Source organism: Vibrio marinisediminis, assembly GCF_014050145.1.
Lineage (GTDB): Bacteria > Pseudomonadota > Gammaproteobacteria > Enterobacterales > Vibrionaceae > Vibrio > Vibrio marinisediminis.
Map to the genome: position 1 here is coordinate 865,071 of NZ_JACFYF010000001.1, position 57,415 is coordinate 922,485.

A 57,415-nucleotide genomic window follows, 5' to 3' on the forward strand; every position below is an offset into this window, starting at 1 on the left:
GATATTAGCTCGGTGCACATGAATGGTTTTGTGGCTAATCGAAAGGTGGTTGCCAATCTCTTTAACATCTTGCCCTTGGATTAGGTGATCAAACACTTCGCGCTCGCGTTTTGTTAGCTCGTCAAGTACTGAAGGCGCAGATGAGGCATTGCTTAAATTGACTAAAGCGTCGGTACAAAGGTAGCGATCGCCAGCGGCTACTTTGCGGATCGCGGTGACTAATTCACCGGGACCACAGCGTTTAGATAAGTAGCCGTATGCGCCAACGTCAATGGCTTTGCTGACGAAAGAAGCCGAATCATAAATGCTGAGCATGATGGCTTTTAAATTAGGCTGCTTTTTGCGAAGTTTTTCTAACAGTACCAAACCGCTTTCATCAGGCATTGAGATATCAATTACCGCGACGTCGATATTTGATACCGATAAGACTCGGTAGGCTTCGCGTGCATTATCAAATTCACTATGAATCTGGATGTCAGGCTCACAAGATAATAATTGTGCAAAACCTGAACGAACCATGATGTGGTCATCAATAAGAGAAACAGAAATCATAATGCTATCCTTGAATTAACAAGTGATGATTGCAAATCCCGCGATACGTTTCAAAATCAGAGCATAACTCTGTGATTACGGTCTCTTATTAGTGGGTATAATTAACTGACTGATTTTTAGGGAAAAGCTACCAACTCACCAAGGTGTTGGTTTAATGACCAAGTCTGCTAGTCACGTGATTCCATTCTGGTTTTCACAAAATAGTGTTGGCTTGGGGCAAATGTTCTATCTATGGTTTTTTCGCTTCGACTCCAGTTGAGGAGCGCGTTAATGGATCACTCATCATCTAACTGCTACGTAATGGCAAACATGAGCAGCTCGATGATGATGAGGTTGAAAGGTAAGTGAAGACTTACGCTTGCTGCGGTTCAGGGCAGTTGAAACCGCGTAAAATGTTGGAGTAGGTGATCGCTGCAAATAAAAGAATCACCAAAGAGAGATGCCAAGCTTGGCTTAACCCCAGTTGCACCAAAAGCATACTTACGATTGATGAGACAACCATTTGTCCACCGCCTGACATGGCGGCAGCGGCTCCGGCATGTTTACGATACGGTTGCATCACCATCGCCTGCGCAGTCGGTATGGCAATGCCGTTGCCAAAAATCATCAGCAGTTGACCAAGCATTAAAAACAGAGGCTCAACGGGACAGAAAAATAGCCAAACAGCGGCGCTTATATGCAGAACGGGTGTCCACAATAGCATCTTCTTTGTGCCAATAATTGGGCGAATTCGATTACACAGGCTGGTACCACCGAGCATCCCCAAAGCTGGAATAACCGCCCACATAGCATATTCGTCGGACGTCATGCCTATCTGGTTTTGCATGATAAACGGCATCACTGACACGGTGGTGATCATCAAACTAAAATTTAGCCAGCCGATACTGGCAAAACTCATAAAATAACGTGAAGTGACAAGATCACGGTATTGTAGCAACATCTTGGTTGGTGAGGGTACTGGTGAGCGCTGTGCAAGCGTTTCTTTGAACCTGAGGGCGATCACTATCCAAGCTAAAGAGACGTAACCAAGTAGAGAGATAAAAACCATTCCCCAGCCAAAGTGGAAATTGATAAAACCACCAATAACAGGGGCGACTAATGGGGTAAAAGAGGCTGCCATCGCAATGTAAGACATTGCAGTAGGGAGATCAGGACCATTGAAGCGATCTCGGGTTGATGCGCGAGCGAGGACAGCGCAGCAGCCAGTACCTAGACCTTGCAAAAATCGTCCAGCCACCATACCAGTGAATGAGTCGCTCATAAAAATGATCAACATAAGCCCAAGCATGGCAATAAATAGACCTATCAGTAAGACAACTTTACGCCCAAGCGCATCTGAAATTGGACCGTATAGAAACTGTGACGGTCCAAAACCGAGTAAGTAAATACTGACCAGTAGTTGAGCTTGGTCGAGAGAGATAGTGAAGTCTTTCGCTATCCATGGTAGCGAGGGAAAAACCAACCCCATACTGAGTTGCCCGACACTAATGATCAGGCAAGCCAGTAAAATAGTTTTAAACTCGAATGGCTTACTCACGACTCGTCACCGCCTCGCTGATGCATGTGACCTCTACGACGCAAACCGCCTTCGTCGTCTAGGTTAGTGAGTTTGGCTTTGATGCGTTTAACGGTGGAGAGACTCACATCGCATTGCTCGGCGACACTTTGTAAGGTATTGCCTTCAAGTAATAGTGTCGCGATCTGCTGATGTTTTGCTTGATTTGCAGGGCGACCTCTGAACTTTTGTTGCCATAGTGATGGGTCACCTTTCATTGCTTGGCGACCTTGCTCTGCGGCAAAGAGACGGTGCATAGTTTGCACTTTTTCATAGCCAGTCAGTAAGTTAAGCAGTGTTTGGCTTTGTTCTGAATGCGGAGTGAAGCATAGCGGCTCACACATTAATTGCAGTGTGACGCCTTTATCAAGTAGCTGATTTACCGTGCTGTTTACTTGGCTAAAATCTTTGCCAAATGCGGTTAACCACCAAACAATAACCGTATCACCGGCCTGTAGCGTTTGATACATCTGGTAAAATTCAGCCCGCTCCATCGGTGGGATAAAGCCCCGAACTCTATCTTCAACATGTTTGGCATCTGGCACTTGGGCAAGCATAGAATCGACGTGCTCTTGATAGGCTCGGTTCCTAGGTGAAAACCGCGTGTAGAGATAGTGTGTCATCGGTATACCTCAATAATTAAGTGGGTCATATGATGTTATGGCTCATTAATATAGTAAGGTTCATTAATAAATTCAACACCAAATGAGCCAATTGGGCGGTTATTGATTAATAGGTGTTTTATCAGTGCGGCTCTAAAAGTCTGGTTTTACTAATGATTCAGATTGCTAGGTAGGAAATTTCTGACGCGTTAACCGCGAGTTAGTTGTTAACTAAAAATGTGATCACCAATACAATACGCCGGTTCCTATATTGGTTTGATTATATGAAGAAAATTTACTTGTTTCCTTTGCTAGCATTCTCTCTGCCAGCGCTTTCATCGCCATATCTTGGTTTAGAAATGGGGCAAACGACGCCTCACCACAATATAAAAGTGTTTGATACGGCAGATAAGTTGACCGTGAGCCCGAATTCGGATGATATCTTTCTCGGGTTATACGCGGGCTATGTGTTGAATAAAACCTGGGCGCTGGAAAGCGGATATCAGCAAAATCAATTTACGGGTTCTATACGTAGAGCGCACCAAGTTGAGACAACGCTTGAGAGTAAGCAATTTTATCTTGCACCTGTTTATTCTCTTTCTTTAACTAATGATCGGAATTGGTCACTAAAGTTTAAAGCGGGTGCAACGTACACTCAGTATCGATTTGAAGGAAAGAAGTCAGAGGTATTTAGTGGTTCTAAAACCAGCAGTGATTTAGGTTTGATGGGCAGTGCAGGTATTGAATATCAGCTTACCGAGAAGCTAGGATTTGGTCTTAATTATAAATACCAGTCAGATAGCTATTCGAGTGCTAGTTCACTCGCGTTGTCTGCCAACTACTATTTCTAACTGTCTACTTACGGTAAAAGGGTCGATTTATTCGACCCTTTTTTTGTTTCTTGCTCTAAGGTATGTCTTAGCTCCTGCATAATTAGCTGATGTTAATGTCTCGCGACTGTGGTGCGTCAGGTTCTACTTTTGGTACCACAACAACCAAGACACCATCGACAAACTCGGCGTAGATGTCATTCGCGTTGACATTATTGTTGAGCGTGAAACTTCGTACCATTTTTCCTTCGTAGCGTTCTTTATGAATGTACTTACCTTCGATTGCGTGTTCATCACGTTGAATGGTCGAAGCCGAAATAGTGAGCACGTTGCGGTCATAGCTGAGAGAAATGTCTTTTTTTTCGACGCCAGGTAAATCGGCGATCAATTCAAAAGCGGTCTCTTTTTCAATTACATCAACGTTGGGTGAAAATTGACCATGACTCCATCGGGAATGGGTGTTAGGAAGGGTAGCATCCAATAAGCGACTGAAGTCTGACCAAGAGTCTCTAGGTAATAAACTCATCATCATCTCCTTGCATCTGTTGCATGTCACCTAAAGCGTAGGTCGATATCGCGTCATTTCAAGCCTTAATTTCATTACAGATAGTAAGGTTATTTTTACACCAGTGTTTGTAGAATGATTTTTGGAAAAAAAAGCCCGCGAATTAAGCGGGCTCTATTTCTGGTATTAGGGTTAGCGTCGCAGTTTAAACTCTTGCAACATGTGACTTTGCGTTTCAGCTAACTCAGAGAGGAAGTTAGAAGCTTGGCTTGATTGCTCAATGCCAGTGACGTTTTGCTCAATCACCTGTTTGATATTATTGAGAGAGGAGCTGATCTCTTCCGCCGCTTGCGCTTGTTGCTCTGCTGCTACCGACATTTCACTGGCGCTGTTATTGATGTCAGAGACTGAACCGCTAATCATGGTGAGTTTGTTTACCGCATGTTGGGAGGAATCATGAACGGTGCCCACTCTTTGCAAACAGGCCTCCACTCGTTCCTGCGCGAGGTCAGAATTGCTTTGCAGCTCGGTAATGATGGTTTGAATGTGTCCGGTTGATTGTTGCGTTTTTGCCGCTAGTGCGCGAACTTCGTCTGCGACAACAGCAAAACCACGACCATATTCCCCCGCGCGAGCCGCTTCAATTGCAGCATTTAGTGCCAGCAGGTTTGTTTGCTCTGAGATGCTGTTAATCACACTCGCCACTTCACCAATGCTATGACAACGCTGCTTTAGCTCTTCTACGACATTCGCAGTTTCATTTAGCTCTGTGGTAAGCATTTCGGCATTTTGCTTATTCTGCTCGACAATTTCTTGACCGTCGTAGCATGCTTCCAGAGCCGATGAAGCGTTAGATTCCGCCTGTTTTGCCGTTTTGGCGACCATCTCCGAAGAGCTCGACATTTGCGTCACGGCGGTAGCAATTAATTCAACTTGGCAGTTTTGCTCTTCCGCGTTCGCAGACGCTTCAGTCATCACAGTGGCGAGCTGGGTAGAAGAAGAGGAGACTTCTGTACTTTGGTCGCGGACATCAAAAATGACTCTAGAGATGGTTTGAATTGAGTTTTCCATATCTTGAGCCAGCTTAGCTAATTCATTTCGTCCTTTGATCTCGTTTTCTATGGTCAAATCTTTGTTTGACATTGCACTGAGCGACGCTGACAAAATCTTGAACATATTAAGAATATGACTTGCTAAATAAAGCGTGAGTATTGCCGCAAGGATGGCGGCAATAAACCACGCCGCAATTTGAATCGTACGCAGTTGGTCGATGGCGTCATTGCTTGTCTGGGTTGCAATTTCTCGCTGGTTTAAGCTGTTCTGAAGTATTGTGTTGATTTGTTCGTTTATGGCAGTTGAGTACTGGGCGCGCTGTTGCTTAATGGCAGCATCCTTCTCAAGCAACGCAACAGAAATCTTCAACGTTTCACTAAATGGGTCAAAGGTGAATGCTTTAAACTCATCAACCGCGGGAACGTAGCTGTATTGCTCTAGTGTTCGCTGGGCATTTTGGTGAAACATATTCGTTAGGTCGACTTCAATTAGCTGACGCATAGAAGCAATTTGCGATAGACGTGAATAGAAATAATCAAGGTTGTTGACCAGTTTCTGCCCTTCGACCGTCCAAGTATAGGTATCTAAGTCATCGTGGTTTGTTGCGTATTCATTAACTTTGTTGACCATGTAGAAAAGTGATTTCCACATCTGAGGAGTCTCGAGCCACCAACGCTCATAAAGCTGCTGATAAATGGTTGATGATTCATTTAGCAAGTTATAGTAAGACGCCATTGACTCCATCATCTGTTCCATTGCTTGGCGTTCTTGCTTGGTGGTGGCGTCATTTTGCAGAAAAGACTGCTCAATCATTACGTTTATTGATTGAATCTCTTTGTCGATGTCTTTCATGGTGCTGGACATATTATTGACATCGCCTTTTAACATATCACGGCTAAGAATTCGTACCTTATTCCAACTATGGTCAAGCTTTGAGGCGGTTTCAGAACGTTCCACCTGTTGAGTAACATCATTGGACTGGTTTTGCAGATGGTCGAGGTTGTAGTACATCAGCACTAGTACGCCGGCAAAAAGGGCAAGCGTGATGGTTAAGGGAAGTAGCAACAGGGATTTAAGCGAAAGTGTAGTGACCCATTTGGGTATAGTTGTTGTCATTTTTTTACTCACGTCGATAGTTCATATTGGCTAAGTTTTCTACTGGTCACCGCAATAATGGTCTTTTTTTCGCCATTTTAATGTTGTCAGCACACTTTTGTAGAATATTCAGCGTCAGAAAATACTGAGTTGCTAAAGCAGCGACAAGCAATAAAAATTGCTCCTAACCATAAAGTTTCAATTAATTGAAATATTTAAGAAATCTAACAAAATTAAAACTATGACTGATGTCAAAAATATTAATAGTTTTGATATGCAACTTGGTTTGCATTTGCTTTTTATTTGAGCAGTGTGTTACGTGCTTTAGTGGAGGCTAATCATCTCATCATGAGCTTGGGCGGTGCGCTTTCAGTAAAATGGGCGAGAGGTAAATCCTTTCTTCTTATCTCGTTGATTTTACTATCTAATCATCCTGAAGTTCATGAGGTGGATTGTGTTTCTATTTACTATGTATAGCGAAATGGATAATCAGTCTATTCGCTATATTTACAACAGGAATATACGATTAATTAATAAGACTCTTTAATTATATAAAACAAGCTAAATTAAATAGAGAGTGTTGTGCCATTTATAATGTATTCAATATAAATACTATAATTAATAGTGCCTTATGGGCGATATATTTATATGAGACTGGTGGTTGCTTACTAGTTTACTATTACACTAATGAATGATGGTGCGCAATATCACTAAAATAGGGTTAACTGTGATACTTACGACATCTTTAATTCATCTTTGGAATTAAGTTTTATACAGATCACATTTGCAGTTTATTTGGCTATATTAATTATATAGCTTGTATAATACTGAATCCATCGAATCACCAATTGCTTTATGAAGAAGGAACATCAAATGACAATGTACCTCAAAATGCAATCTAACATATGGCTATCATCAATAGCCTGGTACACACGCGACCATACGCTATCTACACTACCTTCTTCAGATATCATCTAAGGCAGCCCCTGCCTCGTTGAGCTGTAGTTGGCTCAATGCAAACATCTAATTCGAAATCTAATTATTAGCTAAATACAATTTACTCCAATTGATTGTATATACACTACTATTATCTTTTTGTTTTATTTGTTGATAAATAAATTCTATCTATTTAAAAACCAAATTCTATTTATTTTATTTGGTCATAATCTTTACGTCTTAAATATATTTAAGGCGAGAAATAACGACATTCAAAATTTTAAGTGCAAACGCACTATAGACATATAAAGGTATTATCATGGAAAACTTCAAACACCTACCAGAACCATTCCGTATTCGCGTTGTTGAGCCAGTAAAACGTACTACTCGTGAGTACCGTGAAGAAGCAATTCTAAAAGCAGGTATGAACCCATTCCTACTAGACAGTGAAGATGTATTCATTGATCTACTAACGGACAGTGGTACAGGTTCTATCACTCAACAAATGCAAGCAGCAATGCTTCTTGGTGATGAAGCATACAGTGGCAGCCGTAGTTACTACGCTCTAGCTGATGCGGTTAAAGAAATCTTTGGTTATGAGCTGACTATCCCAACTCACCAAGGTCGTGGCGCAGAGCAAATCTACATTCCTGTACTGATTAAAAAGGCAGAGAAAGAGCGTGGTCTAGACCGTACTAAGATGGTTGCACTATCTAACTACTTCTTCGATACCACTCAAGGTCACACACAAGTAAACTGCTGTGTTGCGAAAAACGTTTACACAGATGAAGCATTTGATACTGCAGTAAACGCAGACTTTAAAGGTAACTTTGACCTAGTGAAACTAGAAGAAGCTATCCTAGAAGCGGGTCCTAACAACGTACCTTACATTGTTAGTACTATTACTTGTAACTCTGCTGGTGGTCAGCCTGTTTCTATCGCCAACTTGAAAGCGGTTTACGAACTTGCACAAAAACACGGCATTCCAGTCATCATGGACTCTGCTCGTTTTGCTGAGAACGCATACTTCATTCAACAACGTGAAGAAGGCTTCAAAGACTGGACGATTGAAGAAATCACATACGAAACATACAAGTATGCTGATGGTCTAGCAATGTCTGCTAAGAAAGACGCAATGGTACAAATGGGTGGTCTACTTTGTTTCAAAGATGAGTCATTCATGGATGTGTACACTGAGTGTCGTACTCTTTGTGTGGTTCAAGAAGGTTTCCCAACATACGGTGGTCTTGAAGGCGGCGCAATGGAGCGTTTGGCTGTAGGTCTACGCGACGGTATGCGTCAAGAGTGGCTTGCTTACCGTATCAACCAGATCGAATACTTAGTAAACGGTTTGGAAGAGATGGGTGTTGTATGTCAGCAAGCGGGTGGTCACGCGGCATTCGTTGATGCAGGTAAACTACTTCCTCATATCCCAGCAGGTCAATTCCCTGCACACGCATTGGCTTGTGAACTGTACAAAGTTGCTGGTATTCGTGCGGTTGAGATTGGTTCAATGCTACTAGGTCGCGATCCTGCGACTGGTAAGCAACATAAGTGTCCTGCGGAACTGCTACGTCTAACTATTCCTCGTGCTACTTACACTCAAACACACATGGATTACGTTATTGAAGCATTCCAAAAAGTGAAAGAGAACGCGAAGAACGTGAAAGGCTTAGACTTCACTTATGAGCCAGCGGTACTACGTCACTTTACAGCTCGTCTAAAAGAAGTTGAACCAGCAACAGCTACTCAAAAAGAAGCAGTAGCAGAAGCATAATGTAATAAGCGTGCCCTTCCGGGCACGCTTTTCCTTAAGCACTCAAAATAACAAAATCTTTCGCTTAAGAGACAGCCTTATCCAATAACGTGAACATAACAAAGAGATTATCTATGAAAGCTTCCCCTTCATTATTAGGTGGCTCCTGTATTATAGCCAGTGTGTGTGTAGGCGCAGGGATGTTAGGGTTACCTAGCGCAGGTGCAGGTGCATGGACTACATGGTCGATAATTGCGATTACTCTTACCATGGTTGTCATGACCGTTTCAGGCTGGATGCTTCTTGAAGCATTTAAGCATTATGATCTTAGAGTTTCGTTTAACACCGTAACTAAAGATATGCTTGGTTCAAAGATCAACAACATTAACAATTTAGCGGTATATTTTGTTGGTGGTATTTTGCTCTACGCATACATTACTTCATCAGGTCTAGTTTTAGAGGGTATGCTAGGAATTAGCAGCAAAATTACCTCTATTCTCTTCGTTCTTGTTTTTTCTACTTTTGTTTGGCACTCCACGCGCGCGGTTGACCGCATCTCAGTTGTTTTAATCGCCTTTATGGTTTTAACCTTTGTGTTTGGTGTTTCTGGATTAGCAGTCAATATTGACGCTTCAGTATTGTTTGACACCATTGCAAAAGAAAATAGTTATGCACCTTATGCAATGGCAATGCTGCCAGTGGCTTTGACCTCATTTGGTTACCACCACTCTGTATCGTCAATGCGTGCTTATTACGGTGAAGAGAACCGCGCTAAGCAAGCGATTCTCGGTGGTACAGTGATTGCACTGGTCCTATACCTACTATGGCTACTATCTATCTACGGTAACTTACCTCGTAACCAATTTGGTCCTGTTATTGAGCAAGGTGGTAACGTTGATGTATTGCTTTCAGCTCTAGGTTCTGTGGTTGCCTCAGATAAAGTGACTAATGCGATCAACAGCTTCTCCATGGCCGCACTACTGTCTTCATTCATCGGTGTTGGTTTGGGTGTATTCGACTTCATAGCTGACTTGTTCAAGTTTGAAGATACCAAACAAGGTCGTACTAAGTCTTGGGCGGTAACCTTCTTACCACCTCTGATCATGTCTTTGCTATTCCCATTCGGCTTTGTTATTGCGATTGGTTATGCAGGTGCGGCAGCAACAGTTTGGGCTTGTATCATTCCAGCAATGCTGGCGTACAAATCTCGCACACGTGAAGGTGGTGAAGAAGGCTTTAAAGCGCCAGGTGGTAATGCCATGATCGGCTTAGTCATTGCCTTTGGTGTGTTCACTGCTATCTTCCACATCATGGCTATGATGGGTATGTTACCAGCGTTCTTAGGCTAGTTACTTAAAGTAAATAATTACAATTAAAAAGGGCACTTACTGACTTACCAGTAAGTGCCCGTTTCTTTTTCATTAATGCTCAATTGAGATTAAAGCGCCTCTGCGACATCGCCTTTCACTTGAAGCTTATTGCGGTTATCACGGCTGCTTAAGATCAATTCATCACCATGTACAATGTTCTCTGATTTCGCTAGACGGTCGTAAAGTAATACATTGACGGAAGCCGCTAGGTTCATGCAGCCGATAGTGGGTACATACACGACATGGTCAGCTCTATCCGCAATCTCTTGTGGAATAGTGCCATCTTCAGGACCAAAGATATAAATCGCTTTGTCAGGGTGCTGGAAATAAGGCAGAGGAGTGGCACCTAGTGCGAGTTCAACACAGACAACTTTGATATCAGCGGGAATCTCGCTAAGAATATCTTCTACGCCACGAAGTGGTGTATTTTGACGAACGCTTTTGGTATCTGTGCAGAATTTTGCCGCACGATCATAGCGATGACCCGTGTATAAAACTTCGTTCGCTTGATAGCAGCCGACAGCTCTCATTACCGCGCCCACATTTTCAGGGTTTTTAGGGTTGATTAATCCGATTATTGCGAGCGTCTCTTTCATTTTGTGTCTCTGAACTGGCATAGCAAGCGGGCTGCGTGCGAAAGGGCGGCATTCTAGCAAAGGGTGGGCTGATGCAAAAGAAATATGCGACGATAGAATAACGGCGCTAATGATATAGCGCCGTTTGAATTCGGATGAAATGTCGTTGCTTGACCTTAGCGACGTTCGCGCTTGACCATTTCAAACTCAAATTCTTCAGGTTCTAGCACTAAACCTTCGCCCGATTCGTCAGGGAAAACCACAATCAATAGGTCGTCTTGTTGAAGACCCATTGTCCAACGACTTTTCCATTTTGCAAGAGAGATAGGCTCGGCGGTAAAGCCTTCCCATTCTTCAGTTGCCCATTGAAGTGCGTGTTCTTCACTTGGCCAAACAGGCACACACTCTTCATCGTCGGTATTCAGTAGAACACTGCCGTGCTCATCAATAAGTAGCCAGATTTTTTTGCTTTCAGTAGTCGCTTTAAAAAAAGCATCAAAGCGTGCCATTGGGTCACGTGGAACTGTTACAGCAGATGAATCGCTCATAAATAGCCTATTAGTCAGAGTTACATGCAGAGTATACCTTGCTTTTGAGTAGAGGGGCACTGCGAGTATGTGTTGAAGAGGGGGAAATAGGCTTTTTCAAAAAGTTGCGCTTTGTGGATAACAAATAACATCAATCGATACGATTAGTTTGTTGACGAGATAAAAGTAATTGACCCTGTATCGTAACCATAGATGTTTAGAAAAATAAGCCGATTTCACCCTAAACCCCATTGTAATGCATCGTTTTTGTTGTTTCTTTGTAATTGAATCGTGTGCTTGGTTGATTTTTTTTGGGTGGCATTCGTTAAATGTCGCGATGTTGCGTGTTTGCATTTCGGTGTTTTGCCACGGTGAAGGTGTAGGATAATTCCTGCATTGAGCGTGTTTTTTGTTTAACAGGGTAGTTTGTTTTTTGTACGGATACTGCGAATTAACACATCGTCAGTGAAGAGTTTACAGTGTCAGTGCAAGCTCGTGTTCCATTGTGACGATGATATCAAGGTCGTATGAACGTGAACTTAAAAACTATTTTAGTTTCAGTGATATTGGTACTTTTGGCGCCGTTATCTACTATTTATCTTGTGTCCATTTTGGATATGCATTCGGTTAAGCAGCTAACCGTGATGTTTGCTTTTTTAATTGGTATTTTGTGTGCTCTGTTGATTAAGTCAAAGCTGAAGCAAAAGGAAGTAAACACCGATATTTCCAATTTCTTAAATGAACTGCATGCTTCTTATCTTCTTTCATATGAAGGTTTGAATAAGAACCTAAAGCAAGTTGAAGAGTGTTTCCTCGACTTGGAACAGATCTCTGCGTCAACAGTGGAGCTTTCGTCAACGTCACAAAGTGTGAGTCAAGAAGCGGCGATTGCCAATGAAGCAACAGCGGCTGTCTTAAAGAACCTAAGAAGTGGTCGTAGGTTAATGGAATACGATGCTCAAATTGCATTGCAAGTATTCAACTCTATTTCTGGGTCAGCCCCAATATTTAATAAGCTGTTTGAATATTCGAACAATATTAACGTTGTAGTCGAGACCATTAATCAAATCTCTCATCAGACGTCATTATTAGCTCTCAATGCTTCTATTGAGGCTGCGCGCGCGGGTGAACATGGTAAAGGCTTTTCAGTTGTCGCGAGTGAAGTCCGTAAGCTGTCCATGAAAACACAGCAAAGTACATTGGTGATCAAAGAGGCAGTTGAAAAGCTCAATGAGTTTAGTGGCAAGGCTCAAGACCACATTAGTCAGAACCAAGCGGTAATCAAAAAATCATTTACCCTTTCAAAACAACTTACTGAGGCTTTTGAAGCGATAAATTCCAGTACTGATAAATTGGCGTCAATTAATGCGATAGTGCATGAGACCTCGACCAATCAGACTGTTGTGGCACTTGATTTGTCTCATAGAATTGAAGATTTGCACAATAAGCTCAATAGTAATTTAGCCAGTGCGAAACAGATACAAGACAAAAATGAATACATAAAAGCACTTGTTAAACAGATGAAGCAGTTTGTCACAGAGAATCAAGAAAATGTCTAGCAGCACAACCGTAATTCTTGGTGTTCCACTATATGCAAAGTGGCTGTTAGGTATCAACAGATGAAAAAGCTATTATGGCTGTGTTTATTGTCTCAACCTGTGCTGGCAGACAATACTTGTGAAAACTTTACCGCTTTGTTTGAGCAGCGAGATTTTCCAAAGATCGAAAGCATGTTTAAACGAGCAGCTCAAGAGTTAGGCTATCCGCACTCCTCGGTTTATTTGAACGAATATTATGCGAAACCAGCGAGTGAGCAAGTGCTTGAGCTAAGGCGAGTTTACCGTGGTTGCTACTCATTAAAAAGAAAAGGCGAGCGCTTAGTGAATTTGCTTAGGTAGCCACTTAGGCAAGGTTTATCCTTGCCTAATATCGTTAGATCTAAACGGATTATGGTTAGTTGCGATGAAAAAACGCATCATGTTTAATTAGATTTTGTGTAACGAAAGGGACTCACTTTCTGATCGTGTGTATTAGTAAAGAGGATCTCTATATCATCAGTTTGCCATTTGCCATTTGCCATTTGCCATTTGCTACTTGAGGCTAGTTGTCTCTATTTGGGATAGGGCATATGACTTACCCCTAAAGTAATGACTTAGCTATTTATTGTGGTGGTCGCATGTTACTCAGTTCTGCTACGAGAAAATCTAACCAGGCTCTAATATGGGGCTTTGGATATTCCATTCCCTTATAGATGGCAAATATTTCACCGCTGCCATGTTCTGAAGAGCTAGTCACCCAATCAGGCAGAATCTCGATGAGTTGCTGTGATTGCAAATAGGGCTGAACCATCCACGTTGATAGTAATAATACGCCTGAGTTGCTGAGTGCCGCACTAAGTAGTGGTGAGCCGCCTTTAGAGACTAAGTTACCACTGACAGGTACACGCCGCGTTTCTTCACCATTAGAGCAGTAGAAGTAGTGACGCTTGCGCCCATGACTTATTAGCAAGCAATTATGGCTTTGAATATCCTCTGGTTGCTCGATTGCTGTATGAGAAGCTAGGTATTCGGGCGTTGCCACTAAAGAGGTGAGGTTCGGCATTAATCGACGAGCTTTTAAGTTACTGTCTTGTGGGGTGCCAATGCGAATGGCGACATCGATATTCTCACTGTGTAAATCGACTAAGTTGTTGTCGAGGTCAATCTCAACTGTGACTTTCGGATACTGCGCCAAAAAGCGGGGTAGGATCGGGGCTAAAACGAGATTACCAAAGCTCTCAAAGACAGAAATACGCAGCACCCCTTGCGGTTCGGCGCGGTCGCCTTTCATTTCTGCAATGAGCTTATTTGCATCAGAGAGTATTTTTGTCGATTGCTGATAAAAGTATTCACCTTCTTCCGTCAAAGAGACACTGCGAGTGCTTCGTCTAAACAAAGTTGATTGCAGTGTATGCTCCAGATTATCTATGGATCTAGATACTGAAGAGGGTGCCATGTTAAGCACCTGTCCAGCTTTTGAAAAACTACCAGACTCGACAACTTGTACTAAGATTTTGATCTGATTTAACATTACTCACCTTTGCAATTTATGCAAAACTCATTTCGTTTTAAGAGGCATTCTTGCTTTGCTTATTCTAACGCATAATTTGCCTTGTCGATAAGACGTATTAACTACAAAGGGCAACATTATGAATAACCGTATTGATATCGCAAAAATCCAACCTAAAGCACTTAACGCTATGCTAGGTATAGAAAACTACCTTTCTACTACGGATTTGTCAGCGCAACAAAAGGAGTTGATTAAGCTTCGAGCGTCAATGATCAATCAATGCGCATATTGTATCGAAATGCACAGTAAGGAAGCACTGAAGATCGGTATTGAGCAACAAAAGATTTTTGCGCTATCTGCATGGAAAGAGTCCCCACGTTTTGATCAACAAGAACAAGCTTTGTTGCAGTTAGTGGATGAAATGACATTGATTCATCAAGCCGGTGTCTCGGAGCCGACTTACCATGCATGTATCGAACAATTTGGCGAGCAGCAAACAGCAGAAGTAATGATGCAAATCATCATGATCAACGCGTGGAATCGTTTTGCTCTTGCTACAAAAATGCACCGCTGATTTGAGTTCAAAGGCACTGCTTTATAATGGAAGTATCACTCTTAAGTTCATAATGGAAGTAAGAGAGATACTTCCAGAGGCGTCATATCTTTTACTATTGTGCATGTTGCCGTGATGCGTGCTTTGTGTGTGACCTAGTCATTGGTTTTTAGTGGTATTTCTCACGGTTACTGACTAGTGCTTGGTGTTCCGCAAGACTGACGCACTATCAGTTTAGGCGGGAAGACTAAGTTTTTAGTCCCATCACTATTGCCTGCCATTTTCGATAGTAGTAATTCACCTGCAGCCAAACCAATTTGCTGCGCGGAAACCGAGACTGTTGTTAAACTTGGGGATGTGTCAGCGGCATCCGGCACATCATCAAAGCCTACGACGGCAATATTTTTACCGACGACAAGCCCCATGTCTTTTGCGGCACGCATAACACCAAATGCAACGATATCTTGATAAGCAATTACGGCGGTAATGTCAGGGTGTTGTTGCAACAATTTATGAGCGGCAGCAGCCCCTTCAGCGCGGCTTGCACCACAACTGACGATGTAATTTTCCCTAGGATAAATGCCATACTCAAGTAGCTTTGACATATACCCACCTAAACGATGAGAGCGAGTTTGCGAGTTCACTGCGCCACCGATAAATGCAATATGGCGATGTCCAAGCTTAATTAGATGCTCCGTTGCCATTTGAACCCCCATGAAACTGTTGGTCCCAACATAATCAAAAGATGCATCGACCATAGGTCTGACGGCTAAGACAATCGGAATACCTCTCTTTTTAACGGTTTCCAGAAAACTGATATCCGTCTCTTTTGATGGGCAGAGTACTAAGCCTCCGGCATTTTGACCGATTAATGATTCAATTAATTTATTTTGCTTGGCAACGTTGTCTTCGGTATTCGCCAAAAATAGCAGCGAGTCATGCGCTTCGAGGTAGTGGCTAAGACCCGCAATCAGTTCTGCATAGAATGGGTTAGTAATATCGGGGATCAGTAAGCCAACCAAGTTGCTGCGTTTGTGTCGTAAATTGGCAGCGGACTGATTGTATATGTAGCCCAACTCATCGATAGCCGCTAATACTCTTTCACGTGTTTTTGCGGAGATTCGACCTTTATTGGTCAATACCATGGATACCGTCGCAGTCGAGACTTGGCAGTATTTAGCAACATCTGAAATGGTGGCTTTAGACATAGTAAAATCACAGGTTAAACGTTTAACCTATTTTTACCTTATTTTTCCGCTTTTGTGCTGTGACCATAGTAACAAATACTATGTTACTAGAGGCGAATAGCCACTATTTGACAGGTTAACCACGTTAACCAGTTTGTTGTCATTTACCAACCTTGCTTATTATCAGGACAGAAACAATAACTGGATGATTTTAGATGTATCTACCGCACAGACCAAACTACAACAAGTTTCCACATGTCGAGGTTTCGGGATTCGATGATCAAGCATGGCAAGGCTGGTCAAACGTGATTGAGCAGATTCAATCTCGTGTTAAAACCGAACGACATGTCCTCGTTATTGATACTTATCATGGTGTAGATCACCAAGAGTTATTGGACCAACTCATTTCAAAGCTAGGCTCAGAACAGGTCTTTTTTACTGATGAAGCTAAGCTTAGCGAAGAAGAAATATTCAATAAGCTAGAGCGCCATATCACAGATGACCGGGTGTTTGGTGTAATCGCCCCGCATAAGCTTAATGAGTTTTTTCATCCGCAAAAACGCGCACAATTACAAGAGAAAATTGCCAAGGTAAAAACAGGATTGGTGATTGTGTATGGCCATGGCGCGTCGCTCTTTGCCAAGGCTGATACCCACGTTTATGCGGATTTGGCTCGCTGGGAAATCCAACAGCGTTTTCGCCATGGAAAACTGGGCAACTGGGGGGTGAATAATCAATCAGAAGATATTCTACGCCGCTATAAACGAGCTTTCTTTATTGAGTGGCGTGTTTTTGATCGACATAAAGCGCAAGTCTTACGTCATGTCGATTTCTTACTTGATACCAATACTCAAGAGAGTATCAAGCTGATTACCGGCCAGGCTCTTATGGCTGGGCTGAAACAAACTTCTCAACAACCATTCCGAGTTGTTCCTTTCTTTGACCCTGGAGTTTGGGGCGGGCAGTGGATGAAGGAGGTGTGTGAACTTGATGAAGACAAGCCAAACTACGCTTGGTGTTTTGATTGTGTACCAGAAGAAAATAGCTTGGTATTAAAATACGCCGACACCTTAATTGAGATCCCTTCACAAAACTTAGTTCTGCTTGAGCCACAAGCGTTGCTCGGTGAAGAAGTGCATGCTCGATTTGGCGCTGAGTTCCCAATTCGTTTTGACTTCCTTGATACCATGCAAGGACAAAACCTTAGCCTGCAAGTGCACCCATTAACGGAATATATTCAGCAAGAATTTGGTATGCACTACACCCAAGATGAAAGCTATTACATGCTGGATGCAGGGGAGAACTCGACGGTTTATCTAGGTACCAAAACCGGAATCGATCCCGATGAAATGATGGCTGATCTGTACGCGGCGCAACGTGGTGAAAAAGCATTTGATGATCAAAAGTTTATTAACCAATACCCAGCCAAAAAACACGATCACTTTTTGATCCCTGCCGGCACGATTCACTGCTCTGGCGTTAATACTATGGTGCTTGAAATCAGCGCGACTCCTTACATATTTACGTTCAAATTGTGGGATTGGGGTCGCCTTGGTCTAGATGGGTTACCAAGACCGGTGCACTTAGACCATGGCAAAGAAGTGATTCAGTGGGATCGAGACACTCAGTGGGTAGAAGAAAACCTCATTAATGCTATTGCACCGATTGCTGAGGGGGATGGCTGGAAAGAGGAACGTACCGGGTTGCATCAGCGTGAATTTATTGAAACCCGTCGTCACTGGTTTAGTAAACCAGTCTCCCATCATACTGATGGCAAAGTTAACGTATTGAACCTAATTGAAGGACGTGAGGCGATTGTCACAAGTCCGACTGATAAATTCCAACCTTTCGTTGTGCATTATGCTGAAACCTTTATTGTGCCAGCCAGTGTCGGTGAATACCGCATTGAGCCATATGGTCAAAGCGAAGGTCAAGAGATTGCAACAATAAAAGCGTTTGTTAGAAGCTAATTTTGATAATTTAGAAAGAACAAGGAACCAGTATATGAATCATTCAATATGGGGATTCTTTCAATCCCTCGGTAAAACGTTCATGCTCCCAATCGCTTTGCTGGCATTTTCAGGTATTTTGCTTGGTGTTGGCGCAGGATTCGGAGGCTCTGCTGTTCAAGAAGCATTACCTTTCTTAAGTGCTCCATGGTTACAAGCCATCTTTACCTTTATGGTAAAAATAGGCTTGGCGACGTTTATCTTTCTACCTATTTTGTTCGCCATGGCGATACCGATTGGTCTCGTTAAGGAAGACAAAGGTGTTGCTGCAATGTCGGGCTTTGTCGGCTACGCGGTTATGAACCTTGCGGTGAATACTTACTTAACTGTTTCAGGTGGTATTGAAGGCGCGACGGTTAGAAATATACTGGGTATCGAGACGATTGATACCGGTGTGTTGGGTGGCGTAATTACCGGTATTATTGTCTACAAGTTGCACGAAAGGTTCCGTGAAGTTCAATTCCATGATGCATTTGCATTCTGGAGTGGTGCACGCTTTGTTCCGATTATTACTACCATCGTTATGGCACTAGTCGGCTTGATGGTTCCGTTTATTTGGCCACCAGTGCAGGCAGGTATTAACTCTATCGGTCAATTGATTGCCGTTGCTGGTCCATTTGGTCCGTTCCTTTACGGCATGAGCGAAATGCTATTACTGCCATTTGGTCTTCATCATATTGTTTCTTCGATGGTCCGCTTTACTGAAATTGGCGGGACACAGGTCATTAATGGTGAAAGTGTCAACGGTGCGCTGAATATCTTTTACGCTCAGCTAGGGGCTAATTTACCTATTTCCTCTTCAGCTACCGCGTTCCTATCGGGCGGAAAAATGCCCGCGATGCTCTTTGGCTTACCTGGCGCGGCTTGTGCTATTTATACGGCGGCAAAGCTGAAAAACAGACCTGCAATTAAAGGCTTAGTTATTTCCGGCATTATCGCTTGTGCGGTTGGTGGCATTACAGAACCAATCCTATTCATGTTCCTTTTCATCGCACCTGCGCTATACGTTGCTCACGCGTGTTTCTATGGCTTAGGCTTTTTAGTGATGAATCTACTTAACCATACTATTGGTAACACTGACGGTAACGTTATTGACCTATTTACCTTTGGTATATTGCAGGGAACGCATACAGGTTGGCTAAATCTATTTTGGGTTGGTCCGCTATTCTTCTCACTCTACTTCTTTACATTTAAATGGGCGATAGAGAAGTGGGACATCATGACCCCAGGACGTGCTGAAGATGAAGATTGTAGCCAAATGGAAACGGTCTCAACAACCAAGGCAGCGGGCGAATTAAAAGCGACTCAATTTATTACCGCGCTGGGTGGCAAAGAGAACATTGCTTCTTTAGACAACTGCATTACTCGATTACGTATGACAGTCAATGATATGAGTAAAGTGTCTGATAGTGAATTGAAAAAGCTCGGAGCGCTTGGTGTGATTAAGCTCGACAGTCAAGCGATTCAAGTGGTGATTGGTCCTCAAGTTCACATGCTTAAGAATGCGATGAATAAACTGATTGTATAAACACAACCGCAAGAGCCATAGAAATATGGCTCTTTTGCTAGGAAATTGGCATGTTTGATAAAGAAATTGATCGACGTGGTACATATTGTACGCAATGGGATTACGTGCAAGACCGATTTGGTGAAGCCGATTTGCTGCCATTTACCATTTCCGATATGGATTTTGCCGCGCCTGACTGTGTACTTTCTGCGATAGAGCAACGAACAACGCACCCAGTTTGGGGTTATAGCCGTTGGAACCATTGTGATTTTAAAAATGCAGTTACTCATTGGTTCTCTACACGTTTTAACGCGAACTTCTCCAGTGAAACTCTGGTTTATGGTCCGTCAGTTATCTACATCGTATCGCAGTTGATCCGGCAGTGGAGTCGTGAGGAGCAAGGCGTGATTATTCATACGCCAGCTTATGACGCATTTGATTGCATGATCACAGGTTTAAAGAGGCAAGTAGTCACTTGTGAACTGCATAAATCAGGTAAAGATTACAATTTTGACTGGGTTAGTTTTGAGCAACAATTAGCCGATGAAAACAACACGGTGTTGCTGCTTTGTAGCCCACATAACCCAACTGGGAAAATATGGAGCCTTGAGGAGTTACAACGCATCGCTTTACTCTGCGAGAAGTACCAAGTTGCCGTGATCAGCGATGAGATCCACATGGATATCTGTTTTGAGCCACATACACCATGGCAAGGCTTCACTGGCAGTGACAGATGGGCGTTGGTTAGCTCAGCATCAAAGTCATTTAATATCCCAGCGCTTGGCGGTGCTTACGCATTTATTGCCAACCAACAAGCAAGAGAGCGCTATTTGGTTAACCTTAAACAAGTAGATGGGCTTTCTTCTCCACCGGTTCTCGGAATCATCGGGCTAATGGTTGCCTACCAAGAAGGCGCGGGTTGGTTAGATGAATTAAAAGTTTATCTTCTCGATAACCACCGATACGTTCAGCAAACTTTGCAAGATAGATTTCCTGAAATTCACTACGATATTCCAGATTCAACCTATCTTGCATGGATTGATCTAGCGCCATTACAACTTGATATGGATGCACTTAATCAGCGGTTAGTGACGCATTATAAAGTAGCGATCATGCAGGGTAAAAACTATGGCGAGTTAGGGAAATACCATATTCGTCTTAATTTAGGCTGTAGCCGTAATAAAGTCGAACGCGGTCTTGATGCGTTGCTCAATGCGATCGAAGACTTGACGCAGTGAACTGTACTTCATTGCTCGTGACTTAGGCAGTGTACGGTTAATATACCGCTCTGCGCAAAATACAGATAAAAAATCGGTCTACTTCCATTGGCAACAATGGAAGTAGACCGATTTTTTTATCAAAGGAGGTTTGTTTCTTAACAGTCCAAGTAACGTTCTCTCCAGCTTTGATTGGTACGACAATGTCAGCACCAAATGGCATGCTTGCTGGTACTGCCCACTCTTCTTTCGTCAGTGTTACGGTATCAGCATTACGCGGAACACAGTAGAAATTAGGACTGTTGTAAATGCCTCTAGATTCTCCAAGTCCCTTTCCGTTTAATTCATAAGTATAAAGCTCTATATTTTTAGTGATAACCTAGAATAATATTTCGTTACAATTAGATTGGATATATAAATGAAAAGCTAGCGTTATATTCGAGTTTATTGGTAAAATCAATCATTCTCACAAATGAGACATTGACTCTATTGATATATATGTAGTTAATTTGGGGTTTGATTTTTTATTTTATGGTGTACAGTACTGATATTAAAATAGATAATTGAGATTTCATGGTTTTATATCGCATTAACAAGTAGATAGCGCTGTGTATGAACCTCTCTTTATTCCGAGTGGACACATAAATTATAATTACAAAGGTGTGATAATATGTCGAATCGAATCGTATGTAACTCTTTGATCGTTACAGGGACTCGACCTGAGATAATAAAGATGGTACCAGTATATTTTGCGTTAAAAAAAACAGGTAACCATGTTTTTTGGTGTCATACAGGGCAGCATGATTCTCTAGCAGATCAAACATTTGAAGCTTTTGGTGTGATTCCTGATTATGTTTTTCAACGCCCACAAGGTGAGGGGATTAGTCCTTTAGTTTCCGGCTTGTTGACAAATATTGACTCACTACTAAAAACACATCTATTTCAATGTGTACTAGTTCATGGTGATACATCATCGACTTTGTCAGCAGCATTGGCCGCCTTTTATAATAAAGTTCCTGTTATTGCTCATGTCGAAGCTGGTTTACGCAGTGGAAGTTTGTCTCATCCTTTTCCTGAGGAATCTAACCGACTATTAGTTGCTCAAATCGCAGACGTTCATTTTGCTCCAACGCAAGGGGCGTGTGACGCTCTATTGAAAGAGAACATTTCGAAAGACAAAATTCATGTTACTGGCAATACTGCAATAGACGCGCAGCATTTGTTAGTTTCGAGCGGAAAGATCGTAAAACGAGATTCAACAAAAGTGTTGGTTACAGCACATCGACGCGAGAACTGGCAAAATATTTCGATAATCAGTGACGCTATCAAGAAACTATCGGCATTAAGACCTGAACTCGAGTTTGTTTTTGTCGTTCACCCAAACCCAGATGTGCGAGCAAAAGTAGAAGCGTGCCTTGCCAATACAGCGAAAGTGACGATTAGTGAACCACTAGATTATCTGGCATTACAACAGTGTTTGGCAGAATCCATTTTGGTCTTGACAGATTCGGGTGGCATTCAAGAAGAAGCTCCCTCATACGGTAAACGTGTGGTTGTGTTACGTGAAACAACAGAACGTCCAGAAGCGGTGGCTCAAGGCTATTCAGTATTGGCAGGAGCGTCGGATGTAGACCGTATTGTCGAGAGTGCTCTTACTATGTTAAACGCAGAGGCGTTTTCAGGGAGTAATAATCCGTTTGGTGATGGCTTAGCATCAGAGCACATAGCGGCAAGAATCAACGCGTTATGTGGTCCTACAGATGTTTGATTTATTTATTTGGTATTTGCTTGCGCTTAAATATGTTCTAGTTGTACTGATGGTCGTGATGGCTTTTTGTGGTCTAGATGACTTAATCATTGATGTCTATTATTGGGTACGTCGAGCATGGCGCGCTAACACAACGTACAAAAAGCACTCTCGCAAAGCGGCTAAAGAGCTCTATATCAAAGAAGAGCAACCACTTGCCATCATGGTACCAGCGTGGCAAGAACACGGCGTGATCGATAAAATGGCTGAGTTAGCTGCGAGCCAGTTAGATTATGAAAATTACCAAATTTTTGTTGGTACTTATCCTAACGATCCTGAAACACAAAGTGATGTTGATAAAGTTTGTGCTCGTTACCCGAACATACACAAAGTGGTTTGTGCTCGACCGGGACCAACCAGTAAAGCGGACTGCTTGAATAATGTCATCGCATCAATTCTTGAATTTGAAAAGAAAGCTAAGTTAGAGTTTGCTGGGTTTATTTTGCATGACTCAGAAGATGTAATTTCTTCGATGGAATTGCGTTTGTTCAATCACCTCCTTCCCGCGAAAGATCTCATCCAGCTACCCGTGTATCCATACACTAGAAAGTGGTATCAAATGACACCTGGGCATTATGCTGACGAGTTTGCTGAGTTGCATGGCAAGGATGTTGTCGTGCGTGAAGCGATTGCAGGGCAAGTTCCAAGTGCGGGAGTTGGTACTTGTTTTAGTCGTCGGGCAATTTTGCGCCTTACTGTAGAAGGTGACGGTCTGCCATTTGATGTTCAATCACTGACTGAAGATTACGATATTGGATTCAGATTAAAGCAATGGGGAATGAATGAAATTTTTGTCCGCTTCCCCGTGGTTGACAAGAATCAAACAACTCTTAGAGAAGTTGCTGTCGGCGTTTCTGATCGTGAAGGCTCTGTCGTATGTGTACGGGAGTTCTTTCCGACAACTTATACAACCGCTGTTCGTCAAAAAAGTCGCTGGATTATTGGTATTGTTTTTCAAGGTTTTAAAAACCACAAATGGACTAATGATTGGCGAGTCAATTACTTCTTGTGGCGTGATCGCCGTGGCTTAATTAATAATACAGCTGGCTTTATCGCCATGCTTATTTTTATCCAACTAGTCGCTCTCAGCATATATGGTTATTTGGTTGAAGATAATTATAACTTTTTGTCTTTGACTGGGGACACTCCGTTTACCCAGAATATCCTTGCGCTCAATGTTTTGTTACTCGCAAATCGAATGTTTCAGCGTTTCTACTTTGTCAGTAGGTACTACGGATATGCGGAAGGGTTGCTATCTTTGGCCCGCATCGTATGGGGTAATGTGATCAATTTCTCCGCTAATATCCGAGCTATTCGTCAGGTCATTGAGCAGGGCGATCCACGACGAGTGGCATGGGATAAAACCACTCATGATTTTCCAACTGTGTCTGCTGAAGTTCGTAAGAAACCAATCGGACAAATATTGGTGGAAAGTGGTCATTTAGATAGACAACAACTTGAAGACTTCATACTGGAAAAACCAAGCAATATTTTGTTGGGCATGTATTTGGTGGAGCAAGGAGCAGTATCTAACGATCAATTGAGTGAGGCAATGGCGATTCAGTGTGGTGCTGAATACATGAAGATAGATCCATTTACCTTATCATCTAGTTTAATTGATGAGCTACCAAAAATACTCGCTCTTAAATACTCAATTTTACCTATAGCAAGTCACGAAGGAGTGCTGATCTTAGGGAAAGAGTCGGCATTGAGCCCAGTGGCGTTGGCCGCAATTAAACGTCGGATAGGCAAGCCAGTCCGCTGGGTCATTACAACCAATGGGGCTGTGACATTAGGTTTAAGGTATTGGTACTTAGGGGATTCATCGGTCAACCCTTATCCTGAACTGGATAGCCTAACCGAGAGATATGTTCTCAATGCAACACAGCTTACAAAAGTTATGAGTACTTATTTTGCTAGCCATTGTCAAATTGGCACTTGGCTTGTGTCCGCTCGCTTAATTGAACCCGCAGTATTAAACCAAGCGGTGCTCGCATTTGAGAAAATGGACGGCATTAGCTTCGGTGAGTTTTTGGTAAGTCGTGGATATATTGAGCGTGATGCTATTGAAAAAGCGCTAGCGTTACAAAAACAGCATCAGCACGGTATTAAAGATCTCATTCTTCGTTATTCAAATAATTTAGAGACTCAACATGAAGTTGCCACAGTTTAAGGGACTTTTTTACGGCATGGCGATCATGCTTAGTTTACCAGTGCTCGCGTCTGATAACTCAGAGACCGTTTCTGTTTACCAAGGTTTGTCTGACTCACAATATTTTCGTAGTTATCCATACGTTGATAAAGCATTTCGTCTAGAGGAAAAAGGAGACTACCGCTTAGCACTGAACGAACTTAAAAATGCATTAAATGTCGTACCCAAACATGCACCATTTATACGGTATGAACTCCAATTAGGGCTGAAAGCAGGGTTATCTGTTCAAGAACTAGAGGCGACTATTGGTGATCTTCCAGAGGAAGAACAGCAAGCTGAGTTGTATCAGTTGCGGTTTGACTTGGTACAAGAAGGAAAAAGACTCTCTAGCTATGAATTTAATCAATTAGCCAAAGGGTTAACTCAGCAGCAAAGCCAACAGCTTTATCTAAACCTTTTATATGCCATTGAGAAGATGCATGGGCAAGAGGAAGCATTAGAATGGAGTGCCAACCAGCCTGAGCATTATAAGAGTGCACCAGTCGAACGCTTTGAAGCCTATCAATTGTTTTCACAAAAGCAATATCAACAAGTAGTGCCACTTATTGAAAATTTGTCACGCTCGAATCAAAGCAATAATAAAGATATGCATTACTTGATGCTATCACTGTTGTATTTGGGGCGCGATGATGATGCCAAGAGCGTCGTTGAACAACAAAACTCGACTGAATTAGAGGTGCTATATTTGCGTAACCGAGCAGAACGGTTACTCAATATACGACATTATGCTGAAGCTCGGTCAGATCTGTTACAGCTTCAGGGTCTCACTTCTCTAAGTCCACAAGAACAACAGCAATTAGCCTACATTCGTTCACTTGATGATTTAGAGATGCAGAATGCCAAACAGAACATTCGAGCATTTCCAGAGTGTCTGCAATCAGTCGTAAATACGCTGCCTCAAAAAGGTATCGAAGCGGCGCAGCAGCAATTGCGAAAGTGCGATCCCAATGATAGTTCTAATAATTGGATGAATACTGCAGCTAAGGTAAAAGCGTACAGTTTGCTTGAGCAACAAAAGTTCACAAGCTCACGCCTTGAGGCTAAACGAAAGCGCATTCTTACAGATTTTTATGCCAGTCGGAAGAATTGGCAAGCAGTGGTTGAGCTTCTTCAAAACCCTACCGACAAGCGAGAAGTGAAAAATTTAGCCATTGCCTATGGAAATCTCAATCAATCTCTTGATGCAGCCAAAGCTTGGCTTGATTTGTATAAGTTAGATAACGATCTGAGCTATATCGATCTCGCCGCTTATAACGCATCTTTAGCTCAACAACCAGAGCTGGAAAGTGAAATATATCGACAAGCGATGCTTTCACAGCCGGAAGAATTCGCAGTTAATCAGCCACTAATGAAGCGTGCGGCATCACTTGCTTATAAAGATGTGTCTTTGTTTAAAGTGAGTGATGTGGCATTTCTGGCTGGCATTAACGGGTTAGTTGATCCTGCGATTTGGGTTAAACAACAACAATGTTTGGGTCTTGCAGGTAGTGTAGTCCACACATCTTCTTTTTTACTTAAAGCGAAAGCATATTGCCAAGCTGAGGAGCAAGTAGAACTTGCGATTGCCACGCTTGCACAGGCAATGGAAATACAGACGGCTCCTAATGATCATCAGCTTATGGCTCGTTGGCTCTATCAATCAAAACAGTATCAAGATGCGATTAATAAGTGGCAGAAGGTGAACGGTGATTCATTGTCGCAAGCAGATCGCAATAACTATATCGATTCGTTGGTTAAAGTAGGTGCATACCAAGAGGCAAATCGATATTGGCAAGAATACGCTGATGAAACCAACGTTCGCTGGTGGGAGTTAGGGATTGATTTGGCTAATGCACAGGACAATAATCTACTAGCACAGCAACGAATGAGATTAGCTATTGAACAAACGCAATCTGCACCAATAGCTGTCAAACTGGCTGATGAGTACGTTTTATCACACAATGATGTAGCACTAAGTGAGTTGGTTGATGATGTTATCGATTATGATAACAGCGGTCACTTGAGTGCGGCACTTGGCTATTCGCTATCAAGTAAAGAGCCGATTCTAGCCCTGCCTTTGCTAAAAAATGCTGCTTCAATGGAGCGTTATCAATCAGATGTTTCGCTTTGGGCACAATACGCTGATGTTGCTGGAAGCAACGGTCATAAAAAGCAAAGTAAAGCAATCTATAAACAAATGATTGATGATCTACCATTAGATCGCGAGCAATTAGATTACTTTCAACGAGCTCATAGAGATGTTGAGTCTGGATGGAAATATAATATTTCTGGTTGGTTAGGTGAATCAAACGGCACGGCTGTCCCTGGTTATTCTGATCAGGCAGGAAGTTTCTTTATGGTTGAAGAGGCAAAACGCTATTTTGATAGTGATTGGTTCTCTACGTTCGCGTTTCGAGTGGCTGGGGCTCATAGCGGTGAGTTTGATAGCGATACTGACAGCTGGAGATCGAATCAGCTGGATTTGGGAGTTGAAGCCAAGCCGTGGGAAGATCTTAACTATTTTGCAAAGCTTGGTGTGAAGCAGGGCTTGGACTCAGATAATAATGATACCAGAGCATATATCTGGTTGAGTGCTGACGTTTTTTCTAATGATGATTGGTCTAAAAGATGGCAAAACGACCAAGACAGTTGGCTTTATCAGTTACTTTACGTTGATGGTGTTTACTATCTTGATGGTAAGGATGACTACTCGTTGTACGCACGATATGACTTAGGATATACATTTAAAGCTTATGAGCAAAACAAACAGCGTGCTACTCCATATGTATTCGCGCAGAGAAGTGAGAGCTCATCTAGTGGTCGATCATTTGATGACTCTAGAGTTGGCATAGGCTTTAGCTGGGCATGGGATTGGAAGGAGGATCATTATGATGGATTCTCCGTTAACTCCGAAGTAGGTATTGAGTGGCAGCACATAATAGAAAACAACAATTACATCGGCAGTGGCGATTCATTTATCTTGCGCTTTTCAGCTTATTTTTAAGTATTGTTTTAGCCATCGTGTTAATGCTTGATAATGAACCTATGAATGCGAGAGGAATATTTTACCAGCCGCTCAATAGAGACTCGCAAGTGAGTACTTCTGAATGGCAACAGTTGATGAAGCAGACTGCAGATATTACAGGTGCTGAAGATATCGTTGTTCAGTGGAACCAATATGGGGATGCAACATTTGGTGGACAAAATGGCTGGTTTACCAATAGCTTGGAAATATTCCAGCAAGCTGGATTTGGTATTTGGCTAGGGCTATATTCTGACCCTGATTACTTTAAGAGTGTTCATGCACCAGCCAATATACAAAACCAGTATTTAAGCCGTTATTTTGCTGAACTCTTTGAAAACTATCAAGTGTGGACGTCTTGGATCGGAAATAATCAAGATTATATCCGGGGTGTCTATATCCCCGCAGAGCTGAGTGATTATGATTTTGATACGATAACAAAACGAGAGGTGCTTAATAGTCATCTTGCTAGATTACAAAAAACCATTACTGAATCGATGATGATTAGCGTGTATTTTTCTGGGAAAATGAGCCCAGAACAAACACATCAATGGATCAATAGTATTGAGGATCTTGGTATTAAGGTCATGGTGCAAGATGGCAGGGGGACGCAACTTCTGGATAACTCTATGTGGCAGAAGTATGCACAAGCATTGCCTTGCAAAGTTGCAGTGATCCGAGAAATATTTATTGTGGAGAAAGGTGAGCCCTTCTCAGCCCAAAAAATGAATAAGTCAGACTTTTATTCCATATTTGAGCAGAGCAACTGCCATGACAATTACCTTTTTTCTTTAAGGTATCTGCCTTTTGAGCAAAATCCGCTGCGATTAGTTGACTAGCCACGCCTGCCGTTACTTAACGTGAGCGACAACCTGATTGAATTGCAATGTTGAATTCGCTTCAATTTGAGTAAACTATGTTTTACTAGTCGTCTGTTTAAAGCATAGAGATGTACCGCTCTTGGCAAAATTCAGACATAAAAAAATCGGTCTTACTTTGTTATTTACCAAAGTAGACCGATTTTTATATCAAAGGTGTTTTGTTACTTAACAGTCCAAGTAACGTTCTCTCCAGCTTTGATTGGTACGACAATGTCAGCACCAAATGGCATGCTTGCTGGTACTGCCCACTCTTCTTTCGTCAGTGTTACGGTATCAGCATTACGCGGTACACCGTAGAAGTCAGGACCATTGTGGCTAGCAAATGCTTCTAGGTTCTCTAGCTTACCTTCTTGTTCAAAGACCTCAGCATACAGCTCCAGTGCTGCATGCGCAGTGTATGAACCCGCACAACCGCAAGCGGCTTCTTTTTTATCTTTAGCGTGAGGTGCTGAATCTGTCCCTAGGAAGAATTTTTTGTTGCCGCTCGTGGCCGCTGCAACTAACGCTTGCTGGTGTGTGTTACGTTTTAGAATTGGCAAGCAGTAGAAGTGTGGCTTGATGCCGCCAACCAACATATGGTTGCGGTTATACATTAAGTGATGAGCTGTAATAGTTGCTGCCACGTTGTCACCCGCTTCTGATACAAATTTCGCCGCATCAGCCGTGGTGATGTGTTCAAGAACAATCTTTAATTCTGGAAAGTCATTGACGATAGGGGCAAGAACCGTGTCGAGGAACTGTTTTTCACGGTCAAAAATATCGACATCATGGTGCGTCACTTCACCGTGGATCAGCAGCAACATGCCTACTTCTTGCATCGCTTCTAATACTGGGTAGATATTTTGTGCCGAGGTAACACCTGAGTCAGAGTTTGTTGTTGCGCCTGCTGGATAAAGCTTTGCTGCTACAACTTTGCCTGAGGCTTTTGCTTTACGGATTTCATCAGCAGTGGTGTTGTCTGTTAAGTAAAGTGCCATCAAAGGCTCGAACTGCGCACTTGGCTGTTCAGCCATAATACGGTCACGATAGGCTAGTGCCATTTCCGTATTGGTAATTGGTGGGATAGTGTTAGGCATGATTAGCGCGCGACCGTTATAACGGCTGATATCTCGCACTGTATCTTTAAGAACTTCGCCATCGCGAAGGTGAACGTGCCAGTCATCCGGACGAGTAATCGTAATTGTTGTCATGTTAGCTCCCACCATGAGTTTGTGATCTGATTGGAGCCTAAACGTTTGGTCTGCATGTGCAAACTCATAGGCTTAGGCGACAGGATGATAGAGGAAAGCGATGACGATTTCACCTCATTTTTTCTGTTTAGCCAATATAATGCCAAACGTTTGCGTATCGCGTAACCTCTAGGCTTTGTTGACTAAATTACTTAAGATAAAGAAAAAGGGCATCAATTAAGCACCTCACCATCACTAAGGAATAGCAATGGCAACCACGACTCTTTCACAAATCAATGTCTATCCAGTTAAATCAGTAGGTGGGATCACGCTTTCGAATGCTTGGGTGGAAAAGCAAGGATTGATGTTTGATCGACGTTTCATGCTCGCGCTGTCTGATGGTTCAATGGTGACTGCGCGCAAGTACCCACAAATGGTGAAGGTAAACTCACTACTGACCCCCAATGGATTGCGTTTTACTTCTCCTAACCAGCCACCACTCACGATTCGTTATAGTGACTTTAAGATGCAGCCAACACCGGCAACGGTTTGGGGAGACACTTTTGAAGCTTATACAACCACCGATGAGGCTGATGATTGGTTTAGCCATGTTGTCGGTAAAAAGGTCGAGTTACTGTTTAGTGGTGAGCAATCAACTCGAGTTCGAGAAAAGCTGGGGCACAACGTCAGTTTTGCTGATGGTTACCCACTGTTGATCATTAGCCAAGGATCATTGGATGAGTTGAACCGTCGCAGTGATGAACAGCACAGCATGGATCAGTTTCGTACCAATCTTGTCGCTTCAGGCAGTGAGCCATTTATTGAAGATAGCTGGAAACGGATTCGTATTGGTGAGGTGGAATTTGAAGCAGTTAAGCCGTGTGAGCGCTGCATATTAACCACTGTCGATGTGCAAAGTGGCAAGTTCAGACCCAGTAAAGAGCCACTAAAAACATTGTCGGAGTTTCGCGCCAATGAATGGGGCGGTGTGTTTTTTGGGCAAAACTTAGTCGCTAAAAATGAAGGTATGATCCGCGCGGGTGATGAAATAGTCGTGCTTGAATACAAAGAAAAAGAGTTTTACCAAGATAACGCTCCGAAAGTGCACGCATTAAAATGTGTTGGTCGAGAAGAGATCGCACGTGACTTTATTACCTTTTGGCTAGAGAGCGAAAAGGATTTGCCTTATAAGCCGGGTCAACACTTGCCAATTCAAGTCGAGATAGAGGGAAATGCGGTTTCGCGTCGTTATACTTTGTCATCTTCACCGTCACGCGGCGAAACACTCGCCATATCAGTAAAAAAAATATCCGGTGGTCGTGTTTCCAACTGGCTAGCGGAACACCTCCAAGTCGGTGATGTATTGCGTTGCGAGGCGCCTGATGGGGCTTTCCATCTTGAGGAAAACCATGGTAAGCCGACACTACTACTCTCTGCAGGAAGTGGTGTTACGCCGATGATTTCAATGCTTCGTTACATGGCAGACAAACAAAGGCTAAATGATGTGTTCTTTTATCATCAATGCAGTACAGAAGCTGATATTCCGTACCGAGAAGAACTCGAGCAGTTGTCGAACTTACATGCTGGTTTAACGGTGTTGATCTCGTTATCTCAGGCACCTTTAGATTGGTTTGGTTTAAAAGGGCGTTTAAGCGCGATGCATTTAAAGCAGATAAAAAATCTAGCTCAACGCGAAGTCTTTGTTTGCGGTCCTGATGGGTTTATGCAGCAAGCGAAAACCTTGTTAGTGCAAGCGGGCTTAGATGAAGCGCAGTACCATCAAGAGGCGTTTACCGCTGGGCGAGTGGAGAATTTGGTCGAAAAAGCGCTTACCGTTACGATCAACAGTAAAGTATTCGAAGGTGATAATCAGCGTTCGCTGTTAGAACAAGCGGAAGATGCAGGGATCAATATACCAAATAGCTGTCGAGCGGGGCTTTGTGGAGCATGTCGGGTGACAGTCGTTGATGGCAAAGTAACCCACCCAGCAGTGCCTGCACTTGAACATATTGACGTTGCTGGTGGTGAAGCCTTAGCGTGCTGCGCTGTACCATCAAGCGATGTTGATATTCACTATTAGAATTTTCTGCTTGATTAGAAACAGCGCTAGATGATGCTCTAGCGCTGTGCCTTAACTAAATAGGTTTAACAAGGACTGTGCTGAACTTTAGGCAGGGTCTTTATTGAGTAATCCTGGTTCGATATCGTCTTTTTTCTTGCGTTTAATCTGCGCCAGAATAACGCCGCTGATCACCATGATGCCGCCAACAAGATGATAGAGGTGGACAGTCTCACCCAGCAATGTTGCTGCTAACGTGACCGCAACAACAGGCAATAAGTTCATAAACATCGCGCTATTGTCTGCACCGATAACATCGATGGATTTGATCCACATCCAAGGCGCTGCAATGGACGCCGCGATAGAAGCAAATAAGATAATAGGCATTGCATCCACCGGTGGTAAAAGTTGCTCGCTGGTAAGCCAAACAGGCGCAAGCATAAGCATGGCGCAAAAGCCCTGCATATAGATCAGTACCGTGTTAGGTAGATGCATTTTCCAGCGTTTGATCAAGACACAATACAAAGCGTAGGCTAGAGAAGCGATAACCATTAAACCGTCGCCGGGAGTGATGCTCTGCGATAAGAAAAACAGCATATCGCCCTTACCAAGCATATAAGCAAGCCCGATTAAGGCGATGATCCCACCTAAGATACTATTGAATGAAATCCGCTTACCCAAAAAAGGCACACTGAGAAAGACACTCATCAGTGGGACCAAAGCACTAATCAGTGACATGTTGGAGGCGGTAGTGGTGAGTGCAGCGTAATAACCACATGATTGGTTGATCACCATACCCAGCAAACCTAAACTCGCAAGCTTGGCTAGGTGCGGTCTAATTTCGCCCCAACGTTTTATTACTTGAGGTAAGCAGAATGGCGTTAATATTGCGATGGCAAATAGCCAGCGATAGAAGCTCATGGCACTAGGCTCAATGATAGAAGCGGCCATTTTACTGGCAATGGCATTCATTCCCCAGATGAAAACAGTGAGTATCGGGAGTAGGTAAATCATGTGAGCTTCATCGCATTGTTAAGGTGGCGAGTAGTTTCGCAGGTCTATATAATTGTATGTATCTCTAAGAAGACATATTTCGTTTTAGGAAGACAAGTTTGAGAAAATCAGCCAAACATTTACATCCGTCGTTATCAATCGATAAAGCACCATCAGATGTATTTATGAATTTTGAAGCATTTTTATCGAACACTGAAACGCGAGTTCATAGCCACCCTTGGGGGCAGGTTCAATTGATCAGCGGTGGTATTCTTGAGATGGAAGTGGAAGAAACCCGTTTCTTAGCGCCTCCACATTTAGCGATTTGGGTACCACCGGGCATTATGCACACCAGCTATAACCGGAAACCCTTGTCCTATTGCTCGCTGAACGTGGCATTACCTTTTACTGAGAGTTTCCCAGACAAAACCAGTTTGATTCGAGTGACTTCAATTGCTTCGGCGATTGTGGATGATTTTCGCTCAAGACGGATTAATGTCGCAGAGAGTGACGCGGATAAACGTTTAGTCCAAGTGTTACTGGACCAACTTGCCACCCGTGATACCCAGCACCATTTTTTACCGTCTACGGATAATAAATACCTAGCACCGATCTTATCAGCAGTAGAAGAAGATCCTACCGATACCACCAGTTTGTCGGAGTGGGCTGAGCGTGTGCATACAACTGAGCGTACATTAGCACGTCACTGCCAAGCCGATTTAGGAATGAGTTTTACTGAGTGGCGATTGAGAGTTCGTTACCTCTATTCGATGGAGTTACTGCAAAAAGGGCATTCAGTGAAAGAGGTCGCGTTTACGCTCGGATATAACCAAGCCAGCCCATTCATTGCAATGTTTAAGAAATATTCAGGATTCACGCCAGAGCAATATAAAATGAGATTAATCAGTTAGTTATATCTTGATGCTCTAGGTGTTTGTCGCTGAAACCATCTTGCTTTCAGCGGCGTCATCTAAATATTTTCAGTCCAATCGGGTAATAAAAGTTTGCTCGTCATCCACAAAAGCCACAAAGCCGCCGTGATAGATAAACACCCGACCACGCCCCTCAACTAGGCAGGCAAGCTGTGGGTTCAAATCTTCTTCGTTATGCTGGTTTTGAAAAGTCCCAGTATCGGTAATTACGCCATTGAGTGTAGGCAAATATCCATAAGTGCGCTTGGCTTGATCGATCAGGCTCAATTCGCTTGTGGTAGAGAAGCAAGAAGGGATCGCTCCGGCGTCTTCAATAAACATGGTTTTCAGTTCTTCAAAAGCTGTAATCACCAGCCAGTCGATGCCGTTAACATGATGGATAAACATAGAGTATCTCGGTAATTCTGGAACGGAGATTTTATCACTATCAAGGGAGAACGTAGTAGAGATTTAGCTACTAAAGGCGTTAATTCTACGCCATTTCCGGACAGCCACTTGGTCAAGCTGAAACACATTTTTGTCCCTTATCTGCTTAGAGATTTTATTCGTAACATTCGTAGTCATTCCTATTTAACCAAATTTATCTAATGTTTCACTATGTATTTAAAGTTTTGACTGGGTGGGGGAAATGGAGTTGAGCGATCCGAACGATGTGTTGAGCTTGTTCAAGAACTTGATGATGAAGATTGTTGAGGAAACTAAAAAACCTACAAGAAATTTTGACTTAAACGAGCGCTACTATAAACAGAATGTGGGAGAAATTGCTCAGATAGATGTATCAACTCTTTATCTAAGTTTGTCTTCTATCTTTGGGCAAATCAATGAATTGAAAACAACCATAGCTTTAGATAGCGGGTTTCATACATGTCAACCTGATTATCAAACTCTACTACGACAGTTTTGTGATGATTATCAGGATGTTGTAAATGTTGCGGCATCTATAAAGAGTTGCTTAGACCAAAGGTCTGGTCTGCTCGGCTTTTTCAAAGGATACGGTAATCCGATTGAAACAATATTGAGCGGGAAAAGCTATCAATTGAACTACCAACAATTGCGCAGTAAATTTTCTTATCATGCGGTAGTTCTTCAGCAATCCGAAAAGAAAATGTTGGATGTTGTCGCAAAAGATTTAGACGATTTTATGGTTAAGCTTTACTTAGTGGCATAGGTGTCCCATCAACTACTAAATTCTCAGTAGCGCTTGGATTTTCCATATTTAAGGTTATTCATTAGTCGCTTAATTAATAAAGCGACTGACTCACTTTTGTCCAATACTGAGTCGGTAATGAACAATTAAAAAGGTCTAGTTCAACAAAGCTAGCTTAAAGATATGTGCTGATCCATTCGCAGGAAAAAGTCCATGAGGTGAAAGAATCAAGAATAGTAATCAAACTAAATTCATAACATTGCACTCAAAACAGTGAAGATACCACTGTCTATTTATCAAACAATGGATATGCTATCAGGTCATTAAGTACTAATAAATCAGAGGGAAAATGTGAGATTGATGTTGTGGATGAGCTCAATGGCTAAATCGACTGGTGCTCGTGTCTTGGGCTCTTTTTTCGCTGGTTCTATTTTTTCACTAGCAGTTTCTCAAATCAAAACACCTGCACATTGGTACTACGTAACTGCGATAGCCACTTCAGTAATCATAGTTCTGCTACTTGCTTGGCTTCATGATTCAAAAGAGCTTAAACATGATATTCTCAATAGCTTGGTTAACGGTGCGTCAATTTTACCCAATGATTTTGCTTACCAAAAGATGGCTCTTAGTGTGGAGCATGCAGACGAAGTATTTTTGATTACAAGGATGCGTTACGATTTGGACAAAGGCATCCCATTAGGCGCGGCATCCGATGCGGAAAAGCACCATTTAGATGCATACTATGATGCCCTCAGTACTTTAATTTACGACGACAAAAAGCAATTTACACGATATATTCAAATTGATGAGCAGGACATAGAGCATAATTGGCCATTGGTCGTGGCTAGTTCCGACCGATTTTCTAACGAATTAGCTATAGTCTATGGCAATGGCTTTAGGAAAAATTCGCATTTTTATGTTGCAGCCAGTCGCATTGACATGAGTATGCTGATCGTCAACCGGAAAGAAGTATATTTCAATTTTTTCGTGTTGGATGATGATGGAAGATATCGATCTAGTTTTATGTTTTATGCCAAAGACGAGAAAGGCAGAGTACAAGATGATATCCAGCACTCCTTCCAGCAACTAGGAGCGAACCATTGTAAAACCAAACATGACTTTCCTTGTCTGCGTTTACGCCATGAAGAGTATCAGCTTATTCAAGAATCCCACGCTAGTATCAAGCTAAAACGTGAACGCAAAGACATAGCGGTTGCTCCTGGAAAATAGGGGGTGAATAGCCACCGACTCAGTAGACACTTTGAGCATTTCTTTTCCCTAATTTAACTTATCCGAATTTTACGGTTTAGTGCGTCAACTCTAAATTGTTTATGTCCAAAAGTGAGTTAGCGAACTGGCGTGTGTTGTGTTCACCGAGCGGTTCTAGTGTGTCATTTGTCCGGCTTGTGATTAGCCTAGTTTTCTGGTTTTTCATAGCCCTGACTCAATCATTGGTTATTTAAAATGTAATCGGGCTGTGACCGTGGACTGGCTCACCTGTTGTTGGATGAGTAAAGTAAATATCGCTGGCATGGAGCATTAAACGCTGTGCGGTGTTATCAGCTTCAGGACCGGTGCTTAATTCTTGGTTGTTATAAAGATCACAACCCAAAATAGGGTGACCAAATTCAAGACTATGGATGCGCAATTGATGAGTGCGACCTGTAATAGGGGTGTATTGTATTAATGTTCTCGCAGGGTTGTCCAAGCGACGAACTACCTGATAATCACTAATGGCACTTTTGCCTGTACAGTGGCAAATTTTTACACGGGGAAACAGAGTCTTATCTTTCGCAATAGGGGCAGAGATTTGACCGCTGTCAGCCTCAACCCAGCCTGCTAACATCGCCAAGTAACGCTTTTGTACCGTCCGATCTTGAAACTGCTTATTCAGACTTTTAGATGCGGCACTGTTAAGCCCCACCACCATAATGCCAGAAGTTCCAAAATCGAGCCGATGTGGCAATTTAGCATCTACAAAAGCAGGCGTTGCTTTTTCCGTCTGGGTAGCGCTTTGACCGTTAACTAAACGATAATGCACAGAATCCCAATTGAGTTGGTTTTTACCTGACAAACTTAATAAACCACTCGGCTTATTAATTAATAAAATATCGTCATCTTGATAAAGGATTTCCACTCTATCCTGACACTCAGGAGCCACAAAATTATCAACTATTTCATTAACAGTAGAAGTGTCAGATTTTGACATGTAAAGGACCTTCAAATAAGAGAAGGCTCAAATTATAGAGTAGTCATTTAAGCTAGGCACGACTTTGTTGGTCGACGGCATTCTTTTCGATAGCAGGCATTCTGCGAATTCGAGCAAACCGCAAAACAAGTAGTAAATCCCCGCAAACAGATTGGGTGCATAAGCAAATGCGAGTTTGTCTGTTGAAACCCCTTTAGCCATGAGGCAACGCATAGCCAATTCCTCAAGGTAGATGCCGAAAGTCATCAATAGATGATGCTGATTAACGCGATAATTATTAGCAATTAGAGAAGTCATACGTCTTTCGTTAATCTGTCCTCAATTTCAGATTGATACAGTTTTTCAGGCTAACAATGACGAACAAGGCGCTAGTAGTAGAAGGTGGAGCGATGCGAGGCATATTTGCCAGCGGAGTGTTGGATGCCTTTCTTGACCAAAATTATAAACCCTACGATTTTGCTATCGGTGTTTCTGCCGGCGCTTCAAATCTACTCGGGTATTTGTCTAATGCGCCTCATCGCAGCTATCAAGTTATTACTGAGTTAGCAACGGATAAGCGTTTCTTTAATCGCACACGATTTGCGCGTGGTGGTGACCTAGTTGATGTTAAGTGGCTAATTGAGGAGTCGAACCGGCGCTTCCCATTGGATTCACACGCACTGTTTTCAACACCAATGATCGCTGCGGTGACGAATATTGAAACCGGCAACGCGGACTATTTTCAATTAAGCCCATGCAATTTAGAAAGCGTGCTAGAAGCAACAACAGCACTGCCGATTGCTTATAAATCGACCCCGTGTTTTTCTGGTGGGTGTTACACCGATGGTGGCGTGGCCGATTCGATTCCGGTGAAAGAAGCGTATCGCCGTGGTGCGCGCGACATTACTGTGGTGTTGTCGCATCCACTCAGTTATCAAATGAGACCAGCGCGAGCGCCTTGGTTAATGAAGCGGTTATTAGCGCGTTATCCAGGTATTGCTGAGTCGATGTTGGTCCGTGCAGACAATTACAATCAATCTCTAGAGTTCATTCGTCATCCTCCTAGTGATGCAACGATTCGAGTCATTGCTCCGCCAGATGAGTTTGCGGTGAAGCGACTTACGATGAACCTAACGCTCTTAGAGCAGGGTTACCAGATGGGTTTGGAAGCAGGGAAGCAGCACATAAGTAATCGCAACGGTATTCATGGCTTAGATGACCAAAACTGTCACTTCTGTTTGTAGTGGGTGGCGTTTTGATAGGTTAGACTGGTGTTCAAATGGGTAACAAAGGGAATTGAGAATGAACAAAGCCAAATTGTACTACGTACATGATCCCATGTGTGCTTGGTGTTGGGGTTACCAGCCAGCTTGGCAAGCAATTGAACAGACACTGGTTCAAAAAGTGGATCCGAACATAGAAATTGTTTATTTGGTTGGAGGGTTGGCACCTGACAGTAATGAACCAATGCCAGCAGAGATGCAAAGGCAAATACGATCTTATTGGCAAAAGATTGAAGATTATCTAGGCACTCAGTTTAACTACGATTTCTGGAGCAACAATACACCAAGGCGCTCTACGTACCCTGCATGTCGAGCCGTGTTAGCGGCACGAGAGCAAGGCGCAGAAAAGGCGATGATCCGTGCAATCCAAGAAGCTTATTACTTAAGAGCATTGAACCCGAGTGATTTGGAGGTTTTGGTTCGGCTTGCGCAAGAACTGAAGCTTGATAGCGAACGGTTTTCGCAACAGATGCAAAGTACTCATCTAAATCGAACATTGTTGGAAGAAATTAGCTTTGCTCGTTCTATTGGCGGTAATAGTTTCCCTTCACTATTTGTGGAACGAGAAGGCAATCTTCAAGAGTTGCCAATTGACTATGATAATCCGCGCAGCACATTAAACCTCATTGACGAAATATGCCGTTAATTTATTGCAGCTTAATTTGGCGTTAAAGAGATTCATTTTGGTCAAAACATTTTGCCAACCGCACAATGTTTTGCTCAATATCAGTAAGTGGCGTATTGCCAAAACCGAGTACGATACCATTCCACGTTCTGCCTTTTATCCCATCGGGCTGATAATAAGCGAGCGTGCGGACAATGAGATTTTGTTTTAGTGCGTGTTGGCGTAAAAGTTCTTCATTAATGCCACCAACCCAGCGCAGGGTAACGTGTAAACCACCAGGTTGACTAATGATTTCAACATGCGTTGGTAAGTGGCGCTCAATCGCCTCTACCATGGCTTGATGTTTTGCTTTGTATAATCGGCGCATTTTTCGGATATGGCGTAGCAGTTCACCGTCGGCAATGAAATCGGCAAGTGCATGCTGTACATGTGAGGGGGAATCTCCACTGAGCGCATCTTTAATGGTGTTGCATTGTTCTACTAGGCTTTCGGGTACGACCATATAACCCATTCTTAAGCCGTTAAACATCACCTTACTAAACGAGCCAATGTAGATGATATTTTGATCAAGTCCAAGTTGCCCAGCGAGCCCTTGCATACTGGTATAAGGACGGTGGGCAAATTGAAATTCGCTGTCGTAGTCATCTTCAATTATCCAGCTTTTGTTTAGACTTGCCCATTCGATTAATCTCAACCGTTGCTCTGTATTGACGGTGGTGCCCATTGGGTATTGGTTGCTTGGTGTAACGTACATCGCCTTTGCATTGGTTGCTTCTAACTGTTTTATATTCAACCCCTTCAATGGCTCCACATCAATATGGGCTTTATTAATGTTAAGCAGGTTGCTTACCTTATCCATTTGTACGTAGCCAGGGTATTCGAGCAATAGTGTCTCATTGCGTTTGAGAATGGCCATAGTCGCAATAGTGAGGGCTTGTTGTGCACCACTGGTGATGATGATTCTATTTGCATTGCAAACAACGGAACGACTTGAAGCAAGGTAGTTAGCTAAAGCTTGTCTGAGTTCGAGCGCACCTTGTACGTGACCATTGCCAAGAATGGCTGAGCGAGATGCATGGTTTTGTATATAGCGTTGCCATTTTTTAACTGGAAACTGCGTGAGGTCGGGTACTCCGGGGGCAAAAGAACGGTTTATATCTTGTTGGTCAATGTGGCCGACTTCTGCCAAAGTTGAGTTTATCTCTGGTAGGTAGTGGTCAGGTAACTCGATGGAGACATAGAACCCGCTGCCTTTTCGGCTTTCAACATACCCTTCGTAAACCAATTGCTCATAAGCTGCCGTGACGGTGTTACGGCTCAATTTTAGCTCTTCAGATAACTTCCTTGTTGAAGGCAGTTTGCCTGCTAGTGGCCAAAGCCCTTGGGTTATTTTATCGCGAATAGCGTTGAAGAGTTTCTGTTGTAAGGTCTGATCATTTTCTGCTAATCGAAGATCACCGATATCGATATGTAGTATCGCTGCATATGGCATAACTGGCTCTATGAAATAGTTAAAACTGGCTCTCTTTAAAATACCAGTTTGAAGCTATATTGCTGTTAAAGCAAATATTTAATAGGGACATTTATGCTATCTAACTCAGCTCGAACCACAATTAAAAAATCCGCTCACAAAGCTCGAACAGACACTGAAATATTGCATCAAATCATCGATGAATCATTAATTGCTCATATTGCAATAACTGAGGAGTCAGGACCTGTTGTTATTCCAATGTTGGCGTGGCGAGTAGGTGAAAAAGTGTATGTCCATGGTGCTAATAACAGCCGATTAATGCGCAATCTTGGTAAGGGAAATATGACCTGTCTGACTTTTACATTATTTGATGGCTGGGTGTTAGCACGTTCAGCATTTCATCATAGTGCTCATTATCGTTCAGCGGTGGTATTTGGACAGTTTGAACAAATTGAGCAACGTAATGAAAAAGACCAATTACTCAATCATTTTATTGAGCAAATCGCGCCAGGTCGCTGTGAAGATATTCGACTGAGCAATAATAAAGAGTTGGATGCCACTATGCTACTCGCGATCTCTTTAAGCGAAGCATCGGTTAAAGTGAGTAGCAATGAAGTTGCGGATGATGATGCTGATTTGGATGTTCGAGCATGGGCGGGGTTTATCCCATATAAAACGGTGGTGGGTCCATTAAAGGCGAGTTCTACCCTAGATGAAGGAATAGAAGAGCCAGACTATTCACCAGCTTATGCAAAGCGCTGGGCTGAATTGTAGCGTTTAATTTGCTGATGGATATACCTCACAATAGCGATTTATATCCATCAGCTGTGAACTTATATTGGCGATATATTTTTGGGGCTATTTTTAAATATCCAGAGTATGTCGCTGAAAATAGAATGGTCGAATAGAGTCGGTGGGTTTTACATCTAATTGAAATTAAAGAAATATCATTAAATTTGTTTATGTGACACATAAATAAAGTGGTTCAGCAAGGCGTAAATGTGGTTTTGTGAGATAAGTTTGTGCTTACATCTCAATTTTTGAAAGGTTTTGTATCTGTGATTTTGATCGCATAATTACATTTCCCTTCCATTTTGATAAAAATATTCTTGATTTTTAGCCAGTTAAAATAATGAAAATATAAATTCAGCTTGAATTTTTGTTCATTACCGAAATTTTTATTCATTTTCGATTTGAAACTTACAGTTCTATTACTAGCTTTTATTTGGGAGCAGCGGATAGCCGTAGTTCCGTTGGTCGGCTTGCTATCAAATAAAATATGGAAATTCAAAAAATGAAAATGACAAATATCGCCATGGCAGTGGCAACCACGTTTCTTGCATCAACCAGTGCATTTGCTGCGCAAGTATACAGTGGAGATGGCTCGACTTTATCAGTCGGCGGTTACGTAGATGTTGGCGTGGGTGAATATGGAACCGACGAGGTGAAAGTGCACCAAGTTTCTCCTCGTTTAAATGTTGAAGGCAAAAAAGAGATCGGCAATGGTGTCACTATTGATGCAAAAGGCGAGTGGGCAATAAACTATCTCGAAGGTGGTGATACAACCTTCAAAACACGTTTGGGCTACATTGGAGCTACGCACGACCAAGCGGGTCGTTTAGTTGTGGGTACGCAATGGGCGCCATATTATGATGTTGCAGGTGTGGCTGATAAACCAATAGCATTTGGTAATAGCTTTTTGTATGCACCAGGCTTCAATCAATTAGGTTCTGCGCGTGCAGAAAAAATGGTTAGCTACCGCAATACGCTTAATGTGTCTGAAGATGTCGCATTTAAAATTGGGTTAGGCTGGCAAGGAGAGCAAGATGTTGACTCAATCTCCGCAAGTACTGGTCTTGGTGCAGTGACTTATACAAGAGGCAGAACAGAATTTGATACACGTGGGCAAGTCGCTGTTAGTGCAGAGTTTGCTGGCTTTGGTTTAGGTTATGTCTATAACGGTGGTGATGTCGGTACTGAAAAAGCTAAGTCACATGTCGTATCGGCAAACTATGGTAGCTATGGTAAAGGTTTATATGCTGCTTTGGTTTATGGTAGCAACGAGTACTTCTTCGAAGGCTTAGAAGAGTCAAAGCAATATGAAGCACTACTAGCCTATGGTCTTGATAACGGTTTAAATATCAGTGTCAATTACGAAGAAGTTGAAGACGATAAAACCAATAAAACGCAATATAGTGAAAGTGCGGTTCAGCTCGAATACACAATCGCTTCTGGTTTCGTAGCATTTGCCGCTTATCAGTTTGATCTTGGTAATGATCTCGGCGAAAAAGAGGATGACTACTGGACAGTCGGTGCTCGTTACTTCTTCTAAAGGCTATTGAGTCTAGTTAGATGACTTGAATTAACTCAGGGTTTGCTTTTGAGCGCAAGCTCTGAGTTTTTTACATTATTCAGTGAATTATGTTTGCCTTGCAAAAACTTCAGATAAAATGTGCCTTCACTTTTTCTCAGGGATGATGGCATGCACTCAATTATTGTCGAAGACAAACCAATACAGCCTAGTAAGGTATTGTGTGTTGGTCGGAATTACCTCGATCACATCAAAGAGCTCAACAATACCATTCCTGAACAAATGGTGGTGTTTAACAAACCTTCAACGGCGATTACCTCTCAGCTCAGTTCTTATCAGCAAGAAATGCTTCATTATGAAGGTGAGATTTGCTTCGTGGTTAAAGATGGACAATTGTCTGCCGTTGGAATTGGTCTTGATCTTACAAAGCGTCAGTTACAGGCGCGGCTTAAACAGCAAGGTTTACCTTGGGAGAGAGCAAAAGCATTTGATGGCTCGGCAGTGTTTAGTCGATTCATCTCTTTAGATGGCTTAGATATTGAAGAGTTAGAGATTGAGCTATTTATTAACTGTGTTCGTGTGCAGCGAGGCAGCGTCAAGCAGATGATGTATACGCCACAAGTGATCCTTAATGAATTGAAAAGCTACACCACGCTGTGTGATGGTGACGTGATCATGACGGGGACACCGAAAGGGGTTGGCGAGGTTCAGCATGGCGATATTTTCCTTGGTCGCTTATTGTATGCTGGCAATACTTTGATAGAAATAGAGTGGCTTGCCAACTAGGCACAGATATACCGAATTAAGAGACAAACGCCAGCGCAATGCTGGCGTTTGTCGTTGTAAGTGACGAGTTAAAAGACCAAGTTATTTAGAACGAGAAAGACAACCATACTGAGAACTGTAGTCAGCAATACATTGCCCGTTTTATAGATGATGACACAGGCGAGGATTGCGCAGATTAAATAGGGGTTGTCGACGGCAATCCATAATTCACCCTCGGGTGAGAAAACAATCGGCGCGAGAATCGCGGTGAGTACTGCGGGACCAGAGTAGCCCAACATGCTTTGTAATTGCGGCGCTAGGCGCAACGGTAACTTAGGTTCGAGAAATACATATCGGCTAAAGAATACCAGCGCAGCCATTGCTAATATCGAAAATAGGATCATTGCGCGCTCCTCGTCAGGGTTTCAACTAGATAGCCTGCAAACATGCCCCCAATGCTGGCGATCATAAGCGCCCCTTCAAACTGCATCAAATTCAAAGTAACAGATAATGCAAGCGCAACGAAAACCGCCACAAGAGTGGGCGAGTTTTTAATATTGGGGATCACCAAAGCAATAAACGTGGCAGCCACGGCAAACTCTAAACCGAGTTCATTCAGTGCGGGTATGTAGCTTCCTGCTACGATGCCGACCAAGGTGGCGAGGTTCCAACAAAGATAGAAGCTAAGCCCTGCCCCAAGTGCATACCATGGTTCAAAGCGCTGTTCAGATTGATTGCCACAGATGGCAAATAGCTCATCTGTGAGTAAATAACCAAGGGCAAGACGCCAACGAAGTGGAAGTTTACCAATCTTATCGCGCATTGAAACGCTATAGAGAAAGTGACGAGAAGTAATAAACAGTGTGGTGAGCAACAGGGTGGTGATTCCGACACCCGCTTTAATCATTCCTGTCGCCACCAATTGAGCCGAGCCAGCAAATAGAATGGCGGATAACGCTTGGCTTTCAAGTGGTGAAAGACCAGACTCGATAGCATAGGATCCCGCTAATAATCCCCACGGGATCACCGCCACACTGAGCGGGATCATCGCAATAGTGCCTTGCATAAATAGCGAATGTCGATTTGGCATAATTTGAACTTCTGTATTCACGGTATAATTCTCCCTAACTAGATGGCTTATTTCGCCATATTTCGCAGGGAACAAATTGGATGAAATTGCTCTTTATTGCTGTTCTGTTGTTAAACGAGCGACTTGATATATTGTTTCGGTGTTACACCCATAGCGCGCTTAAAGTGACGGTGAAGGTGGCTTTGGTCATGAAAGCCTGATTCTTGCGCAATATCAGATAATGAATGCCCTTGCTTCATTAAGCGAATAGCGTAATGAAGGCGAGACTGCACTTGGTAAGCGTGGGGAGGGAAGCCAAATTCCTTTTGAAACGAACGAGCAAAATGATAAGGGCTCAGGTTGGCTAGTTGCGCGAGCTCTTCAAGCGAGACATCCGCTTGTGGAAAGTCATCAAGAAACTCTTTGGCAATAAGTAATTGCTGCTTGCTACGGGTTGTCGGTTGATACTCACGTCGCTTCTTGCCGTGACGGCTCATAAGCTTAACTAAAGTCCCGTAAACCAGCGTTTCTCTTAATAGCCTATTATCGGAATTCTCAAGTGTGTTGAATACTAATCTAAGCTGCTGAGCCATCTCTGGGTCATAAACGACGGGTTCAGGGAAATAAGGAATAACCGGTTCGGAGTGTAGACCTTGCGTGAGTGCGGCAAACTGTTCGGGTACTGGGTACATCGCTTTGTATTCCCATCCATCTTCAGTGGCACTTTGTCCATTGTGAACCTGATCAGCATTGACCAAGATAATGCTATCTTGCGGTGCAACGTGGTTGCCACCATTGCGGAAAAAACGTTGCGCCCCTTTTTCAATTACCCCAATGGTATAACCTTCATGGCTATGGCGAGAGAAATTATGAGTTTTGTATTTGGCCTCAATGAACTCAAGTCCACCCAACTCTTTAGCCGTGTGAAATGTGGCGCCTTCTTTGACCTCTTTGCGACTCATTTAGCCACTCCCTGTGAAAGCTGATCAATTTAGCCTAGCTCAATCCATCAATAAATTTTTGTACAAAATTGCTGTATTTGCTCAACAACATAGCACAATTTATTTGAACAGCTTACTTGCCAGCTCATAAAGACAAACGCCATAGGTGGCATATAGTCTAGATAAATTGGATATATTAGAGAATTGGTCTGGATCTGATCTTATTTGAGATATAAAATCCGCGCAGTCTTGTTCTGAACAATTTATAATCATGATTGATATGTCTGTAATGCCGCTTTATTTGACGGCAGTGGTCGCACTTTTGCTGTTACCTGGTCCCGATATGTTGCTTATTGCTAGCTCGAGTATGAGCTATGGGCGTCGAGTTGGCGTTTTTGCTAGCTTAGGTAACGCAACATCTGGAATTATTCTTACCTTTTTGGCTGCTCTTGGTGTGTCTGCATTAATTGCCATGAGCCCATTCGCATTGAAAGCTTTACACCTAATTGGTGGTGCTTACTTGCTAAAAATGGGTTGGGATTGCGTGCGCTCACAAGCGGCAGATGCCCCAAGCCTAGATCAACAAAATAAGATGGCAGCAACCTTTTACCAGCGCGCGTTAGTCACGAACTTACTTAACCCGAAAGCTCTGGTTTTCTTCGTTATGTTTTTGCCTCAGTTTGTTTCTAGCAATATTGAAGCAAGCTCAGGTGAACAGATGCTTGCGCTTGGGTTTGTATTAAACGTATTGGGTTTACTGTTTAATTTAGTCTTGGTTGCGTTAGTCGGCACCTTAGGGAAAGGGTTACTTGAAAACGCCAAATTCCGAAACTATCAGCATAAGTTTATGGGTGCTATCTTCCTTGTTTTAGCTATTTGGATGCTAAGTTCCTTTTTTAGTGGATAGATAACGTTATAATTGAAAAAACCAGCATGACGCTGGTTTTTTTATATGTGTTGGTTTGTATTGGATATATAAGGAACGGTCTATGCAAATGGAATTTATCATCGACCCGCCAGAATCGGTGAGAAGTGCGATTTTATCAGGCTTGCGAAGCTACAATTTACAGTTCTTTCCACACGATGAAAGCAAAACCATTGCTTGTGTGGTGAAAGATGACCAAGGCGAATTTAGCGGTGGATTGTTTGGTGAAATCTACACTAATACGTTGTTTGTTGAATACTTTTGGTTAGATGAGAGTAAACGTAAATCAGGTTTGGGAACGCAGGTATTCCAACGTGTTGAAGATGAGGTCAAACAGCTCGGTGTGACGGATATTTGTTTGGATACATTTACCTTCCAAGCCCGAGAGTTCTATTTAAAACTGGGCTTTAGTGAAGTCGGGCGCTTCTCGGGTTTTCCGATGGCGGGCGTTGATAAGATCTTCCTGCAAAAGCAGATTAGTTAGTATCAAATAGGTGCGCTTATTCTGTCGTGCCCATTTTACCAATTCTAGTTGTAGACCATGCCTTTTAATAAAGGAGTGAGAGCGGCTTTTTCTTCCTCTTCACTCAGTGGTTTTTCAGCTTTCCCTATCAACAAAGAGACGCATTGAATAAACGGATCAACATTCGGTTGTTGTTCGTTATTCGCATTGCTCGCTATCTCCAACGTTCGGTCAAACTGCGCTGTTTGGGTGGTTTTATCAACGCTCAGTTGTATCGCTATATCGTACTGCGCCCCTTCAGGAAGCAGTGCGCTGCATTTTTCAATACTCGCGGTGTCACCATAAGCGTGTGCATATGAAACAAAGCCTATCGCCAACACTGAAAGTGAATGTTTAAAACGTATCATGGCATTCTACTCTTCGTTATTTGTTTTTCGAGATTAGGGGAAATAGTGACAATTATTGCCCGTCTCTATTTGAAGAATAGTCAATATATTCGATTTTTCTCTGATTGAAGTGTTCAACGTGTATTGCCAAGCCCTATCGCTATGGAAGCTCAAAGTTGACAAAAATGAATTCGCCATTTGAGCAGACGTGACCGTGACGAGTTAACCAAGGAGAGAGGCAGTAAACAATTAAGCAGATACCCGACATGGAAATATCTGCTTAATTATCAGTTGTATAGTTAAATCATATGTTGGTGTTCCGCTATCAACATATCCATAACTAATTGTGCTTTGTCTTGTGCCGTTTGGAAATCATCACCTGTATCGAACGCTTCAACCACTTCGTAATAGCATTTCAGTTTTGGTTCAGTACCTGACGGTCTAACAATTACCCGAGCGCCGCCTGATAAGTGGTAAATCAAAACATCACTGGCGGGTAGGTCAATTGTCTCGCTGCTGCCGTCAGAAAATGTCCGTAGTTGTGATTTTAAATCTTCAGTTATCTCTACTATACGCCCAGCGATAGCGGTGGGAGGGTTAGCACGCAGCTTGTCACCAACAGGTGGAGAGTTTGGCGCTAGGGCAATACTACGTTGTGCATTAACGTACATGCCGTGTTGGCGGTACAAGCTTTCTAATTGATCCCAAATGGTTTTGCCTTTGCTGTGTAGTTCAGCTGTTAACTGAGCGAAAGCGACCAATGCTGATAGCCCGTCTTTATCCCAAACTTGATTGCCAACGGTGTAGCCTAGCGCTTCTTCGTAAGCAAATAGGAATTGATGATCGTCGGTTTGCTTTTGCATTGCCACATTGGTTAGCCATTTAAAGCCGGTGAGCGTTTGGTAATACTCTGCGCCGTGAGCATTGGCAATTTTATTGAGCAAACTTGAAGAGACAATGGTATTACCGACCAGTTGTTTACTCGCGTCTGTTTTTGTCAGTAGGTAGTGTCCAAATAGTGCGCCTACTTGGTCACCGGTGAGCATTTGGTATTCACCATCAGGTTTTCTTACGGCAACCGCAAAGCGATCCGCATCAGGATCGTTCGCGCAAGCGAGCTCGGCAATGTGCTTTGTTGCCAGCGCCACCACCATATCCATAGCCCCTGCTTCTTCTGGGTTTGGAAAGTTAACGGTAGGGAAGCTGCCATCCGGTTCACGTTGTTCTTTTACACTGTAAACCTTATCAAAGCCTGCATCGGCTAAGAGTGTTTCCGCCATTTTCGCGCCAACGCCGTGCATTGCAGTATAGGCAACGGCAATACCAGTCGGGTCGGTATGATTTGCCAGCAGTGGATTGGCGTTCATCGCATCTCGGTATGATTGATAATAATCGTCTTTCAGCCAAACGAGTCTATCTAGGGCTACCGCTTCTTCAACACAAAGCAACTCTAGCGGGGATTCTGCCGCAATATCAATATGATGTGCGATACCTGAGTCGTGAGGAGGAATGATCTGTGCGCCGTTCTCCCAATAGACTTTAAACCCGTTATATTCTGGTGGATTGTGGCTCGCGGTGACAACGACTGCCGCCACGGTATTGAGGTGTTTAACACCAAAGGCAACAATCGGTGTTGCCGCGACATCGTGGGTTAAGTAAACCTTGATCCCAAGCGCGGTGAGAACCGCGGCTGTGTCGTGGGCAAACTGCTTTGAATCCGCCCGACCATCGTAGCCAATGACGACACCGCGCTGCTTGGTGTCGTCAAATTGGGTAAGTAAATATTGCCCTAGTCCAGTTGCAGTTTGTTGAATAACTAATCGATTCATGCGGTTAGGACCGCAGCCGACTTTGCCTCTTAAGCCAGCAGTACCAAATTCAAGACGACTACGAAAACGATCCTCAAGCTCTAGCGTTTGCTTTTCATCAATAAGGCGTTGTAACTCTTCGCGAGTTTTAGGGTCGGGATCGATTGCCAGCCACTGGGTAATTTGTTCTGTCATGTGTATTCCCTCTTCTGGAGTTATACCCGTCATACTTGAAGTTGCAGCGGTGTTGGCTGTGTTCGTGCGCCCCAATCACATCGTTCACCTATGCTCAGGGGACTTTCTTACTTGCCGCCTACCTGTGGCTTCAAGTTTCTTGGGTATATACATAAATATTAGATGATAGTAGTTATCATTTAAGAGAGCGCAATCGCTAAACCAATTAGTCATATCATCAGCTTGCACATTTTAAATTCGCTAACTAGCCTTAATTAACATAAATATAACATTTTGCGTCAGTTTTAGGTTAGCCCATCCAAGCTGTTATTACCTAGTAAGCTTGGTAATTCCAGATACGAGCGCAAGGATTGCACGATATCGAGAAAGGATGTGAATGGGTATCGGGTGTTCTGCGTAAAAGTGATTGAACCCTTGGTTTTTGGCATCTCGTATGAGAGCAGAGACAAGAGGAGACCTCTTTTGAAGAGAATACCAGTAACGGTGTGGCTGACATTGGAAGTTTTTGCTGCAACTTGGGCATCATCGACCTTCGCCGAAGACAACGTGTTAAACATGACTCAGGGTGTGACCCAAATCAGTGAAGAGGTTTATCACCTTCACATGCTGATTTTTTACATCTGTTGTGCGATTGCACTGGTCGTTTTTGGTGCAATGTTCTATTCGATATATAAACATCGAAAGTCGAAGGGGGCTGTCGCTGCTCATTTCCACGAAAGCACTAAAGTGGAAATTGTATGGACAGTGATTCCCATCATTATCCTTATTGCCATGGCTGTTCCCGCGACTAAAACACTCCTCGCCATGGAAGATACTTCTCAATCTGACCTCACTATTAAAATAACTGGCTCACAATGGAAATGGCATTACAGCTATTTTGAGCAAGATGTTGAGTTTTTCAGTTTACTGGCGACCACGCAAAATCAAATTGATGGCATTGAAGCAAAAGGGGCGCACTACTTACTTGAAGTGGATAACGCACTGGTGTTGCCAATCAACCGGAAAATCCGTTTCTTACTCACTTCTGATGATGTGATTCACTCTTGGTGGGTGCCTGATTTTGCTGTCAAAAAAGATACTATTCCCGGTTTTATCAACGAAGCGTGGACCAAGATTGACAAGCCCGGCGTCTACCGAGGGCAGTGCGCTGAACTGTGTGGTCGAGCCCATGGATTTATGCCAATAGTGGTGCATGCCATGGCGGAGGATGAATACGATACTTGGCTAGAAGGCAAGAAAGCGGAACTGGCTTTGGCTAAACAACAAGCGGCTGATGCTCTAAGCAGTGAATTGAGCATGGAAGAACTGATGCAAATCGGTGAGAAGGTTTATGTTGAGCGCTGCGCCGTATGCCACCAAGCGAACGGTGAGGGTATTCCCGGTGCGTTTCCTGCGATTAAGGGGAGCAAAATTGCCACTGGCGATGTTGATGTGCATATCGATACCATCGTGAACGGCCGTGCTGGTACCGCAATGCAAGCGTTTGATAATCAACTGACTGAAAAAGAGATCGCTGCGGTTATTACTTATCAACGTAATGGTTTTGAAAACAACACCGGTGATGTCGTGCAGGCTTCTGACATTAACAGTTTTAAAACGCAAGGTCAGGGCACTAAGGAGGAACAATGAAAACCTCAACTCCTCAAAAAGAGAAATCGTCACCAGTTACTGATGCTGAACTGAGTCGCGCAAATTCGAGTGTAGCTTTAGATCATGAAGAACATCATGCCCCGAAAGGCTTTGCTCGCTGGGTGTATTCTACCAACCATAAAGATATTGGCACCCTATACCTCTGGTTCAGCTTCATCATGTTTTTAACCGGTGGGGCAATGGCGATGATTATACGTGCCGAATTGTTCCAACCGGGGCTACAACTGGTCGATCCGCACTTCTTTAATCAAATGACCACCGTCCATGGTTTGATCATGGTGTTTGGCGCGGTAATGCCTGCCTTTACAGGGTTGGCGAACTGGATGATACCGATGATGATCGGCGCGCCAGATATGGCATTGCCACGAATGAATAACCTCAGCTTTTGGATTTTGCCATTTGCCTTTGCGATTCTGATTGCGTCGCTCTTTACTGAAGGCGGAGGTCCCGACTTTGGTTGGACTTTCTATGCGCCACTTTCAACCACATATGGTCCTGATAGTACTGCGCTGTTTGTGTTCTCGGTACATATTATGGGTATTAGCTCTATCATGGGGGCGATCAACGTCATCGTCACCATCGTTAATATGCGTGCGCCGGGAATGACATGGTTTAAGTTACCTATGTTCGTTTGGACTTGGCTAATCACCGCGTTCTTGTTGATTGCGGTAATGCCCGTGCTTGCGGGTGCTGTAACAATGATATTGACCGACAAGTACTTCGGCACATCGTTTTTTGATGCCGCTGGTGGCGGTGACCCGGTGATGTTCCAACATATCTTCTGGTTCTTCGGTCACCCTGAAGTTTACATTATGATTTTGCCATCATTCGGTATCATTTCCGCCATTATCCCTGCATTTAGCGGCAAAAAGCTGTTTGGCTACCACTCTATGGTCTACGCCACATGCAGTATTGCTTTACTCTCTTTCTTGGTCTGGGCGCACCATATGTTTACCACGGGTATGCCCGTCTTTGCCGAACTGTTTTTCATGTACTGTACTATGTTGATTGCCGTACCAACTGGGGTGAAAGTGTTTAACTGGGTGGCGACAATGTGGCGTGGGGCAATGACATTTGAAACGCCAATGCTATTTGCGATTGCCTTTATCGTGCTATTCACCATTGGTGGCTTCTCAGGATTAATGTTGGCGATTGTGCCAGCTGATTTCCAATACCACGATACCTACTTTGTCGTCGCGCACTTCCACTATGTGTTGGTTTCGGGGGCGGTATTCTCAATCATGGCTGCGGCATACTATTGGTTGCCAAAATGGACGGGGCATATGTATGACCAAAGGCTCAGCCTATGGCATTTCTGGTGCTCTATCATTTCCGTAAATGTGTTGTTTTTCCCTATGCACTTCTTGGGACTGGCAGGTATGCCAAGGCGTATCCCCGATTATGCGATTCAATTTGCTGATGTGAATCAAATCGTCTCAATCGGCGGGTTTGCGTTTGGTTTGTCACAACTGATCTTCCTTTGGTTGGTGATCAAATGCATCAGAGGTGGGGAGAAGGTCGGAGACAAACCTTGGGAGCGAGCCGAAGGATTGGAATGGACGGTTCCGAGCCCAGCGCCACACCATACATTTTCAACACCGCCCAAAGTTGACTAGAGGTGAGTGGCTATGGACAGTCGGGAACCGAAGCAAAATAGCAGTGATAACCTAGATCAAAACCTAGGTAATAACGCCAATAGAAAACTGACGCTCAAGTTAGTAGTGGCAACCATTGCTATGTTTGGTTTTGGTTTTGCGCTAGTGCCTATCTACGACATTATGTGTGATGCACTAGGGATCAATGGCAAAACAAGCTCTGTTGCGGTTGAACAACCCATCGCTTTGGAGCCAGACACTTCACGCTCAATACGCGTTGAGTTTATTGCCCACCCTAATCCACAAATGCCTTGGGATTTCTCACCTAAAGTCGCCTCTATGGACGTTCATCCAGGCGAGGTGATTCAAACTGCCTACTTTGCCTTTAATCGAGCCGAGCGAACCATTATAGGCCAAGCGGTGCCTTCGGTGTCTCCGGGTTTAGGGGCGAGCTATTTTAATAAAGTTGAATGTTTTTGTTTTAATAAACAACCACTAGAGGGAAGAAGTCAGGCTGAAATGCCGCTGATTTTCTATATTGAGCGAGATATACCCGAAGCGATTCACACCCTGACGCTCTCCTACACCCTCTACGATATAACTGACTCGGTAACGGAACCGGCGACGACAGCTCAGGTTAAGACAGTTACTCAGTCAAATCAGTTACAAGGAGCAACGCCATGAGTTCCAAGCCTCAATCCTATTACGTGCCAGCGCAAAGTAGTTGGCCGATTGTTGGTGCGATTGCGCTGTTTTTAGTTGCACTCGGCGCTGGCTTAACGGTGCAAACTATGAGTGATGGTGGCAGCGCGAGTGTTTTCTCGAAAGTGGTATTGGGCAGTGGGTTTCTGTTTCTGCTCTACATGTTGGCGGGCTGGTTATCTAACGTGATTAGTGAATCAATGAGTGGGCTCTATTCCGATCAAATTGCTCGGTCATTTCGTCAAGGGATGAGTTGGTTCATCTTCTCTGAAGTGATGTTCTTTGGTGCGTTTTTTGGTGCTTTGTTTTACGCGAGAATGATCTCAGTGCCTTGGCTTGGTGGAGCTGACAATAATCTCATGACTCATGAGGTGTTATGGCCAGCGTTTGATGCAGTTTGGCCACTAACGACGACGCCTAGTGGGGTCACCACCACGGCAATGAGTTGGCAGGGCATTCCGCTCAGCAACACCATCATCCTGTTACTTTCATCGATCACCTTACACATGGCGCACGTTAGCCTAGAGCGTAATAAACGCATGGCGTTGATAGTGTGGCTAGAAATAACCATCGTACTCGCGGGTTTCTTTTTGTATTACCAAGCGGTTGAGTACATTCATGCCTATCAAGATTTGGGGCTAACGCTGCAATCTGGGGTGTATGGCAATACCTTCTTCTTGTTGACGGGTTTTCACGGTTTGCATGTGTTTTTAGGCTCGATATTTTTGATTGTTCTACTAGGTCGAATTGCCAAAGACCACTTCACACCTAAAGACCATTTTGCTTTTCAGGCGGGTAGTTGGTATTGGCACTTTGTTGATGTGGTGTGGCTATGCTTATTTGTTTTTGTTTATGTACTTTAGCGCCCATCAAAACGGGCGAGAGTTGGGCTCGATAAAGCCACTAAGTAAGGCGACGAGCATTAAAATTACCGCAAGAGCAGAGAGGATCACTCGTCGTCTCAGGTAATGGCTCATTGGAGGTTGGTCTTCATCGTCTTCTTCTGATTCATTAGAACCTTTAACCATTTCTATCAGTGCCTTGGCGAGGTTAGCGATGATAAAGAGTAATAATAAAACCAGCAGTAATTTGAATAGAAAAACCATTATGCCTTCCTCTGGTGGATTAATGAAACAGCCGTTTTTTTGGTTAGCTTTAACATTAACCTTGGTTGCTATTTCGATATTGGTCAACCTAGGATTTTGGCAACTTAGCCGAGCAGAACAGAAGCAATTAATACAAAGCCAGCTAGATATTAACTCGCGTCAGGATTGGCAATCATTGAATACTTTTATCAATAGAGAAACTGATGTTGAGTTAATTACTGGGTCGAGAGTGGTTGCAGATTTGACGCCAATGGAAGGTCGATACGTACTACTTGATAACCAAGTCTTCGAAGGTGAAGTGGGTTATTTGGCACTGCAACTTATGGAAACTGAACTTGGACAATATGTGCTGTTAGAGAGAGGCTTCATTGCGGGTACCGATTCACGCTCACAACTGCCACCTGTTGAATGGTTGACTGAGGAATATCAAGGGCGTGGGCGATTATACGTACGTTCTAATAATCCTTTGAGTGATGCATTGATGCTAGAGCAAACCAGTCCCGCGAGAATTCAGAACTTGAATCTTAAGCAACTGGGAGAAGCTTGGCAACTTCCGTTAGAACACTTTGTCTTTCAACCTCAACAAGAGGGATGGATCTACCCTCAACCATGGCGACCTGTACCAATGAATGATCAAAAGCACATTGGTTATGCTGTTCAATGGTTTGCAATGGCAATGGCTTTGACCGTGCTTGGAGTGATCTGGCTTCGCAAGGCATTGAGAAGCTCGACTAAGGAGAGTCTATGAATAATACGCTAACTCGTAGCCGGTTAAAGTTATTGGCATTACTTTTAGTCTTTGCATTGCCCGCGATACTGGCCAAGTTGGTACTGAGTCAACATTGGTATAACTCCGGAGTGACGAATAAGGGCAGGTTAATTGACCCAAGCAATAATCTCCAAGCATTGGGGGTGGCTAACCCATATCAGGGGGCTAAGTGGCAGCTTGGTTATGTGCTCCCTGAACATTGTGACACATTCTGTAAACAGCAAATTCACTACTTACAGCAAAGTCACGTTGCTTTAGGAAAGTATCAACAGCGCGTGGTACCAGTGATTTTGGTGGGCGAACAGAGTGACCCTGAAATGGTTGCTCAATTGCCGCTTGATATGCTCCAAGTGAATGACTCGTTTACCAATGTTGTGGGCAGCTTTGAGTATGTAATCGTAGACCCCTTGGGGCAATTGGTTATGCGCTATCCGCAGGTTGATTCGGAGCAAAACCTAGTCGCGCAAAGTAAAGGACTACTGGCTGATCTAAGAAAGCTACTCAAATTATCCCGAGTGGGTTAGGGGGCGATGATGACGCTAAAACGTTTATTGCAGCTGAGTTTGATCATGACATTTTGTGTCATTTTACTTGGTGCTTATACCCGTTTAGCTGATGCCGGATTAGGTTGCCCTGATTGGCCGGGTTGTTATGGGCAATTAGCAGTGCCAAGTAATCAAGCGGATTTGGCGAAAGCGAATGCTCTGTTTCCTGAGCTAACGGTACAAGCTGATAAGGCGTGGCTAGAAATGATCCATCGCTACTTTGCTGGCACCTTAGGTCTATTAGTGTTTGCCATCACTGGTACTGCACTAGCGCAGAAGCGAGGTGGTCGGTTATTGCCAATTGCAGTATCACTGGTGGTGGTTTTTCAAGCGCTACTAGGGATGTGGACGGTCACCTTGAAGCTGATGCCAGTCGTGGTTATGGGGCATCTAATTGGTGGTTTTACGCTGTTTAGTTTACTCGCACTGCTCTACTGGCGAGTGACACAAACCAAATTGAACCATCAGGTCAAGATAGGGATGGGGTTACGCTTTCTTGCTTTTATTACCTTCGCCGTCGTTGTATTGCAGATTGCACTTGGTGGTTGGACATCTTCAAATTACGCTGCGTTGATGTGTACCGAATTACCCATTTGTCAGGGGGATTGGCGACAATATTTAGATGTTAAGAACGCATTTAATCTGATTCAACCTGCTCGTGATACCTATGAGCATGGCACGTTAGATTATGGTGCACGTATGACTATTCATGTCACACATCGTCTTGGCGCTATGGTAACTTTTGCTATGGTATTGCTGCTCATCATTCGGTTGTTGTATCAAAATTCGGCTCTCTATCGACAGCAAGCATTGATGTTAACCATTTTGCTATTTACCCAAGTCGCGCTTGGAATAAGCAATGTTTCATTCGGTTTACCACTGGCAGTGGCGGTTGCCCATAATTTAGTGGCCGCGCTTTTACTACTGAACACACTCTATATCAACCATATTATTTGGCGCACTAGTAGTCATTCAATGAAGAGTGTTGATCATCGCTCTCTGGGCAAGGAGGCCTTCTATGAGTAAATCAATTAGCGTTGAATTAACCCAAGACCGTTCCATTTGGCGTAGCTACTTAACACTGACAAAGCCGAAGGTCGTTGCTCTGATGCTGTTGACTGCGCTGGTGGGAATGTGTCTCGCGGTGCCTGGAACCCTGCCCTTGCAGCAGAGCCTATTGGGAATGCTCGGGATTGGTTTGATGGCAGGCTCAGCGGCCGCATTTAACCATCTGATTGATAGGCGTATTGACGCGATCATGTTTCGTACTCACCGCCGTCCTTTACCCAGTGGTGATATTGCACCGAGTCGCGTGGCTCTGTTCGCAACAGGAATAGGGCTTGTGGGGTTCGTCGTACTTTACACTGGAGTTAACGGACTCACTGCATGGTTAACGTTTGCCAGTTTGTTGGGCTATGCGGTGGTTTACACTATGTATCTAAAGCGGGCGACTCCGCAAAATATAGTGATTGCCGGTATTGCTGGCGCAATGCCTCCGCTGCTTGGTTGGACAGCTGTCACCGGTGAATTGCACGGTAAT

Annotated in this window: 53 protein-coding genes and 1 pseudogene (2 of these 54 only partly in view); 32 read left to right on the forward strand and 22 right to left on the reverse strand. The window is 43.3% G+C overall.

The genetic code is table 11. The features are described from left to right. The 3 genes from H2O73_RS04000 to H2O73_RS04010 all read right to left on the reverse strand — a co-directional run. Positions 1-552, reverse strand: partial view of a response regulator gene (locus tag H2O73_RS04000; protein WP_182106751.1) — the 5' portion only. It extends 84 nt beyond the left edge of the window; only the first 552 of its 636 coding nucleotides appear in the window; it begins with the start codon at positions 550-552; the stop codon falls past the left edge of the window. Between the two features lie 352 nt (positions 553-904). Beyond that, positions 905-2,089, reverse strand: coding sequence for a multidrug effflux MFS transporter (locus H2O73_RS04005; protein WP_182106753.1), 1,185 nt, complete (start codon positions 2,087-2,089; stop codon positions 905-907). After that, positions 2,086-2,730: a recombinase family protein gene (locus tag H2O73_RS04010; protein WP_182106755.1), complete on the reverse strand. Its 645-nt coding sequence runs from the start codon at positions 2,728-2,730 to the stop codon at positions 2,086-2,088. The genes H2O73_RS04005 and H2O73_RS04010 overlap by 4 nt, the downstream gene beginning before the upstream one ends. Before the next feature lie 263 nt (positions 2,731-2,993). Between H2O73_RS04010 and H2O73_RS04015 the strand changes: the two genes are divergently transcribed. Then, positions 2,994-3,560 (forward strand): AcfA family outer membrane beta-barrel protein, encoded by a 567-nt coding sequence (locus H2O73_RS04015; protein WP_182106757.1) that lies wholly within the window; start codon positions 2,994-2,996, stop codon positions 3,558-3,560. A gap of 82 nt (positions 3,561-3,642) precedes the next feature. On the opposite strand, the gene H2O73_RS04020 is transcribed toward H2O73_RS04015, so the two are convergent. Together H2O73_RS04020 and H2O73_RS04025 are read right to left on the reverse strand one after the other, a co-directional pair. Beyond that, positions 3,643-4,065 (reverse strand): Hsp20 family protein, encoded by a 423-nt coding sequence (locus H2O73_RS04020; RefSeq protein ID WP_182106759.1) that lies wholly within the window; start codon positions 4,063-4,065, stop codon positions 3,643-3,645. Positions 4,066-4,236: 171 nt separating this feature from the next. Next, positions 4,237-6,213: a methyl-accepting chemotaxis protein gene (locus tag H2O73_RS04025; RefSeq protein WP_182106761.1), complete on the reverse strand. Its 1,977-nt coding sequence runs from the start codon at positions 6,211-6,213 to the stop codon at positions 4,237-4,239. A gap of 1,234 nt (positions 6,214-7,447) precedes the next feature. Between H2O73_RS04025 and tnaA the strand changes: the two genes are divergently transcribed. Further along, entirely contained in the window at positions 7,448-8,905 is a 1,458-nt protein-coding gene (gene tnaA / locus H2O73_RS04030) for a tryptophanase (protein WP_182106763.1), read from the forward strand. Between the two features lie 113 nt (positions 8,906-9,018). After that, entirely contained in the window at positions 9,019-10,233 is a 1,215-nt protein-coding gene (locus H2O73_RS04035) for an aromatic amino acid transporter (RefSeq protein WP_182106765.1), read from the forward strand. Between the two features lie 89 nt (positions 10,234-10,322). On the opposite strand, the gene H2O73_RS04040 is transcribed toward H2O73_RS04035, so the two are convergent. Both H2O73_RS04040 and H2O73_RS04045 read right to left on the reverse strand, forming a co-directional pair. Further along, complete coding sequence (locus H2O73_RS04040; RefSeq protein ID WP_182106767.1) at positions 10,323-10,850, reverse strand: RNA methyltransferase; 528 nt, start codon at positions 10,848-10,850, stop codon at positions 10,323-10,325. A 155-nt stretch (positions 10,851-11,005) separates the two neighbouring features. Further along, positions 11,006-11,377 (reverse strand): DUF2750 domain-containing protein, encoded by a 372-nt coding sequence (locus H2O73_RS04045; protein WP_182106769.1) that lies wholly within the window; start codon positions 11,375-11,377, stop codon positions 11,006-11,008. Between the two features lie 512 nt (positions 11,378-11,889). Between H2O73_RS04045 and H2O73_RS04050 the strand changes: the two genes are divergently transcribed. After that, positions 11,890-12,915, forward strand: a complete 1,026-nt coding sequence (locus H2O73_RS04050) for a methyl-accepting chemotaxis protein (protein ID WP_182106771.1) — start codon at positions 11,890-11,892, stop codon at positions 12,913-12,915. A gap of 60 nt (positions 12,916-12,975) precedes the next feature. Beyond that, positions 12,976-13,254: a hypothetical protein gene (locus tag H2O73_RS04055; RefSeq protein ID WP_182106773.1), complete on the forward strand. Its 279-nt coding sequence runs from the start codon at positions 12,976-12,978 to the stop codon at positions 13,252-13,254. Between the two features lie 262 nt (positions 13,255-13,516). Here H2O73_RS04055 and H2O73_RS04060 read toward each other — a convergent pair whose 3' ends face one another. Then, positions 13,517-14,425, reverse strand: a complete 909-nt coding sequence (locus tag H2O73_RS04060; protein ID WP_182106775.1) for a LysR family transcriptional regulator — start codon at positions 14,423-14,425, stop codon at positions 13,517-13,519. Between the two features lie 118 nt (positions 14,426-14,543). Between H2O73_RS04060 and H2O73_RS04065 the strand changes: the two genes are divergently transcribed. Further along, the gene (locus H2O73_RS04065; protein WP_182106777.1) at positions 14,544-14,978 is read left to right on the forward strand and encodes a carboxymuconolactone decarboxylase family protein; all 435 of its coding nucleotides are present in this window, start codon (positions 14,544-14,546) and stop codon (positions 14,976-14,978) included. 167 nt (positions 14,979-15,145) lie between these two features. Here H2O73_RS04065 and H2O73_RS04070 read toward each other — a convergent pair whose 3' ends face one another. Further along, positions 15,146-16,165: a LacI family DNA-binding transcriptional regulator gene (locus H2O73_RS04070; RefSeq protein WP_182106779.1), complete on the reverse strand. Its 1,020-nt coding sequence runs from the start codon at positions 16,163-16,165 to the stop codon at positions 15,146-15,148. 194 nt (positions 16,166-16,359) lie between these two features. On the opposite strand from H2O73_RS04070, the gene H2O73_RS04075 reads away from it, so the two are divergent. From H2O73_RS04075 to H2O73_RS04085, 3 genes are read left to right on the forward strand one after another with little or no spacing between them, the layout of a single operon-like run. Further along, positions 16,360-18,114 (forward strand): class I mannose-6-phosphate isomerase, encoded by a 1,755-nt coding sequence (locus tag H2O73_RS04075; RefSeq protein ID WP_182106781.1) that lies wholly within the window; start codon positions 16,360-16,362, stop codon positions 18,112-18,114. Between the two features lie 34 nt (positions 18,115-18,148). Continuing rightward, on the forward strand, positions 18,149-19,681 hold the full coding sequence (gene malX / locus H2O73_RS04080) for a maltose/glucose-specific PTS transporter subunit IIBC (RefSeq protein WP_182106783.1): 1,533 nt from the start codon (positions 18,149-18,151) through the stop codon (positions 19,679-19,681). A gap of 50 nt (positions 19,682-19,731) precedes the next feature. Next, entirely contained in the window at positions 19,732-20,898 is a 1,167-nt protein-coding gene (locus H2O73_RS04085; RefSeq protein ID WP_182106785.1) for a MalY/PatB family protein, read from the forward strand. 136 nt (positions 20,899-21,034) lie between these two features. On the opposite strand, the pseudogene H2O73_RS22095 reads toward H2O73_RS04085, so the two are convergent. After that, a pseudogene (locus tag H2O73_RS22095) lies at positions 21,035-21,241 on the reverse strand (dihydroorotase); the annotation flags it as partial. 306 nt (positions 21,242-21,547) lie between these two features. Between H2O73_RS22095 and wecB the strand changes: the two are divergent. Genes wecB through H2O73_RS04105 form a run of 4 tightly spaced genes read left to right on the forward strand, consistent with a single transcriptional unit; the run spans position 21,548 to position 28,736 of the window. After that, positions 21,548-22,645 carry a non-hydrolyzing UDP-N-acetylglucosamine 2-epimerase gene (gene wecB, locus H2O73_RS04090; RefSeq protein WP_182106787.1) on the forward strand — a complete coding sequence of 366 codons (1,098 nt, stop codon included), beginning with the start codon at positions 21,548-21,550 and terminating at the stop codon, positions 22,643-22,645. Further along, entirely contained in the window at positions 22,638-24,857 is a 2,220-nt protein-coding gene (locus H2O73_RS04095; RefSeq protein WP_182106789.1) for a glycosyl transferase family protein, read from the forward strand. The genes wecB and H2O73_RS04095 overlap by 8 nt, the downstream gene beginning before the upstream one ends. Further along, positions 24,838-27,879, forward strand: a complete 3,042-nt coding sequence (locus H2O73_RS04100) for an NfrA family protein (RefSeq protein WP_182106791.1) — start codon at positions 24,838-24,840, stop codon at positions 27,877-27,879. Before H2O73_RS04095 ends, H2O73_RS04100 begins: the two co-directional genes overlap by 20 nt. Continuing rightward, a complete protein-coding gene (locus tag H2O73_RS04105; protein WP_182106793.1) occupies positions 27,801-28,736 on the forward strand; it encodes a DUF4434 domain-containing protein in 936 nt (311 codons plus the stop codon). Before H2O73_RS04100 ends, H2O73_RS04105 begins: the two co-directional genes overlap by 79 nt. Positions 28,737-28,939: 203 nt before the next feature. Here the strand turns inward: H2O73_RS04105 and pyrC are convergent, their stop codons facing one another. Beyond that, positions 28,940-29,968: a dihydroorotase gene (pyrC, locus tag H2O73_RS04110; protein ID WP_182106795.1), complete on the reverse strand. Its 1,029-nt coding sequence runs from the start codon at positions 29,966-29,968 to the stop codon at positions 28,940-28,942. A gap of 247 nt (positions 29,969-30,215) precedes the next feature. Between pyrC and H2O73_RS04115 the strand changes: the two genes are divergently transcribed. Beyond that, the gene (locus H2O73_RS04115) at positions 30,216-32,027 is read left to right on the forward strand and encodes a hybrid-cluster NAD(P)-dependent oxidoreductase (protein ID WP_182106797.1); all 1,812 of its coding nucleotides are present in this window, start codon (positions 30,216-30,218) and stop codon (positions 32,025-32,027) included. A gap of 87 nt (positions 32,028-32,114) precedes the next feature. On the opposite strand, the gene H2O73_RS04120 is transcribed toward H2O73_RS04115, so the two are convergent. Then, positions 32,115-33,020, reverse strand: a complete 906-nt coding sequence (locus tag H2O73_RS04120) for a DMT family transporter (RefSeq protein WP_182106799.1) — start codon at positions 33,018-33,020, stop codon at positions 32,115-32,117. Positions 33,021-33,118: 98 nt separating this feature from the next. Between H2O73_RS04120 and H2O73_RS04125 the strand changes: the two genes are divergently transcribed. Further along, positions 33,119-33,910, forward strand: coding sequence for an AraC family transcriptional regulator (locus H2O73_RS04125; protein WP_182106801.1), 792 nt, complete (start codon positions 33,119-33,121; stop codon positions 33,908-33,910). A 69-nt stretch (positions 33,911-33,979) separates the two neighbouring features. Here the strand turns inward: H2O73_RS04125 and H2O73_RS04130 are convergent, their stop codons facing one another. Then, entirely contained in the window at positions 33,980-34,318 is a 339-nt protein-coding gene (locus H2O73_RS04130; protein ID WP_182106803.1) for a cytosolic protein, read from the reverse strand. 241 nt (positions 34,319-34,559) lie between these two features. Here H2O73_RS04130 and H2O73_RS04135 point away from each other — a divergent pair, with 241 nt between their 5' ends. Continuing rightward, on the forward strand, positions 34,560-35,099 hold the full coding sequence (locus H2O73_RS04135) for a hypothetical protein (protein ID WP_182106805.1): 540 nt from the start codon (positions 34,560-34,562) through the stop codon (positions 35,097-35,099). 357 nt (positions 35,100-35,456) lie between these two features. Next, positions 35,457-36,308, forward strand: coding sequence for a hypothetical protein (locus tag H2O73_RS04140; RefSeq protein WP_182106807.1), 852 nt, complete (start codon positions 35,457-35,459; stop codon positions 36,306-36,308). Between the two features lie 229 nt (positions 36,309-36,537). On the opposite strand, the gene H2O73_RS04145 is transcribed toward H2O73_RS04140, so the two are convergent. Both H2O73_RS04145 and H2O73_RS04150 read right to left on the reverse strand, forming a co-directional pair. Continuing rightward, positions 36,538-37,287, reverse strand: a complete 750-nt coding sequence (locus H2O73_RS04145) for an RluA family pseudouridine synthase (RefSeq protein ID WP_182106809.1) — start codon at positions 37,285-37,287, stop codon at positions 36,538-36,540. A 27-nt stretch (positions 37,288-37,314) separates the two neighbouring features. Further along, positions 37,315-37,584: a hypothetical protein gene (locus tag H2O73_RS04150; protein WP_182106811.1), complete on the reverse strand. Its 270-nt coding sequence runs from the start codon at positions 37,582-37,584 to the stop codon at positions 37,315-37,317. A 56-nt stretch (positions 37,585-37,640) separates the two neighbouring features. Here H2O73_RS04150 and H2O73_RS04155 point away from each other — a divergent pair, with 56 nt between their 5' ends. Both H2O73_RS04155 and H2O73_RS04160 read left to right on the forward strand, forming a co-directional pair. Further along, positions 37,641-38,510: a patatin-like phospholipase family protein gene (locus H2O73_RS04155; RefSeq protein WP_182106813.1), complete on the forward strand. Its 870-nt coding sequence runs from the start codon at positions 37,641-37,643 to the stop codon at positions 38,508-38,510. Between the two features lie 58 nt (positions 38,511-38,568). Next, entirely contained in the window at positions 38,569-39,195 is a 627-nt protein-coding gene (locus H2O73_RS04160) for a DsbA family protein (RefSeq protein WP_182106814.1), read from the forward strand. A gap of 22 nt (positions 39,196-39,217) precedes the next feature. On the opposite strand, the gene pdxR is transcribed toward H2O73_RS04160, so the two are convergent. Further along, on the reverse strand, positions 39,218-40,666 hold the full coding sequence (pdxR, locus tag H2O73_RS04165; protein ID WP_182106816.1) for a MocR-like pyridoxine biosynthesis transcription factor PdxR: 1,449 nt from the start codon (positions 40,664-40,666) through the stop codon (positions 39,218-39,220). A 93-nt stretch (positions 40,667-40,759) separates the two neighbouring features. On the opposite strand from pdxR, the gene H2O73_RS04170 reads away from it, so the two are divergent. The 3 genes from H2O73_RS04170 (at position 40,760) to H2O73_RS04180 (ending at position 43,742) form a co-directional block, all read left to right on the forward strand. Continuing rightward, entirely contained in the window at positions 40,760-41,419 is a 660-nt protein-coding gene (locus H2O73_RS04170) for a pyridoxamine 5'-phosphate oxidase family protein (protein WP_182106818.1), read from the forward strand. Between the two features lie 520 nt (positions 41,420-41,939). Further along, positions 41,940-42,977, forward strand: coding sequence for a porin (locus H2O73_RS04175; protein WP_182106820.1), 1,038 nt, complete (start codon positions 41,940-41,942; stop codon positions 42,975-42,977). A gap of 150 nt (positions 42,978-43,127) precedes the next feature. Beyond that, entirely contained in the window at positions 43,128-43,742 is a 615-nt protein-coding gene (locus H2O73_RS04180; protein ID WP_182106822.1) for a fumarylacetoacetate hydrolase family protein, read from the forward strand. Positions 43,743-43,810: 68 nt separating this feature from the next. Here the strand turns inward: H2O73_RS04180 and H2O73_RS04185 are convergent, their stop codons facing one another. The 3 genes from H2O73_RS04185 to H2O73_RS04195 form a co-directional block, all read right to left on the reverse strand. Then, positions 43,811-44,125, reverse strand: coding sequence for an AzlD domain-containing protein (locus H2O73_RS04185; protein WP_182106824.1), 315 nt, complete (start codon positions 44,123-44,125; stop codon positions 43,811-43,813). Further along, entirely contained in the window at positions 44,122-44,811 is a 690-nt protein-coding gene (locus H2O73_RS04190; RefSeq protein WP_182106967.1) for an AzlC family ABC transporter permease, read from the reverse strand. The genes H2O73_RS04185 and H2O73_RS04190 overlap by 4 nt, the downstream gene beginning before the upstream one ends. Before the next feature lie 110 nt (positions 44,812-44,921). Continuing rightward, positions 44,922-45,752 carry an AraC family transcriptional regulator gene (locus H2O73_RS04195; protein ID WP_182106826.1) on the reverse strand — a complete coding sequence of 277 codons (831 nt, stop codon included), beginning with the start codon at positions 45,750-45,752 and terminating at the stop codon, positions 44,922-44,924. Positions 45,753-46,002: 250 nt separating this feature from the next. On the opposite strand from H2O73_RS04195, the gene H2O73_RS04200 reads away from it, so the two are divergent. After that, on the forward strand, positions 46,003-46,638 hold the full coding sequence (locus tag H2O73_RS04200; RefSeq protein WP_182106828.1) for a LysE family translocator: 636 nt from the start codon (positions 46,003-46,005) through the stop codon (positions 46,636-46,638). Positions 46,639-46,720: 82 nt separating this feature from the next. Beyond that, positions 46,721-47,140 (forward strand): GNAT family N-acetyltransferase, encoded by a 420-nt coding sequence (locus tag H2O73_RS04205; protein ID WP_182106830.1) that lies wholly within the window; start codon positions 46,721-46,723, stop codon positions 47,138-47,140. A 44-nt stretch (positions 47,141-47,184) separates the two neighbouring features. Here H2O73_RS04205 and H2O73_RS04210 read toward each other — a convergent pair whose 3' ends face one another. Continuing rightward, complete coding sequence (locus H2O73_RS04210; protein WP_182106832.1) at positions 47,185-47,526, reverse strand: hypothetical protein; 342 nt, start codon at positions 47,524-47,526, stop codon at positions 47,185-47,187. 278 nt (positions 47,527-47,804) lie between these two features. Further along, on the reverse strand, positions 47,805-49,508 hold the full coding sequence (locus tag H2O73_RS04215; RefSeq protein ID WP_182106834.1) for a phospho-sugar mutase: 1,704 nt from the start codon (positions 49,506-49,508) through the stop codon (positions 47,805-47,807). Positions 49,509-49,997: 489 nt separating this feature from the next. Between H2O73_RS04215 and coxB the strand changes: the two genes are divergently transcribed. The 4 genes from coxB to H2O73_RS04235 are packed head-to-tail and all read left to right on the forward strand — an operon-like array spanning position 49,998 to position 54,318. Beyond that, positions 49,998-51,137: a cytochrome c oxidase subunit II gene (coxB, locus tag H2O73_RS04220; protein WP_438696038.1), complete on the forward strand. Its 1,140-nt coding sequence runs from the start codon at positions 49,998-50,000 to the stop codon at positions 51,135-51,137. Beyond that, positions 51,134-52,774: a cytochrome c oxidase subunit I gene (gene ctaD / locus H2O73_RS04225; protein WP_182106838.1), complete on the forward strand. Its 1,641-nt coding sequence runs from the start codon at positions 51,134-51,136 to the stop codon at positions 52,772-52,774. Before coxB ends, ctaD begins: the two co-directional genes overlap by 4 nt. Positions 52,775-52,786: 12 nt before the next feature. Then, positions 52,787-53,437 carry a cytochrome c oxidase assembly protein gene (locus H2O73_RS04230; protein ID WP_182106840.1) on the forward strand — a complete coding sequence of 217 codons (651 nt, stop codon included), beginning with the start codon at positions 52,787-52,789 and terminating at the stop codon, positions 53,435-53,437. Continuing rightward, positions 53,434-54,318, forward strand: a complete 885-nt coding sequence (locus H2O73_RS04235; RefSeq protein WP_182106842.1) for a cytochrome c oxidase subunit 3 — start codon at positions 53,434-53,436, stop codon at positions 54,316-54,318. The genes H2O73_RS04230 and H2O73_RS04235 overlap by 4 nt, the downstream gene beginning before the upstream one ends. Positions 54,319-54,324: 6 nt before the next feature. Here H2O73_RS04235 and H2O73_RS04240 read toward each other — a convergent pair whose 3' ends face one another. Then, a complete protein-coding gene (locus tag H2O73_RS04240) occupies positions 54,325-54,561 on the reverse strand; it encodes a DUF2909 domain-containing protein (protein WP_182106844.1) in 237 nt (78 codons plus the stop codon). A gap of 22 nt (positions 54,562-54,583) precedes the next feature. Here H2O73_RS04240 and H2O73_RS04245 point away from each other — a divergent pair, with 22 nt between their 5' ends. The 4 genes in view from H2O73_RS04245 to cyoE are tightly spaced (at most 9 nt apart) and all read left to right on the forward strand, a layout consistent with a single transcriptional unit that may run on beyond the window. Then, the gene (locus H2O73_RS04245) at positions 54,584-55,309 is read left to right on the forward strand and encodes an SURF1 family protein (RefSeq protein ID WP_182106846.1); all 726 of its coding nucleotides are present in this window, start codon (positions 54,584-54,586) and stop codon (positions 55,307-55,309) included. Further along, positions 55,306-55,854 (forward strand): redox-active disulfide-containing membrane protein, encoded by a 549-nt coding sequence (locus H2O73_RS04250; protein ID WP_182106848.1) that lies wholly within the window; start codon positions 55,306-55,308, stop codon positions 55,852-55,854. Before H2O73_RS04245 ends, H2O73_RS04250 begins: the two co-directional genes overlap by 4 nt. A gap of 9 nt (positions 55,855-55,863) precedes the next feature. Further along, entirely contained in the window at positions 55,864-56,901 is a 1,038-nt protein-coding gene (locus tag H2O73_RS04255; protein WP_182106850.1) for a COX15/CtaA family protein, read from the forward strand. Continuing rightward, on the forward strand, positions 56,894-57,415 hold the 5' portion of the coding sequence (cyoE, locus tag H2O73_RS04260) for a heme o synthase (protein ID WP_182106852.1). It continues 384 nt past the right edge of the window; the window shows 522 of its 906 coding nt (coding positions 1-522); its start codon is at positions 56,894-56,896; the stop codon falls past the right edge of the window. The genes H2O73_RS04255 and cyoE overlap by 8 nt, the downstream gene beginning before the upstream one ends.

What these genes read in the sequence shown, in the direction of transcription:
- H2O73_RS04075 (WP_182106781.1), top strand. Translation starts at nt 16,360, where the DNA reads ATGTATCTACCGCACAGACCAAACTACAACAAGTTTCCACATGTCGAG.
- H2O73_RS04065 (WP_182106777.1), top strand. Translation starts at nt 14,544, where the DNA reads ATGAATAACCGTATTGATATCGCAAAAATCCAACCTAAAGCACTTAAC.
- H2O73_RS04250 (WP_182106848.1), top strand. Translation starts at nt 55,306, where the DNA reads ATGAATAATACGCTAACTCGTAGCCGGTTAAAGTTATTGGCATTACTT.
- malX (WP_182106783.1), top strand. Translation starts at nt 18,149, where the DNA reads ATGAATCATTCAATATGGGGATTCTTTCAATCCCTCGGTAAAACGTTC.
- H2O73_RS04025 (WP_182106761.1), bottom strand. Translation starts at nt 6,213, where the DNA reads ATGACAACAACTATACCCAAATGGGTCACTACACTTTCGCTTAAATCC.
- wecB (WP_182106787.1), top strand. Translation starts at nt 21,548, where the DNA reads ATGTCGAATCGAATCGTATGTAACTCTTTGATCGTTACAGGGACTCGA.
- H2O73_RS04010 (WP_182106755.1), bottom strand. Translation starts at nt 2,730, where the DNA reads ATGACACACTATCTCTACACGCGGTTTTCACCTAGGAACCGAGCCTAT.
- H2O73_RS04055 (WP_182106773.1), top strand. Translation starts at nt 12,976, where the DNA reads ATGAAAAAGCTATTATGGCTGTGTTTATTGTCTCAACCTGTGCTGGCA.
- H2O73_RS04035 (WP_182106765.1), top strand. Translation starts at nt 9,019, where the DNA reads ATGAAAGCTTCCCCTTCATTATTAGGTGGCTCCTGTATTATAGCCAGT.
- H2O73_RS04100 (WP_182106791.1), top strand. Translation starts at nt 24,838, where the DNA reads ATGAAGTTGCCACAGTTTAAGGGACTTTTTTACGGCATGGCGATCATG.
- pyrC (WP_182106795.1), bottom strand. Translation starts at nt 29,968, where the DNA reads ATGACAACAATTACGATTACTCGTCCGGATGACTGGCACGTTCACCTT.
- H2O73_RS04235 (WP_182106842.1), top strand. Translation starts at nt 53,434, where the DNA reads ATGAGTTCCAAGCCTCAATCCTATTACGTGCCAGCGCAAAGTAGTTGG.
- H2O73_RS04015 (WP_182106757.1), top strand. Translation starts at nt 2,994, where the DNA reads ATGAAGAAAATTTACTTGTTTCCTTTGCTAGCATTCTCTCTGCCAGCG.
- H2O73_RS04040 (WP_182106767.1), bottom strand. Translation starts at nt 10,850, where the DNA reads ATGAAAGAGACGCTCGCAATAATCGGATTAATCAACCCTAAAAACCCT.
- H2O73_RS04060 (WP_182106775.1), bottom strand. Translation starts at nt 14,425, where the DNA reads ATGTTAAATCAGATCAAAATCTTAGTACAAGTTGTCGAGTCTGGTAGT.
- pdxR (WP_182106816.1), bottom strand. Translation starts at nt 40,666, where the DNA reads ATGCCATATGCAGCGATACTACATATCGATATCGGTGATCTTCGATTA.
- H2O73_RS04020 (WP_182106759.1), bottom strand. Translation starts at nt 4,065, where the DNA reads ATGAGTTTATTACCTAGAGACTCTTGGTCAGACTTCAGTCGCTTATTG.
- H2O73_RS04255 (WP_182106850.1), top strand. Translation starts at nt 55,864, where the DNA reads ATGACGCTAAAACGTTTATTGCAGCTGAGTTTGATCATGACATTTTGT.
- H2O73_RS04120 (WP_182106799.1), bottom strand. Translation starts at nt 33,020, where the DNA reads ATGATTTACCTACTCCCGATACTCACTGTTTTCATCTGGGGAATGAAT.
- tnaA (WP_182106763.1), top strand. Translation starts at nt 7,448, where the DNA reads ATGGAAAACTTCAAACACCTACCAGAACCATTCCGTATTCGCGTTGTT.
- H2O73_RS04240 (WP_182106844.1), bottom strand. Translation starts at nt 54,561, where the DNA reads ATGGTTTTTCTATTCAAATTACTGCTGGTTTTATTATTACTCTTTATC.
- H2O73_RS04210 (WP_182106832.1), bottom strand. Translation starts at nt 47,526, where the DNA reads ATGATACGTTTTAAACATTCACTTTCAGTGTTGGCGATAGGCTTTGTT.
- H2O73_RS04170 (WP_182106818.1), top strand. Translation starts at nt 40,760, where the DNA reads ATGCTATCTAACTCAGCTCGAACCACAATTAAAAAATCCGCTCACAAA.
- H2O73_RS04150 (WP_182106811.1), bottom strand. Translation starts at nt 37,584, where the DNA reads ATGACTTCTCTAATTGCTAATAATTATCGCGTTAATCAGCATCATCTA.
- H2O73_RS04230 (WP_182106840.1), top strand. Translation starts at nt 52,787, where the DNA reads ATGGACAGTCGGGAACCGAAGCAAAATAGCAGTGATAACCTAGATCAA.
- H2O73_RS04205 (WP_182106830.1), top strand. Translation starts at nt 46,721, where the DNA reads ATGCAAATGGAATTTATCATCGACCCGCCAGAATCGGTGAGAAGTGCG.
- H2O73_RS04195 (WP_182106826.1), bottom strand. Translation starts at nt 45,752, where the DNA reads ATGAGTCGCAAAGAGGTCAAAGAAGGCGCCACATTTCACACGGCTAAA.
- H2O73_RS04155 (WP_182106813.1), top strand. Translation starts at nt 37,641, where the DNA reads ATGACGAACAAGGCGCTAGTAGTAGAAGGTGGAGCGATGCGAGGCATA.
- H2O73_RS04190 (WP_182106967.1), bottom strand. Translation starts at nt 44,811, where the DNA reads ATGCCAAATCGACATTCGCTATTTATGCAAGGCACTATTGCGATGATC.
- H2O73_RS04175 (WP_182106820.1), top strand. Translation starts at nt 41,940, where the DNA reads ATGAAAATGACAAATATCGCCATGGCAGTGGCAACCACGTTTCTTGCA.
- H2O73_RS04130 (WP_182106803.1), bottom strand. Translation starts at nt 34,318, where the DNA reads ATGTTTATCCATCATGTTAACGGCATCGACTGGCTGGTGATTACAGCT.
- H2O73_RS04070 (WP_182106779.1), bottom strand. Translation starts at nt 16,165, where the DNA reads ATGTCTAAAGCCACCATTTCAGATGTTGCTAAATACTGCCAAGTCTCG.
- H2O73_RS04095 (WP_182106789.1), top strand. Translation starts at nt 22,638, where the DNA reads ATGTTTGATTTATTTATTTGGTATTTGCTTGCGCTTAAATATGTTCTA.
- H2O73_RS04145 (WP_182106809.1), bottom strand. Translation starts at nt 37,287, where the DNA reads ATGTCAAAATCTGACACTTCTACTGTTAATGAAATAGTTGATAATTTT.
- H2O73_RS04200 (WP_182106828.1), top strand. Translation starts at nt 46,003, where the DNA reads ATGATTGATATGTCTGTAATGCCGCTTTATTTGACGGCAGTGGTCGCA.
- H2O73_RS04135 (WP_182106805.1), top strand. Translation starts at nt 34,560, where the DNA reads ATGGAGTTGAGCGATCCGAACGATGTGTTGAGCTTGTTCAAGAACTTG.
- H2O73_RS04160 (WP_182106814.1), top strand. Translation starts at nt 38,569, where the DNA reads ATGAACAAAGCCAAATTGTACTACGTACATGATCCCATGTGTGCTTGG.
- H2O73_RS04140 (WP_182106807.1), top strand. Translation starts at nt 35,457, where the DNA reads ATGGCTAAATCGACTGGTGCTCGTGTCTTGGGCTCTTTTTTCGCTGGT.
- H2O73_RS04045 (WP_182106769.1), bottom strand. Translation starts at nt 11,377, where the DNA reads ATGAGCGATTCATCTGCTGTAACAGTTCCACGTGACCCAATGGCACGC.
- H2O73_RS04085 (WP_182106785.1), top strand. Translation starts at nt 19,732, where the DNA reads ATGTTTGATAAAGAAATTGATCGACGTGGTACATATTGTACGCAATGG.
- H2O73_RS04115 (WP_182106797.1), top strand. Translation starts at nt 30,216, where the DNA reads ATGGCAACCACGACTCTTTCACAAATCAATGTCTATCCAGTTAAATCA.
- H2O73_RS04180 (WP_182106822.1), top strand. Translation starts at nt 43,128, where the DNA reads ATGCACTCAATTATTGTCGAAGACAAACCAATACAGCCTAGTAAGGTA.
- H2O73_RS04185 (WP_182106824.1), bottom strand. Translation starts at nt 44,125, where the DNA reads ATGATCCTATTTTCGATATTAGCAATGGCTGCGCTGGTATTCTTTAGC.
- H2O73_RS04215 (WP_182106834.1), bottom strand. Translation starts at nt 49,508, where the DNA reads ATGACAGAACAAATTACCCAGTGGCTGGCAATCGATCCCGACCCTAAA.
- ctaD (WP_182106838.1), top strand. Translation starts at nt 51,134, where the DNA reads ATGAAAACCTCAACTCCTCAAAAAGAGAAATCGTCACCAGTTACTGAT.
- H2O73_RS04245 (WP_182106846.1), top strand. Translation starts at nt 54,584, where the DNA reads ATGAAACAGCCGTTTTTTTGGTTAGCTTTAACATTAACCTTGGTTGCT.